Here is a 57,671-nt window from a genome sequence, read left to right as displayed (position 1 = left end):
CGCTGCTCGGCCATGCCCTCCTCGGCTGTGGCCACCGCGCGCACGGTGTAGCCCTCGTCCTCAAGCGCCAGACCGAGCGAGGCGCGGATCCGGTCGTCGTCTTCGATCATCAGCACTGCTGCCACGCAGGCATGTTTACCTGATGCCGGCCGCAACGGCTCGTTTGTCACACAACTGTCATGTTGCTGGGAAGCCTTCGCCACACCGCAGGAGTTGGGTCGAGTCGTGCACGAGCAGCGAATCCCCACCATCGAGGTCGTGGTCCACGGCGACCTCGACGCCCTGTCCGCCCCGGCGGTCAACGACACGCTGCAGGAGGCGATCGCGCTGGCACCACAGCAGCTGATCATCGATCTCGCGCAGTGCCCGTCCATCGATGCCGCAGGCATCCTGCTGCTGCTCGATGTGCACCGGCGGGCCATGCGCAACGGCGGCGCGGTCGCGTTGCGCTCACCGTCGGAGCGACTGCGACGTAACCTGCGCCTGGCCAAAGTGGACCGGGTCTTACAGGTCATAGGTGGACAGTGACGGCCGCCATGGGAACGCACGCGCTCATCATGGCCACCGACGCACCCCCGCTCGGACACCCGGCCGGTGGGCTCGGGCGTGCACGTGCCGCGCTCATGCACACCGTGGCGGCGCGGCGCGGTGTGTGGCTGGCCGCGTCGGACCGGCCGCTCGCGCACGACGGCTCGTGGCTCAAACCGGTCGAGGTCGACGCGCACACCCTAGCGGCGCACCGTGATGGCTACTGTCACACCTCACTGGCGCCGGTGTACTTCGGGCACACCGCCCTGCCGCGGCAGGAGGAGGCGTGGCTGCAGGCCCATCGCGCGGTCAGCGCGAGCTATGCGCGGGTCGCGGCGCGGCTTGCGGCGCCCGGTGCGACCGTGTGGCTGCACGACTATCACCTGCAGCTCGTGCCGAGCCTGCTGCGGCGGCTGCGTCCGGATGTGCGCATCGGGCTTTCCCTGCACAGCCCGTTCCCGCCGGCGGAGTCGTTCCTCGCGCTCGCGGCGCGCGATGACATCCTGCGCAGTCTGCTGGCCGCGGACGTCGTCGGCTTCCAGGACCCCCGGTCGGAGGCCAACTTCGTGAATCTGGCCGCGCCGCAGCGTCCAATCACGACACTCACGCTGCCGATGCCCGCCGACACCGGGCCGATCGCCCACCTGGCCACCGACCGCCGCGTTCAGGCGGCCGCCGCGCGGATCCGCCTGGCCCTGCGTCCCGCCGGCGTTATTTTTCTCGGTACCGGCGGCGACGATCCCGCCGACGGCAGCGTGCAGCAGTTGCGGGAGTTCGCCCGGCTGCTCGCGGCCGGCCTGCTCGACCCGGAGCGCAGCGCTTTCATCCACCTGGCACCGGCTCGCCCGGGCGACACCGAACAGCGCGCCGAGATCGAACGGCTGGTCGCGCAGATCAATGGAGAGCACGGCCGGCCCGGCTTCTGCCCGGTGCACTACCAACGGCAGGACCTGCCCGCGGCCGACCTGACCGCGCTCTATCTGGCCGCCGACGTCATGGTCGCCACGCCCATGCGCGACCGGCCAACGCCGCACGCCGCCGAATACTGCGCGGCCCGGCTCGACGGGCGGGGGCGGATCGTGCTCAGCGAGTTCAGCTCCGGTACCGGCCAGCTGCCGCACGCCCACGTCGTCAACCCGCACGAGCCGGAGGCGCTCGGCCGCGCGATGCTCGAAGCCGCCGCGGACGCGGGCCGGCCGTCGGCCGCGATGGCCCTCATGCGCCGGCAGATCCTGACCGACGGCGTCAGCCAGTGGGCGCAACAGTTCCTCGCCCGGCTCGCGCCCGTACACGACCCTTTGGAAGGACTTTGGCACCGTGCACACGCAAGCGACACCGGCAACCGGCTCACCGCTACGGCACCGCATCCGTAACGCCCTGCTGCTGGCCGCCTGCGCAGACCACATCACCGCGCCGCTGGACGGCACGCGCCTGCCCACCTCGGTCCAGCTCGACGCCGTCATGCACCCGACACACGCGCGCGGCGCCGACGTCGGGGACTCGGCATGCGGCCAGATGCTGACCCTCGCCGGGCATCTGGCCGAACACCGCGGCACCTTCGACGAGGACAGCTTCGCCGTGACCCTCCAAAATGGACAGGGTGCGGGCGAAAGCTCGGCCGCCGTGCGGGCGGTCGCCGCCGGGCTGATCCCGGCCAGCCTGGACGTCATCGCCGACACGGGCCGGCGCAGCGCGGCCCTGACGCACGCCGATCCGCTCGCTCGTGCCGCGGCCGCAGTCATGGCGTGCGCGGTCGCGATGGCCATCCAGGGCGTGCCCAACGCGGCCGTGACGCCGGAGCGGTTCCTGGCCACGCTGAGTGCGCAAGCCCGGCACCCCGAACTGGTGCACTATCTGACCATCGTGCGCACGCTGGCCCGGCACCGCGCGGGGCCCGCCGAAGCCATTGCCACACTTGCCACGAGCCCCACGGCGCTGCGCACGGTGCCGGCCGCGCTGACCGCGTTCCTGCGCCACCACCAGGACCCGGCCGCCGCGATCCGCTATGCCGCGGCCATCGGCGGGCAGACCCGGGCCATCGCGACGATGGCCGGTGCGGTGACGGGCGCGCGAAACCCGCAGTACCAACCGCCCGCGGCCTGGAAACCGGGCGCCGACACCATTCGCATCCACGCCATCGCCGGTGGCCTCGCCGCCATCGAGCACGCCCCGTTCCAGCCACGGTAGTGACGCCAATGCTTCAACTGCGCTTGCGTATCGCGCCCCATCGCCTGACCATCACCGCCCACGGCAGCCTCACGGCGGCAACGGCCCACCTGCTGTCCAAGACGGTCGTGGGGGCGCTGCGCCGGTACCCCACACCGGTTTTGGCCATTGACCTGTCCGAGGTGACGTCCATCGACCCGATCGGCGAGGCCGCGCTGCGCGACTGCGACTACGAAGCCCAGCGCCGCGGCATCCTGCTCACCCTGCTGCACGCCAAACGCGAGGCGCCGCGGCGATCGTGGGTGCGTGCCTACCCGACGGGCACGATCTGCCGACGCGCCCTCCAATCCCGATAGTGGGCGCCGGGCTGCGGGACACGGCCGCGCGATCCGGCGTCGACCATGAAGTTGGTGCAGCGACACGCCGTCAACATGGACTTACGTTCATGATCAACCAAAAAGTGGGTCAGCAGAACATCTCTGGTGGTGGGTCGAGGGGTTGGTTGTTGGGCACGTAGCGGCATGTCGCCGTGTCGGAGTCGTTGGCCGCGTTGGGGTCGGACGGGCTACTGGCCGTGCGGGTGGCGGTGGCCACCACCGGGCCCGGTGGCAAGGTGTCGCCGAAGAGGACCCAGCCGCCGACCGTGGCCGTGGCGTTGACCGCGAGGCTGCCGAAGGAGCACGTCATCGCGTCGGCGGCGGCGTCGAAGGTGCATGGCGAGCCCAACACGCCCGCCGCGTGGCTGTCGAGCCGGACGGTGACCGTGGCCGACGTGAGTGAGTGCGGCCCGCGGTTGGTTATCGACACGTCATAGCGGATCGACGTCAGCAGTATCCCATCGCGCGCACGCAGGTCGACCGCGAGGTCAGCGCCGGACGCGCCCGCGGGCACGACGCCCGCCACCAGACTGGCGGCGATGGCCAGCCGACGCGCGACCCGTATAAAATCGATCATCTTCGAATTATACGTGGTGGACGGCCGAAAATGCCCCCACTGATCGTTGATCGGCCGGTAGCCTGGGCCGAGTGCCCCCACTTATCCCCCACCCCGATCCCGGCATCCCCGACACGCGAGGCCCGCTGCGATACATGTGGTGGCTGGTGCGCTGCGAGCCGGTGCGCGTGTTGCGGGGCGCCCTGATCGGGACGCTGTGGATGGTGGGCCTTTCCGTGCGGCCATACCTGATCGCCCGCGCCGTCGACGACGGCCTGCGCCCCAACAACCACACCGCACTGCTGTGGTGGGTGGCAGCCATCGTCGCGGCCGGGGTCGCATTGGCGTGGCTGGGAATCATGCGGCACCGCACGATGACGTTCGTTCGCGAGGACGCGACCGCCCGCTCGGCGGCCGTCGTGCTGCGGGCGGTTTCCCGTGGCGGCGCGGCGTTGTCGCGCAAACTCGACGCGGGTGAGGTCGCGACCGTGGGCGGCTCGGACATCAGCACCGTCTCGGCCGTGCTCACCATCACCGGCCCCGGCGTCGGCGCGATCATCGCGTACGCCGTGGCCGCCGTCGTGCTGTGGTCGATCTCGCCGCTCCTGGCCCTGTTCGTGTTGCTGGGCGTGCCCGCGATGGCGATCGGGATCGGGCCGCTGCTGCGCCGGTTCGAGGGGGTCGAATCGGTGTACCGGCACAAGCACGGCCTGCTGACCGCCCGCGCGACCGACATCGTCGCCGGCCTGCGCGTGCTCGCCGGGGTCGGCGGCCGGGGCCTGTTCGCCCGCGCCTACGCGGACCGCTCCGGGGACCTGCGCGACGAGGGCTACCGGGTCGGTGCGGTGAGCAGCTGGATCTTCGCGGGCACGGCCGCGATCCCGGGCATGTTTCTGGCGGCGGTGGTGTGGCTGGCCGCCCGCATGACCGCGGCCGGTGAGATCACCGTGGGCCAGATGGTCGCGGTGTACGGCTATGTGGCGATCCTCGTCGTGCCGGTGTGGTTCTTTTTGGAGGGCGGGTACCAGGTGATCCGCGGCCGGGTGTCGGCCAGGCGCATCATCGCCCTGCTCACCCTGGTGCCCGACGGCGCGGACGAAGCGGTCACCACGCAACCACCGGGCCGGCCCTCCGAGTTGCACGATCCGGCGACGGGTTTGCGTGTGCCCGTGGGCAAGCTGCTCGCGGTCGCCGCCGCCGACCCGGCCGAGGCGATCGCGCTGGCCGACCGGCTGGGCCGCTATGCCAACACCGACGTGACGTGGGGCGGCGCCCCGCTTGGCGGCATGCCGCTGGCCGAGGTGCGCGCCCGGATTCTGGTCGATGAGCACGACTCCTATCTGTTCGCGGGCACCGTGCGGGAGATCCTGCACATCCGGCCCGACCTGACCGACGCGCAAATCGCCGCCGCCCTGCACGCCGCGTCCGCCGAAGACGTGATCGAGGCGCTGCCGCAGGGCATGGACACGCCGGTCGCCGCCCGCGCCCGCACCCTGTCCGGCGGCCAGCGCCAGCGCATCCGCCTCGCGCGGGCGCTGCTTGCCGAGCCGGAGGTGCTGATCCTCATCGATCCCACGTCCGCTGTGGACGCCCACACCGAGGCGCGCATCGCCCAGCGGCTGCGCGAGCACCGCGCCGGGTTGACCACCGTCGTCATGGCCACCTCTCCCCTGCTGCTCGGCCGCGCCGACATCGTGGCTCACGTGCGCGACAACACCGTGGTCGCGGTCGGGACGCATGCCGAGCTCACCGAGACCGACGACGGCTACCGCGCCCTGGTGTCGCGCGATGCCGACATCGAGGAGGTGGCCCGATGACGACGACTGGGCTGCCCATCGCCGACCGCCGCACCGTGCGCGGCGCGCTGGTCGGGCTGCTGCGCGCCGACCGCCGGGCCGTCACCGTGGTGCTTGCGCTGCACACCGCCTCGGTCATCACGGGGCTGGCCACGCCGTGGCTGCTGGGCAGGATCATCGACGCGGTCGTGGCCGGTGCTGGAGCGTCCACTGTGGACCGTCTCGCCCTGACCATCGCCGGATGCGTGGTGGCACAGGGGCTCCTGCACCGGTGGGCGCAATATCTGGGCCACCGCTTCGGCGAGCGGGCCGTCGCCGGGCTGCGCGAGGACTTCGTGCGGCGCACGCTCAACCTGCCGGTTTCGGTCGTGGAGCGCGCCGGCACCGGCGATCTGGCCACGCGCAGCTCGACCGACGTCGGCGCGGTCGGCAACACGGTGCGCGACGTCGTGCCCATCGTGGTCATCGCCTCGGCCCAGCTCGGGCTGCTCTTCGGCGCGGTGTTCCTGCTGCATCCGCTGCTCGGGCTGGTCGCCCTGACCGGGATGCCAACGGTGTATGCGGCCACGAGGTGGTACATGCGCCGCGCCAGCGACGCCTATCTGGCCGAGGGCGCGGCCGTCGCCGAGCTGACCGACGCGCTGACCACGACCGCCGAGGGCGCGCGCACGGTCGAGGCGCTGCGCCTGACCAAGGCGCGCACCGAGTTCGGCACCAAGCGCATCGCCCGGGTGTGGGCCGGCCGCCGCCGCACGCTGGCGCTGCGATCGGTGTTCTTCCCCATCGTCGAGGCCAGCTACGCGTTGCCGGTCGCGGCCGTGCTGCTCGCGGGCGGTTATTTCCTGAGCCGCGGCATGGTCACGCTCGGCGGGGTGATCGCGGCCGCGCTGTACATGCAGCAGGCGATAGACCCGCTCGACCGGCTGCTCCAATGGATCGAACAGGCCCAGCGCGGCCTCGCCTCGCTGGCCCGCGTGCTCGGCGTCGGGCAGGTGCCACCCGAGCCGCGCGGGCGGGCCGTGGCGCCGGAGGGACGAGAGCTGGTCGTGCGCGGCGCGCAATTCTCCTATTCGGACGGTCACGATGTGCTGCACGGCATCGATCTGGAGGTCCGGCCGGGCGAACGGCTGGCCATCGTCGGCCCGTCCGGCGCGGGCAAGTCGACCCTGGCCCGGCTGCTGGCCGGGATCGACGCCCCACGGTCGGGCGTGGTCAGCATCGGCGGGTGTCCCGTCACCGACCTCGACCCGGCCGAGCGGCGCCGCCGGATCGCGCTGATCACACAGGAGCATCACGTCTTCATCGGCACGCTGCGCGACAACCTGAAGTTCGCCGCCCCCGACACCACGGACGCCCAGCTGCTGTCCGCTTTGGACACGGTCGGTGCCGACTGGGCGCTGGCGCTGGAGGAGGGTCTGGAGACCGCGCTGGGCGACGGCGCGCGCGAGCTCGGCGCGGCGGAGGCGCAACAGCTGGCGCTGGCGCGGCTGGTGCTGGCCGACCCGCACACGCTCATCCTCGACGAGGCGACTGCCGCGCTCGACCCGACCACGGCCCGGCGCACCGAACGGGCCCTGGCCGCGGTGCTGACCGGACGCACCGTCATCGCGATCGCGCACCGGCTCAACACCGCGCACGACGCCGACCGGGTCGCGGTGCTCGACGGCGGGCGCATCACCGAGCTGGGCAGCCACGACGAGCTCATCGCAGCCAACGGGTCCTATGCGGACCTGTGGCGCTCCTGGCACGGCTGAGACCACTTCGGCGGAAACCGAAAAGCTCCCGCGCGTTCATCGATGGCGGTTATAGTCTCGGCGCCAGACTTCCCACCCCATCGAGAGGTATCCATGACAAGCAAACCCCTCGGGCGGCGCACCATCCTCGCGACCGCCGCGGGCCTTGCGGTGGCGCCCTGGATCGCGGCAGGCACGGCACACGCCGCCGTACCGAAGATCTACATCGATCCCGGCCACGGCGGCACCGAACCTGGAGCGGTAGCCAACGGCCTGCAGGAGAAAAATCTCACGCTCAACATCGCCCTGCAGGTGCGCAACATCCTGACCTCCACCTACGGTAGCCGGGTCTCGATCCGCATGTCGCGCACGACCGACGTGACCCGCAGCCTCACCTACCGCACCGACGACGCGAACGCCTGGGGCGCCGACATCTTCGTCAGCATCCACTGCAACGCGGGCGGCGGCACCGGATTCGAAAGCTTCCGCTACCCCGGCACGGCCGGGGTCACCCTGCGCCTGCACAGCAATGTCCATTCGCGAGTGTTGGCCAACATGCGTACCATCGCCGCGGTAACGGATCGCGGCATGAAGACCGCCAACTTCCACGTGCTGCGCGAGACGGTCATGCCGGCCGTGCTCACCGAGAATCTGTTCGTGGACCGGCTCGCCGACGCCAACCTGCTCAAGCGCGCCGACTTCCTCACCGCCACCGCCCGCGGGCACGCCCAGGGCATCGCGGCCCACTTCGGCCTCTGACGGCAGTGACGCTGCGGCACCGTGCCGCAGCGTCACCCGGCCGGCTCAGGACTGCCGCGGGATCGGCAGTTCACGAAGCGGGTCGCCGCCGTCGATGAACAGCCTCGCGCCCGGTGTGGTCGCCGCGGCGATCCGCTGCAGCACCCGCTCACCGAGTTGCGGATGCCGCCCGTCAAGCGCCCCGACGCGGACGGCGAACACGAGGTCGTATGGTTCTTCGTTTGCTTGCAGGACAAACTCTTCAGCCGGTACCTGACGCACGCTCATGCGACCGGAAGCGATCTCCTCGGCGCAGGCGCCCTCTGCCTGGGCGATGGCGGCCGCGGATCGGTCGATGGCCAGAATGTGGCCGCCAGTCAGTTGGGCCGCGATCGCCCGTGCGGCCGCGCCCGGCCCACATCCGATTTCGAGGATGCGCGAGTCGGGCTTGAACGGAAGCGCCTGCACGATCGCGGCGAGGCGCGGCGAAAGACTTGCCGACATAGGCGTGAAGGATAAACGATGTCCGTCGGCGCTGGTGAACGGTGGGTGAGCTCGTTCTGCGACCCGCTGGGGCGAGGGCCATTGCCTCGTGCCTGGTCGTGGCGCGAGAGGCACGCCACGTTACACGAGACACGCGGCGACCCGATTCATCGCTGGAGATTTTCGGGCAATGGCTTGGTGTGCAGGATGACCAGTTCCGCGACGGCCCGGGTCAGGGCGACGTAGAGCCGGTTCATGCCGCGGGGTTCGGCGGCGACGATGTCGGCGGGCTCGACCAACACCACGCGGTCATATTCCAGGCCTTTGACCTGACTGACCGGTACCGCGTTCAAGGAAGCGGCCAGGTGGTCGGGTGCGATGACCGTGCCCGTCTCCTGCGCCACCGCTTCGGCGAGGTCGTCCACCTGACGGATCTCCAGCGCGCCGCCGGGCCGGAAGGAGCGGGTGGGCTCGATCTCGGGCGCCAGGGCACGGGCGGCAAAGTCGGCGATGATCTGTGGCACGCGGTAGCCGGTGGGCAGGTCGAGCGCCCTGGCTTCGCGCTTGCCCAGCCGCCGGACCAACTCCGGCCACGATCGGGCGGCCAGCGGATGGGTCGCCTGGCCGAGGTCACCCACGATGGTCATCGATGCGTGAGCCGCACGGCGGGCGATCATGCGGCACTCCATGGGCGACAGATCCTGCGCCTCGTCGAGGATGACGTGCAAGTATGCGTCCTCGACGGGCTCCTCGGCCACGGCGACGGGCAGCGGCTCGGCCAACACCGGCACGTAGCCCTCCTCGCCGTAGGGGTCGAAGCCGTCGATCCAGCTTGTCACCTTGTGCCCCTCGCGCAGGATGATCGCGGCCGCCCAGCGCTGGGCCGCCCAATAGCCGTTGTTGTCGATGGACTGACCCGAGACCGCGATCGGCGTGGGAAGTCCGGGCGCGAACAGTTGCCAACCGTCGTTGAGGCTCCAGCTCATCACGAAGGTCTCGGCCAGCCGGGCCCCGCTTCTCAGCTCACGCAGCTGCCACTCGGGCACTCTCGGATTGACAGACGACGGCTTCCCCAGAATCTCGGCGAGCTCGTCGAGCAGTGGGATGTCGTCCACCGACCACTCGCCGTGCTGCGCGGGAAGCACGTCCTGCGGGGTGAGCGGCGGCCACCAAGCGTTCAAGAAGGCTTCCGGGATTTCCTTCCCGTCCAACATCTCCGAGAGCACCTTCGCCGCCACCGGGCGGGCGCCGTTGGGCTTGATGCCCTGTGCCTCGCACCTCTTGCGTATCTCGACGCGGGCCTTGGCGAGGTCGTCGGCGTCAAGGGCGCGCAGGTGATCCGGCGCGCTCGGCGGGGTGTCCCAGGCCAGCTCGGTCAGCATCCGCACCATCTTCAGGTCGCCCTTGGACTTGGCCACTTCGGCGGGGTCACGCCGGGTCGCGACGACGCCCTCGAACAGCTCGCCGACCGCTCGCAAGTGGACACTGTCCTCGCCGAGACCAGGCAGCACCCGCCCGATGTATTCGGTGAACACCGTCGACGGGCCGACTACCAGCACCCGGCCGTCGGCGAACTTCCCGCGATCGGTGTAGAGCAGGTAGGCCGCGCGATGCAGGGCCACCTGGGTCTTGCCGGTGCCCGGACCGCCGGTGATCAGAGTGACGCCGTGGGCGGGTGCCCGGATCGCCTCGTCCTGTTCGCGCTGGATCGTGGTGACGATGTCGCGCATGTGCTCGCCACGCGCCCGGTTGAGCGAGGCCAGCAGCGCGCCCTCGCCGACCACGCCGTCGATGTCCTTTTCGGACAGCACGTCGTCGTCGAGGCCGACCACCCTGGGACCTTCGCACATGATGATCCGGCGGCGCTCCACGCCGAGCGGCTCGCCGGGCGTGGCCCGGTAGAACGGCGCGGCGGCGGGCGCGCGCCAGTCCACGACGAGCGGCTCACGGTCCTCGTCGCGCACGCCCAACCGGCCGATGCGGTAGGTGTCGCCGTCGTCGAAGTCGAGCCGGCCGAAGACGATGCCCTCCTCCTGTCTGTCCAGATCGGACAGCTTGGCCGCGGCGCGCAGGACCATGGCATCCCGCTCGACCAGGCCGGCCACCGGGCCTGACGTCGCGCGCCGGTGCCCTTCGCTCTTCAGCTCCTTCGCCTGTTCGCGCATGACCTCAAGGCGCGCGTAAACCTTGTCGACGACCTGTTGTTCGATGGTGATCTGGTGTGCTGCTGATTCGGACACAGTGCTCCCCGGGTCGGCGGCTCGGACTGGTCGAGCGTATGCGCTGGCCAGGGGCCAAAAAATCGTTTTCTGGGGCGATTCGGACCGCTTGACAGGCCGATATGATGAATATGGCGGAGGGGAGCGAGGGGCCTATTCCACCCAGCCCACCACCTCACACCAAAATCGGGCCACGAACGCTCCAGGGTGACTCCCCCACGCCTCCCACGCCGCGGCCATCTCCTCAAGCTCGTGGGCCATGGCCCAGCCCTGCGCGATCGCCCGCTGCGCCGCGGCCGGATAGCGAAACAGCGAAGCGGTGAACGCGCCGAACTGGCGGGTCTCGTCCGGCGTGCCATGGTGGCCGGCACGGGCGGACGCCTCGACCCGGACGAAACCCGCCTCGGTGAGCAGGTGCCGAAGCTGCTTGCCCACGAACGGGCTCGTGCCTTGGCGTAGCTTTCGGGCCACCCGCATCGAGCGGCGCAGCACGGCGTTGGTCGGATACAGCAGCTCGCCGTCCCAGTCGGCGTCGGCGACGCCGATCACCGCGCCGGGCCGGGAGACGCGGCGCGCCTCGCGCAGCGCCAGTAACGGGTCGGCCAGGTGTTGCAACAGCGCACCGGCGTAGATCGCGTCGAACGACCCGTCCTCGTGCGGCAGGTCAGTGACGTCACCCGCGATAATCTGCACACCCGCCGGAGGCATGGGCGGTGGGTCCAGGTCGATGCCGGTGGCCATGCCGGGAGCGACCGCTGCGGCGAGGCCCGCGGTGATCGTGCCAGGGCCGCAGCCCATGTCCAGCAAGGCCATCCCCGGCCGCAGATGCGGCAGCAGGAACGCGGCGTGGGTCTGGGCGGTCCGCTCGGCGTGGTTGGGCCTGCGGCGGCGCATGGCTTCGTCTTGTGTGGCTTGCAAACTCATTGAGGATCCTTCGGGAAGCGGCGCTCCCGATCAGACCCGCGGAAACGCCGGAGCGCGGCGGGAGCGCAGAACATTGGGCATTGTCCTGACCTCCCTTCGGCTCGACGGCGTACCGTGAAAACGGTAATGACCCTCCATGTAAGGCGGCAACGGCTTTTGGTGTCGGATAGGGGTCACGACCGCCATATCCTCTCCGTGCTGCAGGCCCGCCCGGCTTTGCGTGGGCGGGCCTGACTCGCTCCGGTCAGCCCAGTCGCGTGCGCAGCAGCTGTTTGCCCTGCTCCGCACCCTTGCGGCTCTCGGCCTGGGCCTTCCTGAAGAAATCGGCCAGCTCACCGTCGCCCGCCTCCTCCGCGTCGCGGATGTATGTCTCCAGCCGCAGCACGTTGTCCAGGCAGGTCTCGGTGAACCAGAGGATGTTGTAGTCCTTGTCCTTGGTGCCGGTGATGTGGCCGGCCTCTCTCGTCTCGGTCATAACGCACGCCTACCCACGGGTGCAGGAATTATTCATACGCATGGGTGGGCAGGTGACCCGGCCTGGGTCAACTCCAGCCATAGACCGCCTTGATCGAGTTGCTGATCTCGTTGACCAGGCCCCCGTCGTCGCCGTTGGCCATCACCGCGAAGCCCGCGCCGAGGTTCGGGTATCCCACGAAATTGGTTTTGAATCCATAGTTGGAGCCGTTGTGGGTGTAGAGGAAGTTGTTGGTGCCCGCGTTGGCGGTGAAGAAGCCGCGCCCCATGCCCGGCGTGACGCCCTGCGTGAGCATCGTGGTGACCCACGTCTTGTTGAGCGGCCCGGCGATGTTGCCCGGCGATGTCCACGCCTGGTTGATCCAGCGGATCAGCCGGCACAGGTCGACGACGGTGGTGTAGAGCCCGGCGGCGGCCGATTCCGGGTAGCGGTAACGCTTTCCCGCGATGACGGCGCCGCCCGTGGTGTGCCCGGCCGCGAGCTCGAAGCCCGGCGTGAGCGAGAAGCTGCTGTTGTTCATTCCCAACTGATTGAAGACATTGTTTTGCATGTACGCGGCAAGCGTCTGCCCGGTCTGCTGCTCCAGCATCCGGTGCAGCAGTTCGAAGCCCATGCCCGAGTAATAGAACGCCGCGCCCGGCTCGGTGCTCAGCTCGATCTTCGGCGAGTTGCCCTGTCCGTTCAGGATTTGCAGCAGTGTCGGCACGTTCGCGTTGGGACCGTAGCCCGCGAACCCGCCACCCACGTTCATCGTGAAGCCGGAGCACACGTTCGCCGGCGACGTCGACCCGCGCCCGATGACCCCGCCCCGGTGGCCCAGCAGCTGGTCGATCGTCGGCCCGGTGTTGGCCGTCACGCACGCCCGCTGGCCGAGCTGCCAGCCCAGCAGCGGCCGGATGTCGCTGCCCAGCATCAGGGTTTGCGAACCCTGCAGCAGCCGCAGGAACCCGACGGTGCTCACCGCCTTGCTGATCGACGCGGCCTGGAACGCGCTTTCGGGGTGGACCGCGCCCGATTGCCCGGCCTCCAGCCAGCCGTATCCGGTCGACCACGCGATCTGGTTGCCGACCACGACCGCGATGGCGGCGCCGGGCGTCTTGTAGTCGGCCATCCTGGCCCAGATGTCCTTGCCGCCGACGTTGGCCTCGACCTGGCGGGCTCTGTCGGCCGGCAGGACCGGTGCCTTGCCCCGGCTGATGAGCGACCATCCGTTGTTCACGGGCGAGAAGGCGATGTTGTGCACCTGCCAGCCGCCCGCCGCGAAGTTGTGCATCTGCTGGAAGCACTCGTTGTCGATGCCGCGCGTGTGGAACTCGTCCTGCGCCACCACGGCCCAGCCGCCCGTGTAGGGGAAGGCCACCCGGGTGACCTTGCGCCCGCCCTGGGTCAGGTTGCGCATCATCTGGAAACACTCGTCGTCGATGTTGCGCGCGTAGAACCCGCTGCTGCCGACGACGACCCAGCGGTTGCCGCCCGCCGGCGGGAAGCCCACGTGCATGACCTGCTGCCCGCCGTTGTAGAACTCCAGCAGCTTGGTATAGCACTCGTCGGGGATGTTGCGCGCGAACATGTCGTTGTCGCCGGTGATGACCCAGCTGTTGCCACCCGCGGGCGGGAACGCCACACAGTGGATCTTTGTGCCGTTGGCGATCATCTGGCCGAGCTTGGTGAAGCACTCGTCCGGGATGTTGCGCGCGAAGTAGCCTCCGCTCTGCGTGACGATCACCCAGCCGTTGGACGGCGTGAACGAGAACGACGTGATGCCCTGCGCGGACATGGCGCCGATCTGGGTGTGCGCCTCGTCCGGGATCCGCCGGTTGAAATAGGGGTAGCCCGCCGCGCTCGCGGAACCCGCTGCGGTGAGGCTGGCGATGCTGGTGCCAAGACCCAGGCCCCCGGTGAGGGCGAGGAAGCGGCGCCGGTCCATTGTGGACTCCTGTGTTCTGTGGGGGTGGACAACGCGCAATACGATCGCAGGTTTCGATGGCTTAAGTCGCGCTTGTGTCGCCTCTCCTACTGCGTGACGCGCGCCACGCGCGAAAACCCGTTGCGGGCCGCCAGCGATCCTTGATGTAGTGAGTGGCGTATTCGTCTTGTCCCAGGGAGGGGAGTTTCCGATGCGAGCAGCGCTCATGTCCACCCGCTTGCACACCGTCTCCCACGCAGAGGACATGACGCTTGGAACGCACGCTCAATCTCGGGATCCTCGCCCACGTCGACGCCGGTAAGACCAGCCTGACCGAGCGGCTGCTGCACACCGCCGGGGTGATCGGCGAAATCGGCAGCGTCGACGCGGGCAGCACCCAGACCGACACGCTCGACCTGGAACGCCAACGCGGCATCACCATCAAGTCGGCCGTGGTGTCGTTCGTCGTCGGCAATGTCACCGTCAATCTCATCGATACGCCCGGCCACCCCGACTTCATCGCGGAGGTGGAGCGGGTGCTCGGCGTGCTCGACGGGGCGATCCTGGTCGTCTCGGCGGTCGAGGGGGTCCAGGCGCAGACGCGGGTGCTGATGCGGGTGCTGCAGCGGATGCGCCTGCCGACGCTGCTGTTCGTGAACAAAATCGACCGGGCGGGCTCGCGGTACGACACCCTGCTATCGGAGATCGCCGACCGGCTGACCCCGGCGATCGCTCCAATGGGGACGGTCGGCGGGCTCGGCGGCCGGGACGCCGGGTTCACGCCGCACGAACCGCCGCTCGAGGTGCTCGCCGAACACGACGACACCCTGCTGGCCGCCTATGTCAACGGCACGCCGCCGGGCGATCTGCGCCGCGCGCTGGCTTCGCATACGCGAAAGGCGTTGGTGTACCCGGTGTACTTCGGTTCGGCCATCACGGGCGCCGGCATCGACGAGCTGATCGGTGGCATCACGGAGATTCTGCCGGCGGCCGCGGGTGATCCCGCCGCCGAGCCATCCGGTGTGGTGTTCAAAATGGAGCGCGGTACGGCCTACGTGCGCATGTTCGCCGGAGCCATCGGTGTGCGCGAGCGCCTGCCGTGGGGCACGGTCACCGGGATCGAGGTGTTCGAGCGCGGGGGTCTCGTGCGCCGCGCCTCGGTCACGGCCGGGCAGATCGCGAAGATCACGGGCCTGCGAGGCGTGCGTATCGGTGACACCATCGGGGCATCTCCTGTCCTAATGGGACGCTCGTTCGCGCCGCCCACGCTGGAGGCGGTCGTCGTGCCGAGCCGGCCCGCCGACCGTGGCCCGCTGTATGCCGCGCTTGCCGAACTGGCGGAGCAGGACCCGCTGATCGGCCTGCGCCGCGACGAACTGCGGGAGGAAATCGCGGTATCGCTTTACGGAGAGATACAAAAAGAGATTCTGGAAGCGACTCTGCACCAGGACTTCGGCATCAAGGTTTCGTTCCAGGAAACCACGACCGTCTACATTGAACGGCCGCGCGGCACGGGCAGCGCGGCGGAGTTCATGGGCGGCGACGGCAACCCGTTCCGGGCAACCGTCGGGCTGCGCGTCGAGCCGGGGCCGGTCGGGTCGGCAGTGCGGTTCCGGCTGGGCATCGAGCTCGGGTCGCTGCCGTTGGCGTTCATCAAGGCGGTTGAGGAGTCGGTGCGCGCGACGCTGCGGCATGGGCTGCACGGCTGGGAGGTCACCGACTGCGTGGTCACCTTGACCCACTCGGGATACACGCCGCCGCCGCCGTACGGGTGGAGCAAGTCGTCCAGTTCGGCCGGAGACTTCCGCAATCTCGCGCCGCTGGTGTTGCTGGCGGCGCTGCGGCAGGCTGGGACGAACGTGCACGAGCCGATCCATCGCGTGCACGTCGAAGTCCCGGGCGATGTGCTCAGTGCGGTCATGCCGGTCGTGGCCCGGCTCGGCGGGATCGTCCAAGCGTCGCGGCTGCGCGGGGCGTCCGCCGAGCTGGAGGCCGACGTGCCCGCGACCCGGGTGCACGAGCTGCAGCAGCTGCTGCCATCACTGAGCCGTGGCGAAGGCGTGCTCGACAGCACCTTCGACCACTACCGGCAGGTGCGCGGGCCGGTCCCGGCCAGGCCGGGCTGGCACCCTTCAGCCGCGACGAGCGGACGCGGCCGCCGCGGCTGAGATCGCGGCCTATGCCGCATAGTGCGGTTGTTGCGCGGCGAGGCGGGCCGCGAACCGCCCACGCCATAGGACTATGACCATGGCGTTGATCGGTAGCTCCGGTCGGGTAGGTGAATTTGGTCTTCCATGTCGGACGCCGACGTTCTTGTGAGAGGTGCACGATTACGCATCTAAATTGATTCGACGCCGGTGGTAGGGTGTGCCCGAGATGGTGACTTTTCGGGTTCTCGGCCCACTCTTGACGGTCATCAACGGGCGGCCGGTCACGATGCGCAGCCGCCGGCAGCGGGCGGTGCTGGCCATGCTGCTGGCCAACGGGCGGCGGCTCACGTCCATCGACAACCTGCTGCGCGCGCTGTGGGGCGACGACCCGCCCGACACGGCGGTCGGTCAGATCCAGACCGTGGTGTGGCGGCTGCGGCGGGTGCTGGGCGACGATGCGATCGTCACCCACCCGGGTGGTTACGAACTGGCCGCCGGACTGTCCGAAGTGGACTCCGAGTGGTTTGCCAACCGGGTTGCCGCCGCTGTTGATCTGGTACGGGCCGGGAGCCTCGCCGAGGCCGCGGAGGAGTTCGACCGGGCGTTGGGGCTGTGGCGGGGCGGGCCGTTCGCCGACGTGACGCTGCCCGGCGATCCGCACGGCAGCGGTTTTCAGGCCGCCGTCACCGAGCTGGCCGAGCAGCGGGTCGCCGCGGAACGGCAGCTGTTCGACGTGCGGCTCGCGCTGGGCCGGCATGCCGATCTGGTGCCGCTGCTGCGCCAGCGCGTCACGGAGGAGCCACTGCGGGAGGAACTGCGCGAGCGGCTCATGCTGGCCCTGTATCGCACGGGCAGGCGGGCCGAGGCGCTGGAGACCTTCCGGCAGGGGCGCACGCTGTCGATCGACGAGCTGGGCCTGGAGCCCGGACCGGAGCTGCAGCGGCTCAACCGGCTGGTGCTCGACGGCGACTCCACATTGGACACGACGTTGGAGCCTTCCGGCCCGGCGCGGCCGGCGATGCTCCCGATGGACATGCCCGATTTCGTGGCGCGTGTTCAGCTGGCCGGCAAGCTCGCGGCGAAACTGACCGGCCCGGTCGAGACCGCCCCGATCATCGTGGCGATCTCGGGTGCGGCGGGGACGGGCAAGACGAGCCTGGCCATCCACACGGCGCACATGGTGCGGGACCGGTTCGCCGACGGCCAGCTGTTCGCCGACCTGCGCGGGGTCGACCGGCCGCTGGACCCGGCGGAGGTACTGGCCCGATTCCTGCGCGCGCTGGGCGAGGACCCGCGCGGCATCCCGGCCGATCCGGATGAGCGCGCCGCGCTGTACCGCGCACGGACGGCGGGCAGGCGTGTGCTCGTGGTGCTCGACAACGCCGAGGGCGAGGCGCAGCTGCGGCCGCTGCTGCCCGCCGAACCCGGCTGCGCGGTCATCCTGACCAGCCGGCGCCGGATGGCGGCGCTGATCGGGGCGCAGGAGGTGGACCTCGGCGTGTTCGAGCCGGGCGAGGCGCTCGACCTGCTGCGCATGGCGCTCGGGCCCGAACGGGTCGCCGATGCGCTGCCCGATTGTCTCGCGGTGGCCGAACGTTGCGGATATCTGCCGTTGGCGATCCGGGTCGCGGCGGCCCGCTTGGCCGCCCGGCCGCATTGGCCCGTGGCCCGTTTGGCGGCGCGGCTGGCCGACGAGAGCGGGCGGCTGGACGCACTGTCCACTCGCGACCTGGCGGTGCGGGCCAGCGTGGCGTTGAGCGTGGACGCGCTCGACCCGATGGACCAGCGGTTGTTCGGGCTGCTCGGCACGGTGGACTCCGGGCATCTGCCCGCGTGGACGGCCGGCCCGCTGCTCGATCTGCCCGCGGCGCGGGCGGAGGAACCGCTGGAACGGCTCGTCGAGGCCCGGCTTGTCGAGGCGGAGTCGGGCCGGTACAAGATGCATGATTTGGTCAGGGATCTCGCGCGGGAACGGGCGCCGTCCGACCACAGTGGACTCCGGCGGCTGTTGGGTGGCTGGCTCACGCTGGCCGACGCGGCATATGAACGCATGCCCGGCGGATTCCACCGCGTGGCACCGCAGACCGCGCCTCGCTGGAACGGCTGGGAGCCGGGCGAGATCGACGAGCTGACGCGCGATCCGGTGCGGTGGCACGAAGCCGAACGGGGCGGTCTGACCTCGGCCGTGCGGCAAGCCGCGAGCGCGGGCCTGGTCGAGCCGGCATGGAACCTCGCCGTGACCGTGACCCGATTTTTTGAGCTCAGGGAGTACCTGGAGGACTGGCGCATCACGCACGAGGCGGCCCTGCAGGCGTGCGTTGCGGCGGGCGATCGCGTGGGCGAGGCATATCTGCTGCGCGGGATGGGCGAGCTGCACCTGAATCTGGACCGGTTCGAGGACGCGCTCGGCTATCTCGACGACGCACTGTCCATCATGGACGCGCTGGGCGACCGGCATGGGCAGACCGCAGTGCTGCGCGCCACCGGCAGCACCTACCGTCGGCTGGGTCGCGAGGCTCCCGCGATGACGGCCCTGAGCCGGGCGCAGCGCATCTGCGGCGAGACGGGCGACCGCACAGGTGAGGCACAGGTGCTGCACCTGATCGGGGCCGTGCATCGCTTGGCAGGCCGGCTGGCGCAGGCGCAGGAGGCGTACACCCAAGCGTTTAAAATCTTCGAACAGCTCGGCGACCGGTTCGGCCAGGCCTACACCCTCTGCAGCGTCGGCGTGGCCGCAGGCTACCAACCCGACCGCATCGGGGAAGCCGAAGGATACCTGAAGGAAAGCCTCGAACTGAGCCGCGAATTCGGCTACCGTCGCGGCGAGGCTATCGCCCTGGGCAACCTCGGCTGGCTGCACCACCGCACGGGCCATCCGGACCCCGCCGTCAAAGAACTCGTGCAAGCCATCACCATCTGCCGCGAAATCGCCGACCGCGAAGGCGAAGCAATCGAGCTGCGCCGGCTCGGCGAAGCCTATCTGGCCCAGGGCCGCACCGCCGCCGCGCGAGGCGCCCTGCAACGCAGCCTCGTGCTGGCCCGCGAACTCGGCTCCACCGCCGACCAGGACGCGGCGCTCACCCTGCTCGGCCGCACATGAGCAGGCGCCCGCTTCGGGCGCGCTAGGTTGGGCGTATGCGAGGCACGCTCAGGCAGTCGGAGGCGGAGCGGGTGTTCAGTGCCCATCGCGGGTTGCTGCAGGCCGTGGCCTACCGGGTCTTGGGCAGTGTGACCGATGCCGAGGACGTCGTGCAGGACGCCTGGCTGCGCTGGAGCCGGGTCGACGCGGCCGGTGTCAAAGACGCTGAAGGCTATCTGGTGCGCGTGACGACGCGGCTGGCGATCGACCGGTTGCGCAGTGCGCGTGTGCGGCGGGAATCATATGTCGGGCCGTGGCTGCCCGAGCCGATGCTGACCGCGCCCGACGTGGCCGATGACGTGGCGCAGGCAGACTCGGTGTCGACCGCCATGTTGCTCGTGCTGGAGACGCTGTCGCCGGTGGAGCGTGCGGTGTTCGTGCTCGGTGAGGTGTTCGGCTACGGTACCGCCGAAATCGCCCGCATCGTCGGCCGCAGCGACGCCGCCGTGCGGCAGATCGCCCACCGCGCCAAGCACGCGGTGCACGCGCGCCGCCGCCGCTACGACTCCGACCCGGCCACCAGAAGGGTTGCCACCGAACGCTTTCTGGCCGCCTGCGCGGGCGGCGATCTGAAGGCTCTGATGGCGATACTGGCACCGGACGTGACACTGGTCAGCGATGGCGGCGGCTTCACCCTCGCGCCCCGCAAACCGATCCACGGCCTGGAGCGTGTGGCGCGGGCGATCGTGGTCTTGTCGCGACAACTGCCGGAAGGCTCGGATGCCAGCGTGCTTGACGTCAACGGCGGCCCCGCGATTGTCGTCTACTCCGGGCGCACGCCTGTGCTGGCGGTCATGCCGCATCTGGTGGACGGGGCGATCGCGACGCTGCATGTCGTGAGCAATCGGCACAAGCTGACCGGTGTGACTCAGGTCACCGCGCGTCACTAAGCGCAGGGCTGTCTCGTCCGTGAGGCATGTTCACCGCATACCTCACGATCACGATTCTTGCCTCACTGGTCAACGGCCTTGCCGCCGTGGCGAACCTGACCGGCCACGCCTACCCCAAGGCGCAGGCCGACCGGATGCGCGTGCCGCACTCGTGGATCCCCGTGCTGGGCACGATCCTGGGCGCCGGCTCGCTCGGTCTGCTCGCCGGGTTCGTCGTGCCGCTGCTGGGCATCCTGGCCGCGGCGGGGCTGGTGCTGTACTTCATCTTGGCGCTCGGCGCCCACCTGCGCGTCGGTGACCGCCACCTCGCCGGCTGGGCGGTGTTCTTCGGGCTGGCCGTGGCCGCGTTCATCGTGAACCTGGCACGATATTGCTAGATTTCCTTATGAGAATATTTCTTGCTCTCATCGTGGTGCTGGCCACGGGCACGCCGGCCTGGGCGCAGCCCTACCACCGTGGGGTGACCCCAACGTGCCGGGCGAGAGCCTGCGCACCGGATGGGAGCTGTCGCAGGGCGCTCAATTCACCACCGACACCGACGAGTACGCCTACACGGCCGCGATCGACGCGCTGAGCGACCGGGTCCGGGTCGTGGAGCTCGGGCGCACGGTGCTCGGCCGCCCGATCAACATGTTCGTGATTGGACATCCCACCCCACCCGCGACCCCGGCGGCCGTGGCCGTCACCGCCCCACTGTCCATCAATTGCAACGTGCACGGCAACGAGCCCGGAAACCGCGAAGCGTGCCTGATCCTGGTCCGCAGACTGGCCAACGCCCGCGACCCGCGCACCATCGACCTGCTCTCGCGCACCACCGTGCTCATTGTCCCCACCATCAACGGGGACGGCCGGGCGGCCAACACCCGCGGCAACTCCACCGGCCAGGACCTCAACCGCGACTACTCGCTGATCCGCCAGCCCGAGACGTTCGCCTTCGTCCGGATGCTGCGCGACTACCGCCCGGTGGCGAGCTTCGACGGGCACGAGTTCGGCAACATCAACGCCGGTGATCTGCCCATGCTGCCCCCACGGCATCAGAACGTCGCACAGTCCATTTTCGACCAATCGCAAGACATGATGGTGAACCACATGTACGAGCGCGGTGCCGTCGACGGGTGGTGGCCCTGCCCGTACGGCTGCGCCAACGGGGGCAACGTCGGACTGAGCGAGGAGACGATCCTGCGCAACACGCTCGGTCTGAAGAACGTGACCAACTCGCTGCTGGAGCTGCGTTCGGCGGGCGGGCCGACCCGGCCCGACGAGGGCAACCCGGCCAACAACAGGCGGCGCAAGGCGTACTCGGCGCTGTGGACGTTCGACCAGTTCCTTGACTACCACCGGGCCAGACTCACCGCGCTCACGCAGGCGCGCCGGGCGGCGATCGGGTTCCAGGTCGCCAACACCGGACGGATCGTGTTCCGCGGCTCGCGCCCGATCCCCGCCTTTCCCGCACCCCACCCGGGCGAGAGCCCACCGCCCGTCGACGCGCCCGCCGATTCGGCGATCCTCAACGATCCGCCGTGCGCATACAAACTCAGCGAGGAGCAATACCACGGCGCGCGCTCCGACGGCCCGACCGCGGCGCAGCGCATCGAAGCGCACGGGTGGAAGGTGGTCCCGGTCGCCGACGGCTACGTGATCCCGTTGGCCCAGCCCGAGCGCGGCCTGATCCCGCTCCTGCTGGACGCGCAAGCCTTCGAGGAACTCGTTGCGGCACAGCGCATCCAGCCGACGCTGACCGGCCGCCACACCGGCCGGCTGGTCGTGTCGTCCGGGGTCGCGTGCCTCGCCGGGGCGACGGTCGCCGGCCCGGTCACGGTGCAGCCGGGCGCCACGCTGATCGCGACGGGCACCTCGTTCACCGGGCCGATCACGGCCAGCGAAGCAGCGGGCGTGTTCCTGACCGCGAGCACCGTCGTCGGCCCGGTGCGGATCACGGGCACCACCGGCGCGGTTGTCGTGGCCGCCAACGCGCTCACCGGCCAGGTCCGGTTGGCGGACAACACAAGCACACTCATCGCCGGGAACACGATCACCGGCCCGCTGCAATGCTCGGGCAACTCCCCCGCCCCGGTCAACCTCGAAATCCCCAACACCGTAACGGGACCCAAGACCGACCAGTGCGTCCCCCTATAGGGCAATCGGGAGCGCCAGTGCCGCCGGGATCGCGGGCAGCACCGAGCCGACCATCGCCGCGAGCCGGCGCGGCGCGTCGAGCCGGGTGAGGATCGCGGTCCAGGGCCTTCCCCGGGTCGGATCACCCGGGGAAGGGCACGGAAGTCACCCCGACTTGGGGTGATCTCGCCCGCTTGGCCATCTGCGGCAAGGCCGACGAATGATCATGAAACCTTCCGCCCGGTAGCCCCCCGCAGCGCGACGCGGGAGCGGGCCTGCCGGACGCCCTGGTTGGGCCGTGTGCCTTGGCCGTGCGGGCGCTTCAGCGGCGCTGGGCAAGCACGGCGGTCCATGTCCGACAGTCGGATTGGCGTCGTATCGGCGCCGGGTTCTCGCGCCTCACGTGTGTATCGGCACATTCACACAGGAGGCCATTCGTGCAAGCAAACACATTGAGGTATCCGACAGTGCGCGTCGCGGTCGGCCCCGACGGCAAGGTGATCACCGTGGCGGTGGCCGGGCGGCCGCGGCCGCATCCGTTCGGCGCCTATGAAGGCTCACACCTCACGCCGTGGTCGGTGTTCGTCGACTCGGTACGCCGCGCGGCGGTCGGCTGGAAGGTCAGTACTGCCGCACGCGAGGTCCGCTGGCTGCTGGAACAGCTCGACACGGAGGACGGCGAGAGCGTGAAGCTCCTTGCTCACCCGCGGTCCACGTGGTTCAACACGATCATTGAGGACGGCTGGGACGTCCTGGAGGATGCCCGCCGCACGAGCGATATCGCCAAGCTGCAGAAGGGCATCGCGATGTACCTGACGGGCCGCAACCTCGCCCCGATGACCGCGGCCTTCCTCGGCCCGGACCAGGCACGCGGGCGAGGCGAGCCGGCGGCACTGCGCAAGCTGCGCGACTTTGAATCCGGCGAGCGGCAGTTCACCCCGAAGGAGCTGCGCGCGCTGATGGTGGGCCTGCTCGACGAGGACGCGCTCCGCTTCATCTCGACGAGGGGCGACACCTCGTCCGTGCCGGGCATCATCCTGCACGACCGCGCGGAGGCCGTCCGCGACACGGTCATCGCGCACCTTCGCGAGCTCACCTACGCCTACCCGCTGGCCTACGACGCGTCCAGGCTGGCCACGACGGCTGGGTTCAACGCCGCGTTCAAGGGCATCACGCTTCGTGGCGGCACGCAGCTGCCCGAGACCCAGTACGAGTGGGAGGCCGCACCCGCCGGTTGGAGCACATCGAGCAGCAACGCCTGCCTGGCCAACATCGAGCTCGTCAAGGAGGGCAACACCCACTACATCGACGAGATTCACCTCGACGGCAGGGGCAACACGCTGCTCAACACGCAGGGCCATCACGTGACGGCGCACATCGCGATCGAGGCGGCGGTGCGCCAGACCGTCGTCAACCGCACGATCCCCGACGCGATGGCGCAGATGCTCGCCCTAGCCGACAGGATCGGGAAGCTGGCCACGTGGCCGGCAAGTGCTCCCAGCCCCAAGATCGATCCCAAGGGCATCTTCGCCAATGCGCTGGTCACCTTCGAGGCGGCGAAAGACGCGGCCAAGGCCGCCGTGCAGGATGCGACCAGCGATCTCGACCTGCTGCCCGAGCTTGAAGGGCTCATCGGCGCATACATCATGATGCGTAACGCGATGCCCATGGCGGCCGTGCTGCGCGGCGCGACGGCCGACGCCAAGGCCGAGGGGCAGAAGATGGGCAAGCTGTGGGCGTGGGACGAGGACCCTACCCGCGCCGATCCCGCGCAAGTGTGCTGGACCCTGTGGAAGATGCTGGACCTGCAGGCGCTGAGCGCGCTGGGCGAAATGGACGACGGCACCACGCAGAAGTGGGCGCCCGGTGCGTCGGCGACGCCGGAGGAGCGGGTGCTGCACGTGCTGTCCGTGCACCTGGACACGATGACGACGGCGTTCCCCGAACTGGTGAAGCGGTCGCACATGCGCACCACGGGAGCGGTCAAGTGGGTGCTGAACGGCGAGTGCGCACTCGCCGTGCCCGCGGCGGCGACCAAATTCCTGAGCCTCACGCAGCACGACGTCAGCCCGGTGTCGCCGTTCAAGTCGCACGCCAAGAAGGTGGACGAAGAGGCCGAGTGGGATGAGAAGCCGAAGCCGAAGCAGAAGCGGCGCGCGAAGAAGAAGTGACACATGCGGTGGGCGTCCCGGCGGGACGCCCACCGCCGCGAGATCAGTTGAACGGGTTGTCGTAGTACCTGCCCTTGCTGACGGTTCGGGCGGTCGACCCGTCGAAGTGGATGCCTTCGATGGTGACCGAGATGCCCACGATCGTCCCGCCGTACGTGAACAACCCGTCGACCACATTGGACAGTCCGTGCCCACCGCAGATGTGCGGCCGGCGCACGCCGTCCTCGCCCGCGTACACCGGGCCAGGCGTGCCGTTGACGTAGATCCGCATGTTCGGTGACGTATAGCTTGACTGCCGGCAGATGGTGACCGCCAGCCGGTACTGCGTGTTCCCGCTGTCGAACTGGATGGTGCCGACCACCCGGCCGACCAGGTATTCGCCTCCGCTGTCGGAGTAACTGCGCAACTGGATGTCGACGGATTGCGCCGGGCCGAGTGTGGCGTGTGCCGGTGCCGCCGCGACCGACATGACGAACAGCGCGGCGAGGGTCGCGCCGATGACGCCGAACACGCGGCGGCGCGACCTGCTGGCCATGGTCATCTTAGGCTCCTTCTTGACGAACTCGGTGTGGAGCTCATCATGGCGAGCAGCACTGAACCGGGAATGGTTTTCGACTGAAAACCGGCCCTGCCTACACTGGCCGCCATGGATGAACGAACAGGCGAGGCCTTCGAGCTCGGCGAGCAGCTCACGGTCATCGGTATAAAGCTTCAAGCCGGCGACGCGGCTCCGGATTTCGTGCTGGATTTTCTCGATACCGACGGCGCGATCAAGCCGGTGAGCCTCGCCGATTCGCATGGGGCGCAACGGCTCCTCAATGTGATCAACTCGATCGACACGCCGGTGTGCCAGGTGGAGACCCGCTCGTGGCAGCAGCGCCTCCCCGTTGACAGCGGCGTGCGGGTCATGACCATCAGCATGGACCTGCCGTTCGCCCTGGACCGTTGGCGCGAGACGGAGGGCGCCGGCCACCAGTTGCTGTCGGCTCACCGCTCCGAGACTTTCGGACGCGACTACGGCGTGCTGCTCAAAGAGTGGCGGTTGCTGCAGCGCGCCGTGTTCGTCATCGACGGGGCCGGCCGGATCGTGCACGCCGAATACGTACCAGATCAAATGGCCGAGCCCGATTACGACGCGGCGATTGCCGCTCTCGGCTGAAAGCATTGGTAGCCGACGGGGCCGTCATGCCGAGTGCGCACATGGCGGCCCCGCGACCGGCGTCAGTACTTGCTGGCCTTCTTCAATGCCGCCCGGTATGAGGCGGGTTTCTTGGCCAGCTTCGCGGCCGCCTTCTTCGCTTGCTGCTGCTTCTTGTAGGCCGCCTTCATCGCCTTGACCTTGGCCGCCCACTGCCTGCTCTGGATCTTCGTTGCCTTCGCTCTCGCCTTCTTGTCGGCGAGCTCGCGTGCGCGGTCGTTCGCGATTTTCGCCCGGTCGACGCCCCGCAGCTTCGGGTCGACCTCGTCGCTTTTGCTGCACCTTCTTGGCCCCCGTTGCCCTCCTTGGTGACGGCCTTGCTGGCGGCGCCGAAGGTGGCCAGGGAAACACCATCCCGAGCGGCGTCACCCCAGTCGCCCTTCGAGGCCGCGGCAACCATGTCCTCGGTCACCACACCGCGAGGCTACCCACCGGCGAAGGTTTGTGGTCAGGGCACTAGCCGGCCCGGTCTGCGAATCCAATTCGGACAGTTACCTGCACCGCGACCACACCCTCAGCCCTCGCAGTACCCGAAGCTCGGCGGTTCCGCGAGTTCGTCCCACCGCTCGTCCACGGTGACGTGCGACGGGAGCAGCCGCACGAGCGCTTGGCCCGGCGCGGGATCGTGCCTGCACGTCATCTGTTTGTTGGTGCGGCGCCAGCCGCAGCCGTGTCGTCTCGTAGCCGTGTGCGGTGTCGCCCCGATGCGTCATCCACACCGCGCTCACCTCGGCCATGGGCACCGTCGCGCGTCGGCGACTCATGACTGTTCCGGGCGCCGGTAGCCGAAGAGCCGGCGGAAAAGCCGATACGCGATCGCTTGTCCTATCGGCTCGCTTCGCGGGCCGGCTCCTTCGCCCGTGTCCGCACGGTAGGCGTACAGGTAGCCGTTGGGATTGCCGAGGTAGAGCACGCCACCAGCCACTGTAGGTGAGGAGCGAATGCCGTCGACCGGCAGCAGCGTCGTCCCACGGGACCGGAAATTGATCTTCTTTTCCCAGTGGAGCACACCTGTTGAGGCGTCCAACGCGGAAAGCGCGGCTTTGCTGGCCGACGAGCCTCTCGTGGCCAGATACACCCGGTTACCGTCGACCGCGGGGGAAGCTTCAACCCAGCTGTCTGTGGGAAGGTGCCAGACCCGGTGCCCGGTCTTCGCGTCAAACGCATACAGATCTCCCAGAATCGAGAGACCCCCCGTCGCAGACCCCGCCCGTCGACCGGCGATGAACACCCGGCCGTCCGCGACTGCCGGCACGCAGTAGTCGAAGGTCGTGTTGACCTGCTGCTGCCACCTGACTGCTCCGCTGGAGGCGTCCAGGGCGAACACGTTGCCACGGCTCGCGCCGTAGACGATGCCGCCATCCACCGCGACGCAGGCGCGGCTATCGCATTGCATCGGCGCCGTCCACCGCAGGGCGCCGGATTTCGCCGTCAGCGCATACACATTCCCGTCGACGCCTACGAAGTAGACGACGCCGCGCTCGACCGCCGCGGAAGACGCGGTTTCCCTCGGCTGTGGTGGCGAATCAGGGAAGAGTCTGTGCCCGCCGGTGGCGAACTCCCAACGCAGCGTGCCACTGCTCGCATCGACGGCGATCAGGCGAGAATCGCTGGCGCCGATGAAGACCATTCCACCGGCCACAGCCGGTGAGGAGCCCGACAGAGCGTCGGTCGGATATCGCCATCGCTGCCGGCCCGTTGCCGCCTCGACCGCCAGAACATGCATGTCCCCACCGAAATAGACCACGCCACCGGCCACAACCGGGGAGGAGTCCACACCACCGGAGACCGCGAAGCGCCAGCGTGGCCGACCGGTCAACCCATCCACCGCGTAGAGACCCCCGTCAAGGCTGGTGATGTACACGACTTGGTCGGCGACCGCCGCAGCGGCCCTGATCGGGCCACCGGTCTCGAACGCCCACGGAACAAACCCGTGCGCGGCTTTCTCAGTCGGGCAGAAACCACGCCGGGCCGCATCGCCGCGGTACATCGCCGCCGCGTCATCACCGCCGGACTGCCTAGCCATCGAACCTCCCCATGCCGACACAGCCCCATTGACACATATGACCATATACGAGGTTTCCATGGCGGCACCGGACGACTGCGAGACCGGCGCGCCTGTCTTATCACCACCAGACGAACAGCTCAGACATCGGGCCGAGAGCTGAAGCTGCACCTGCTTGTCCAGCAGATCGGTGTGCAGCACGGCGGCGTTCGGCGCGACTGGCATGGTGGTGGGTGCCGTGCGGTACGACCCATCGAGCGGGTACGGTCCGTCGCGGAGCGCATCTCGTCGTTGCGCCCGAGCGCCGGATCGCGATGACGGACGGGCCGGCCGAGGTGGTGGCGTTGGTCAAGCCGGTGATCGGTGACGTCGCGTTCGCCGGACCTGACATGCCATGTGCCCGGTCGACGAGCCGAGCCTGCGGTGCGCGGTGTCCAACCTCGTGGACAACGCGCTGCGGCACGGTCCAATGTGGAGTCTACGTCGAGCTGGAACATGCATTTCCGAAACAGCATTCACGCCACCGACCGCCGCCGGGGCTGAAAGCAAAGCCTAGGTGATGTCAAGCGTTGCGCCCCCGGTGACGAGCTCCAGACCGTCGGTGAGGCACTCCAGTGGCACCGTCACCGGAAAGCTCTGCAAAGTGATTGTCGCCTGTTTGCCGGCGAAGAGCCCGCCTGTCACGGGGCCGGTAACCACCACAGTGAAGCCGATGACATAGTTGGTGAGCTCCACCGTGCTGCTGCCGATGTTGTTGTCCCAGACGATCTCGTACGTCGCGGTGATCGGTTCGATGAGATTCAGGCAGGTGAAGTCGGCGAGCGTGCGCTTGTTCTCTGCGGTGCCGGAACTCAGCAGAGGCTGACTGAGGCTGGCGCAGTTGGTGAAGGCGAACGTGTTGGTCGTCTTGGTGTTCTGTGGTTCGAGAAGCAGGATGCCTGGGTCGAACTCAGTTCTCCATGTGCCCAGAGTACAGGTGACACCCGTGACTGGATCGGCCCCAGCCACAGTGGGCACGACGATTGCGGCGACAGCAGTGGTGATCACGACGATGAGCCGACGGACATGCCTTGCACCAAATCGCATCATGCCGACATTCTTCTACGTATCCGGCAAGAGCATCATTGGTGAATGGGTGTGAATGCGTGAATGATACAGAGCGCCGGTGCACGACCTTCTCCGAGATCGCCCACTGCCGACTGGAGTTCCACCGCCGCACCTGCTCAAGGCGAGTCATGGCTCCGACCGGCGTCCATCCAGCCCGCAGCTGCTTGCCGCAGCCTGCGTCCCCAGGCGCCAGCGCGCTGCATGCCGCTTGCTTCGCCGACCTGGCCGGGTGTGAGAGCGCTTCCAGTTCCGGTGCGCTTTCGCCGATGACGATGCATTATTTCCTGAGACGCCGATCGGAGAGGACATGACCACGTCGACCCCGCATACCAGCACTCACAGGGTGACGCTTGAAGACGTGGCCCGCGAGGCGGGTGTCTCACGGGCGACGGCCTCGCGGGTCATCACCGGTTGTGGGCCGTCGTCGGCGGAGGCCCGCGACCGGGTCATCGCCGCCGTGAAGGCGTTGGGCTACATCCCGGACGCGGCGGCGCGGGCGCTGGTGGGTGGCCATGGGTTCCGGCTCGTCGTCGCGGTCACCGGGCATACGCCCAGCACGCTCGACGATCCCTACGTGGACCGCTTTGTCGCCTCGGTCGCCGTGACCTGCGCAACGCGCGGCATCGGTGTGTCGTTGCAGTGGCTGCCCTACCGAGACCCGGACCAGGTGCGCCGGCTGGCCAAGGATCGCAGTGCCCGCGCAGTGCTCCTGCTGAATGCCACCGACGCGGTGCTGCGGGCGGTCCCGGCCGCGCTTACCGGCAGGATCGCCTCGATCGGCCTCGGCTCGACGACGGTTCCGGTCTTCGATGTGGACCTCGCCGGCGCCACCGCGGCCATGGTGTATCACCTGTACGACAAAGGACGCCGCCGCATCGCGATGGTGTCCGGCCCTGCCTGGATGCCATGCGTCGCACGGTCCGTCGAGACCTACCGCAGCCTGATGCAAGCCGGCGGGCTGCCCTTCCGTCTCGTTCGGAGCAACTTCACCGCCGACGGCGGCAAAGCGGCTGCACGGACCGCCCTGTGCCGCTGGCCAGACACGGACGCCGTGATCGCCGGCAACGATGCCGTGGCCCTGGGCATCATCGCCGCGCTGCGTGGCCAAGGCCGCAACATCCCCGGCGACGTCGCGGTCTGCGGCTTCGACGACATCCCGTTCGCCGTGCTGAGCACACCGACCCTCACCACCTCGACCCATCCGGTGGAACGCATCGCCACCGCGGCCACGACCGCGGTGCTGGACGGCAGCTGGGCGTCGCCGGCCACCTACTACCCGTCGCAGCTGATCTGCCGCGAAAGCGCCTGACCCGAAACGCAGCGTCTCCGCCCAGCCACCGCGCGCCTCAAGCGCGTCGAGGTAGGCCAGGCCCTCCTCGGCGCGGCCTTGGTCGGCGTAGTGGGTGCACAGCATGTCGACGATCCAGTCCTCCGCGCCGCCGGGCGAGTCCGCGAGCGAGCGCAATACCTGTGTCGCCTCGTCGCCCGGCCGTGCCGGGCAGGCATGCGCGCGAAAGACTCCAGCGCCAGCCGGTCACAGGCCTCTGCATACGGGCGGACAAGCGCAATCGCCTCTTCGCTCCTCCCCACCCCTCCAACAGCTCGGCCGTGGTCTCGGCGGCCTTCCACCAACCCGTGGCGACGTACGGGGCGAGCACCTCCAACACATCCGCCTGCCGGTCCTGTCCGGTGAGTAGCCGTGCCCGCTCTCTCGCACAGAACCACTCCTCACGGCCTGGCTGGAACGCCACCTCGTCGGTATGGCCGAGCTCGACAAGCCGGGAGACCAGGTGCGGGGATGCAGCCGGTGAGAGTCCGCGCTCGATAGTCAAGATCACTAGCGTCCACGGAGGTGTACTCTGCCCCCGCCTCCCACACCGACGTCGCCCACCAGATCTTGGCCTAACCCCCGGCCGGGCTGTTCACCCTCGGCTCGCCGACGCCGTCCGAGGCACCTGCTAAGCAGCCGTTCTGCCAGTTCGGAATCTCCGATGTCGGCGAACCACGGCCGAGTGGGAATCGCTGCGGGTGGTTCACCGAGCGCCGCTTGCATACGGTGTCAGGTCTGCTCCGTTTCGTTTTGGCGCACGGCGTGGTCGGCCATCGCTGGGCGCATGGACCGGCCACCGGTTGTGCCTGGAGACAACCGGCGGCCGTTATCGGTACCTGCTACGCGGGCAGATGCGTTATCCGCAAAGCGTTCACTATCGGCTGGCCGGCACGGTCACGCGGTACGAAATCCAGGACCAGCGTGCCGCCGCTGACCGTGACGATGGCGGTTCGCCAGCCTGCGGTGTTGGCGCCGAACTCGCCCGCGAGATCGATCGCGTACGCCATCCGGGCATCGCCCGCGTATACATCGAACAGGCGCTTGCCGGGTCGCTTACCTTCGATCTCGGCGAATCCCACCTCGACCAGATACCTGCCGTCGGGCAAGCTGTTGAACTGATACTTGAACGCACCCGTCCGTGCCGTCTGGAACAGGCCGTCGTCCTCGGTTCCGGCGATGCCGGCCCGCGTCGAAGCCGTGCTCGAAGGGGTAAACAGGCGATCGGGCAGCCACTGCTCACCATCGACAGTCGCGGTGTGCCCGTTGCCGCCCGCGTCGATGGCGACTCGGTAGCCGGTCAGTGTCGGGCTCACCGCGACCTGCCGGGTCGGTACCCGTCCGGCATCGGTGCGCAACAACACCGACCCGGCATTGCGTCCAGTCGCCAAGCCATCGGCTGACACTCCAATTTGGAGCACCGTGCTTTGGCCCGGCGCAAGCGTTCCGGAGGTGGCGCCGAGCGACAGCCATGGCAGCTCGGCGGGCGCCGGCTGGCCTGTCGCGACCCGATGCACGGACTTGTCGCGCCGCCCGACCGTCCACAGTGAACCGTCATCAGACATGTCCAACCCACCGCCGTTGTAGGGCGGGTTGGGATTGGGCAGACGCCGGCTGATCCGGCAATCCACCGGATCGACTTCCACGATCGTGTCGGTGACCAGCTGGTTGTTGGCCATCCACAATCTCTTGGTGCCCGGGCTCCACGCCAACCCGCCCGGATACTCATCGTGGATACAGCTGCTGAGCATCTTGCCCGGCTGCGGATGTGAGAATCCGGCAATGCGCGCCAACGTCACCAACCGCCAGTCGGAGACGTAGAACGTGTCGTCGTCCGGCCGGTACGCGAGTCCGCGCGGCTGGATGTCCAACATGTCCACGGTGGTGTGCCCGGCGAATGCTCCGGTTTCCGGGTTCCAGCAGGTGATTCCGGCACCGTAGCCTTGCCCGTCGCCGCCGCGCACGGTCTGGCACATGACGCCCCGGCGGGAGTCGAAGGCCATGTCGCCGATTTCGGTCGAGGGGGTGAGCCAGTCCAGCTGCCATGCACGCCCGGTCGGGCGGCCGGCCCGGTCGTATTCGACCACGCGGTTGACCGCGGCATCCGAGACCCAGACCGAGGTTGGGGTCAGGCCGATGCCGTATGGCTGGTCGACTCCGGACGCCGGCCAGCTGCCGAGCACCTGGCCCGGGTACTCCTGGGGCGGGGCGGCGGATTCCAGCGCCTGCCAGGACAGCGGGCGGCTGCCGGTATTGGTGATCCGGACCGCCTGTTGCCGGGTCTGACCCGCGGCCAGAACCGGCTCGATCGGCGCGGCGGTAATGCTCGCCACCCCGGTTTCCAGTGCGGCGTCCTTGGGCAGCCGAGCGTTGTCCACAAGCGACACCGGCGCCTCGAACGCGGTGTAGTTGCTCGCGCTGACCCGCAAGGTGTACTGGCCAGGGGTCGCGTGCAGCAGGTATCCACCGAGGGTGTCCGTGGTGGCAGAGCTCACCACCGCCTCGCCTCGCCGCAGCTCGACCCTTGCCGAGGCCAGCGGCTGCCCGTCGTTGCGGTCGGTGATTTTGCCGCTCACCAGAGCATTCCGGCCCGGATCGAAGGTGATCGCCATGCCACTGCGCAACGATTCCCGGCGGATGGTGAATTGCAGCCCATCCGTACCATCGGCGTTCTCGATGCCGATACCGGCACCTGACCCGCGTTCCCGGCTGGTGTCAATGCTGTCGTATTGATACGTGATCCGGCCGTCCTCGTGCAGCAGCATCTCGAACGAGCTGCGGCGATCCACGCCGTCAGCGCCGACGAGCACATTGCGCCACTCGATCACGAACGTGCGGTGCGGCGCCTGGCCAACGGTTGCCGTGTAGACGCCGGCACTGCCGTCCACCGTGAGGTCGTCCCAGAACACCTGCATCACCGCGGTCGGGAACCCCGGATTCGGTATCGCATAAGGGAACCGGAACCAGTCGCTCGGATCAACGCTGCCGAGCAGCCCATCGAAGGACGCGAAACCATTCACCGCCACGGCGACCCAGTGATAGTCCCGGCCGTAGTACGGCATCGGGAACGGCAGCTCAACGCGCTCACCGAAGACCGGACCGGTCACACCGGTCCGCACGACACCGGGAATCCACTGTCCATTCCCGACCGTGCAGGTGTACCCGAACCCGTCACTGCGCCGCGGCACGGTCAGCGCCACGCTCTCGGGCCCGTCCACCGTGAACGGCGCCGAGCCCGTGGCCAGACAGGCATCACCGCGGCCCACGGCGGTGTGGTCGCCGACAGGTACCGACGGGAAGGCGAACCGGCCGTCCGCGTCCGTTGTGGCCGGTGCCAGCGGCGTGCCGGCCAACCTGACCTCGGCTCCGGCCAGCACCCGGCCCCGGTCGTCATGCGCCGTTCCCGTCACCGGGAAGCGGGGCACCGTGGCGAGCGTGAAGTCGAGCCGGGCCGTGCCGTCAACAACAATCGTGGCTTGCCGGCTTGCCGAGCCATAACCGAATGCGCGCGCCGTGAAGGTGTGAGCCCCAACCGGTACCCGCAAAAGATTATATCTCCCGGCGGCATCCGCGGCGGCGGTGAGCGAGCGGCTTCCAATCTGGACGGCGACCGTCGCGCCCGGCAGCGGATTGCCCTGGGTGTCAGTGACGATGCCGGTGAGCGTGCCCTGCGGTCCCACGGGTGCGCGCAGCGCAGCCGCTAAGGCGTCGATCTTGCCCTGGCCCCAGACGTGGTTGTCGGAAGCCGTCCCGCCGCATGTCTGGTCGTCCACATCGGACGCGCTCGCATCGAGTATCGCCCGGATTTCCGCCGCGTCGCCGACCAGGAGCGGAGCGAGCGAGAGCAGCAGCGCCACCACACCGGCCGCGTGCGGCGCGGCCATCGAGGTGCCGCTGTTTGCCCCATATGAGTCGTTGGGCAGACTGCTGCGGACCGCCACTCCCGGCGCGGCGATGTCGGGCTTGATGTCATCGGTCTGCGTCGACGGACCGCGGCTGGAGAACGACGCGATCTGCCCCGCCGAGTCGTATGCGGCAACCGCGTACGCCTCCGGCAGGCTGCCCGGCTCACCGTGGGTCCAGCAACCCGGCCCGCTGTTGCCGGCCGAGAACACCGGGAAGACGCCGGCTGCGAGCCACGCCTGCACCACGTCGCGATAGAAGCCGGTGGTGCTGGGCGAACCCCACGAGTTGTTGATGACGTGCGGGCGCAACTCCGGCCGCGGATTGGCACCGTCCGTTGTGGTCGGTGCCAGCATCCATTGCCCGGCGGCTATCAGCGATCCCTCGGTGCAGCCGTTCGACTCGCAGCCCTTGGCGGCAATCCATTTCGCGGCCGGTGCCACCCCTATCTGATTGCCGGCGCCATCGTCGCCGACCATGGTGCCGATGGTGTGGGTGCCGTGCCCGGAGTTGTCGCACGGCAGCGCCCCGTTTCCCGAGCAGATCCGCGCCGGGTCAAACCAGTTGTAGTCGTGGCTCACCGAGCCGTCGGCGTTGCGGCCGCGGTATTGCTGGGCAAGGGCGGGATGGTCGGACTGCGCCCCGGTGTCGATGCTGCCGACCACGATCCCTTCGCCGCGGCCATACTGCTGCCACACCTCCGGTGCGCTGACCGCGGCGACACCCCACTCGGGCTGGCCCAGGGTGCCCGGCGCGGTCGCCGTGTCGGGCATCTCGATCTGGATGCGCTGCGGCGCCCGGATCCGTGCCACTTCGGCCCGTGCCGCCAGCGCACGGCGGGTACTCACGTCGGCTGAGCGGACGAGGATGGCATTGGTCGCCCAGAAGCTCTGGTACGTCAAGCCTTGCTGTGCGAGCTTCTGCCGCACGCCGCGCTGCGAGCGCTCCGCGGTGGCTTGCAACGTTTGGACCACCGCGCGGCCGCGCTCGGCCCAATCCGATATGGCCGCCGCCTTGGATAGGTCCGCTTTGCCGTGGAAGGTCACCCAGACGTCCGCGGCGTCGGCGCTGATCCCGCTGTCTATTTTGGACGGCTCGGCATGGGCGGCCGCTGCCGGCGGTATCAGCGGCACGATCAGTGCCAGGGCGAGCAGGAGGCGTTTCATCACAGGCTCCGATCGGGTCGGTGGGTCAGCCGGATACCGGCGATCAGGGGTGGCAGCGAACCAGGGTCGCCGATCAGGCGAAGCCGAAGCCGGCCATCGACAACGGTTGCCTCTGCGCGGACGATGATTGCTTTGTGGGTACCGGCGGACGCCGCGATGTCCACATTGGAGAGCAGCTCGGTTTCCCCGGCGAAGACGTCGAACCGACGCTGGCCGGGCTGCGCCCGATCGATCTCGGCCAGGTGCAGTTCGATTTCGTAGGCACCGTTGGGCAGCCGGTCGAACTGGTAGGTCGCGTCGCCCAGGCGCGCCGTCTGGTACAGCTCATCGTTGTCGGTGCCGTCGATGGGCCGCGAACTGACCACCGGCCGGGTCTGGTTCTGCCAGCCCCAACCCGAGTCCGGATCGTACTTCTGGTCGGCCGCCCAGCCCGGCAGACGCCGGCCACCGGCATCGACCGCCAAGCGGTACGCGGGCACCACGACCCGGACCGGCACGGCCAGCCGCGGCGTGCGGGCACCGTCGGTGCGCAAGTGGACGGTGGCGTCGTGGACGCCCGGCGAAAGCCCGGTGGTGTCCACTGTCACGGTGAGCTCCCGGCTCCCGCCCTGGGCCAGCGTGCCGGCGGCCGCGTCGAGGCTCAACCACGGCACCTCGGCGTAGCTCGGCAAGCCGGTGGCCAGCCGCAGCACCTCCTGGGTCGAGACATCGACGGCCCACAGCGTCCCGTCACCGGCCACGCCGACACCGCCGTTGTGGTATCCGGGGTTCGGGTGCTGGAACTCGCCGATGAGCCGGCAGGCGGCCAGGTCCCAGACCTCGATTTCGTCGGCCACGTAGCCCTGGCCGCCGGAGCGCCCCGCGATGATCAGCGTCTGGCTGGCGCTCACGTAGGCCAAGCCGGATTCACGGGTGGCGCCACCGAACGGCCAACCGGTGTGGCATGCCTGCCCGACCAGCGCACCCGGTATCGGATGCGAGAAGCCCGCGACCCGCACGGCATGCCGCTGGAACGTCTCCCAGCTGCCGATCTCGACGATGAACGTGTCGGTGTCCGGGTCGTAGGCGAGCCCTTCGAACTCCCAGTTCGCCCACACCGCCCCTGGATTGCGCAGTTCCCGTTGCACCGCACCGGTTTGCGGATCGATGCAGGCGATGGATCGCCCGTCGGTGCCGGTGTGGCTGTGGCACAGCCAGCCGTGCTTGCTGTCATAGGCCAGATCCGCGCCGAAGGAGTGATACCAGGTACGGCCTTCGACCCACACCGCCGGGTGGGAGCGCCCGGTGGGCGTGCCATCGGTGGTGAATTCGCTGAGCCGGCGCGAGTTTTCGTCGTAGACCCAGAGCCGGTCCCCGACCGCCTCGACCGCGGTGGGGAAGACACCGTCCCGCTTCCATCTACTGTGGACCACTCCCGGCACCGTCGTGGTGTTGCCCAACGACTCCGCCGCGGACCAGTTGAGCGGCAGGCTCCCGGTGTTGCTCAGCGGTACCGGGAATTGCTGCGTCTCGCCCGGCATGAGCAGGGTTTCCAGCCGCTCGCCGGGTGCCTGCGCGCGCCCGGTCGCCAGCGCCACATCCTTGGTGACACGAGCTCGGTCGGCGCTGAGTGCGGCCGGGAAGGTCTCGCCGCGGTACCCGTTGGCCGCAATTGAAACCTTGTAGTCACCGGGCCGCAACTGCAGGTCGTAACGTCCGTCGTTGCCGGTGACGGTGCTGCCCGACGCCGTGGTGACCCGCGCTCCCGGGATGGGGGTGCCGTCGTTGGCGTCGGTGACAGTTCCGCTCAGGTACGCCAGCGGCGGGTGCCGGAATTCGATCGCCCACGCGTCGGACAGCACGGGCTGCCGGTACGACAACCCGATCCCATCGGTGCCGTCGGCGTTCTCGATGCCGATGCTCTGCCCCGCACCGCGCTCCATTGTGGACTGCGGATCGATGCCCTGGTACTGGAAGAGGAATCCGCCGTCTTCGCGCAACACGACCTGCACGCTCACCCGGTTGCCGGTGGTGTTGCGCTCCACGACGAGGTCGCGCCACTCGATGGTGAAAGTGCGGTTGCCCACCTCGCCGCTCGCACCAGTCCAGTAGCTTCCGGAGCCCGACAGCACGAGCCGGTTGTCGCCCCAATACGGATACACGGCCGAGTTGGGCGCGGTTGCCGCCGGTACCGGCCCGGCCCGGCGGACCAGGTCACTAAACTCGCCCGGAAAGCTGAGCGATCCCTGCCGGGTGGCGAACCCGCGCGTGTGGGACCGGCCGTAGAACCGGAACTCGAACGGCAGCGCGTGATAGGAGAGTTCACTGACCTTGGCCGTGGTGGCGCTCCACTGTGCTGGGACCAGCCGGCACGTGTATCCGAACCGATCCGTCTTGCGGGACATGGCAATCGTGACTGCCTCATCTCCGTCGACACGCACGCCTGTCACGCTGGAGTCCAGGCAATCGCCACCCTCCGTGACCAGTTGGCGGGCTCCCTCCGGTACCCCCTCAATCTGAAAAGTCCCGTCTTGCGCGACGGCAACCGGGGGCAGACCGCTGTCCGCAATGGACACCCAGGCCGGGTACAGTGGCGCGCCGCCCTCCGTGACCACACCGCTCAGCCGATAGCGGCTGGCCACTCCCATGCTCGCGTCCAGGCGGACCGTCTGTCCGGTCTGGACGGTGAGGTCGAAGGTCGCGTCCCGGAAGCCGTATTTCTCCACGCGCGCGGAGTACCCGCCGACGGGAACCCTCGGCAGCGTGAAGGTCCCGTCGGCGGTGGTCGCCGCAGTCCACGTGGCGGCGCCGGTGAGCGTCACCGCCGCCCCGGCCAGCGGTGTGCCGTCGGCCGCTGTCACTGTGCCGGTGACGATTCCGACCGGGCCGCGTGGCGCGGACTCCACAATGGACAAGGCGTCGAGCCGGCCCTCACCCCAGCTGTTGTTGCGCTGCAAGGTGCCGCCACACTTGGGGTCGGACGCCTCCGGCGTGTCAATCGCGTTGCTTTCCAGCAGTCGCCGGACTCCCGCCACGTCGCCGATCAGCGAGGGCGCCGCCGAGAGCAGCAGTGCGACGGCTCCGGCGGCGTGCGGCGCGGCCAACGATGTGCCGTGGAAGGTGCCGTAGAGCCCTTCCAGGTGCGCTGTGCGCACAAACGCGCCCGGCGCAGCGACATCGGGCTTGATCCCACCGTCCAACAACGACGTTCCACGCGCGGAGAACGGGGCGATGGTGTGCGTTCCGTTCACAAGGTAATAGGCGCCCACCGCGATCGACTCGGGATAGCTGGCCGGGGACTGGACACCACGACAGATGCCGTCGTTGCCGGCGGCGAAGACGGGCACGATACCGGCGGCAACCCACGCTTTGACCATTTCCCGGTACCAGGGATGCCCGCCCATCGCACCCCAGCCCCACGACGCGTTGACAACGTGTGGCCGCAGGTCCGGCCGGGGGTTGCCGCCGCTCTGATCGGTCGGCGCGAGCATCCACTGCCCCGCGAGCGCGAGTGTGTCAAAAGGACAGGCGACGTCCGTGCACCCCCGGGCGGCGATCCACTGTGCTCCCGGCGCGACGCCGATCCGCTCCTGCGGGGCGGCACCGGCCATCACGCCCATCGTCGCGGTGCCGTGCCCCTGCCCATCACACGGGCCAAGTCCGGCCGGGCAGAGCCGGGTCGGGTCGTACCAGTTGTAGTCGTGGCTGCCGCCGTGGCCGCGGTACTGCTGAGCCAGGGCGGGGTGCTTGGCCTCCACCCCGGTGTCGATGTTCGCCACCACCACACCTTCGCCGCGCGAGTACCGGTCCCAGACCTCCGGAGCACGGATATCGCCTACTCCCCAACCGATCGCGTCTTGCGCACCGGGGATCGCCTCCTGCGGTTCGGGCAGGTGATAGGCGCCGTGCGGTTCGACAGCCGCCGCTTCGGTGTGCGCGACGACAACGTCGAGGACCGCCCGGGTGCCACCGCGCACGAAGATGGCGTTGACGGCCCAAAATGGCTGGAACTCAACGCCTTTCGCGGTGAGATCGGTGCGCAGCGCCGACTGAGTGCGGGCGGCGGTGGCGGTCAGCGCGTCGTAGACGGCACGGCCACGATCCGCCCAACCGTCCACCTGAGCCGCCGCAGTGAGATCGGCCTGCTCATCCAACAAGATCCAAAAGTCGGTGTGGCCGTCCGTCGCGATGGCGTCCCGGACGGTCGCCGAGACGGTGGGCGGCTGCTCGGTCGCCGCCGCGGCCTGCGGCGTCGCGGCGGCAAGCGTGGTGGCAAGGCACGCGAGGGTGGTGGCCAAGGCGAGTTGTCGCATCGGGGGGTGGCCTCCGTAGGTCGGGTTGAGCAGGACGCTAGACCCACTGCGAGGCAGATGTGAAGGAGATCTGAAGTAACAATTCAGTAACTGTGAAGGACAAGGACGGGATGGTTAACTACGCTTGGCCGTTGTCGTCCCCAACGTTGAGGTATCCGTTGAACAGCCAACCCGACCAACCCGGCCAGCCCGACCAGCCCGGCCGTCCCGCATGGAGCCGTCCCCTCGATGAGGACCGGGCATATATCACCAACCCGCATGCGATCCGGACCCTGGCCCATCCCAGCCGGCTCACCATGCTGCGCCGGCTGCAGGCCGACGGCCCGGCGACCGCGACCGAGTGCGCGCGCATCGCCGGAGTCACGCCGAGCGCGGCCAGTTATCACCTGCGCCAGCTCGCCCGATACGGCTTCGTCGGACCCGCTCCCGGCCGTGGCGACCGCCGGGAACGCATCTGGCAGTCACTGATCCGCGGGTACCGGATCGACGAGGTCGAGACGAGTGGCCCGGCACAGCTGGAGGCCGAGATCCAACTCCAGCACGCCATGGCGGACGGCTCCGATGACCTGCTGCGCCGGTGGATCCAGCGCCTGCCGCATGAGCCGCTTGAATGGCAGGCCGCCGCCATGATCGGCACGAAAACGATCCGCGTCAACGCCGACGAGCTCGGCTCGTTGTTCGAGCGGATCGCCGAGCTGATCCAGCCGTATCTGGCGAACCGGCGAAGCACAGCACAAGCGCCGACCGACGCCCGCCTGGTACACGTCGACCTGCGCATGTTCCCCTGGGAAGACACCGCCGCGCTCCGCCTCGCCCCAGAGCAGCCTGAGAATTAAGCGTTCGGGTACCGGGGTTGGTCTTCGTGGCGTAGGAAGTCTTCCAGGCCGGCCAGATCGTCGGTGAGGACCGCGACGGTGTGAGCGACCACATCGGAGGACTGCATGATGTAGTCGATACGCGCCCAAGGGTTCTCGGTGGGATACGTGTAGCCGGCACCGATCCCGGCCGCCTCCCACGCGTCGACGAGGTCCTCCACGAGTGTGCGGATTTCCGGCGGGTCCAGTGACGGCCGGTCATGGATGACGCGCCGGCGTCGGTCGCCGTCGCTGGCGCGTCATCGAGATACCAGTGTCGCCGAGGGTCCGAGACGGGGCTAAGCCGCTCGGACCCATGTGCTTCAACGATCGAGCCGCGTAGCCGTTCGCTTTGACGGTCGGTGCTGCTGCTTGGACGCTTGGTGCGTAACGCATAGCCCCGGGCTACTGAGAAAGTCAGCGTACGGGATAAATGAGAAAGTGCAGCTTCTGATCATTCGAGACGGCGCTCACCGGTCGAAGGCGGTCCGGTGAGGGATCCTCGAGTGAGCGGACAACGCGTTGACACTGGTTGAGATCGGGCCGAGGAAGGGCGGATCGAGTTCGCTTGCGAGCCCGAAGGTCATCCACGTCGGTCGTGCGAGCGACGCGCCGCCGACGTCGTCGGGTGATGGACCGGGGCAGAAGCGGTCGCGGTCGGGCAGCGTTCCTGTGGTGAGGAATGTGGTGGCGATGTCCGCGGCGCACGGTCCGGATCGGATGGGGAACACGCCGTGCCCGCCCGCGTTCTGGGTGACCAGTGTGGCCCGCCGGTCCAACGCCCGGCGCAACCCGAACGCGCCCAGCCAGCCGGTCGTCGGATCACGCAGGTTCTGCAGGATGAGCACGTTGCGCGGCCCCTTGCCGGTCACCGCCACCGGTGCTTCCAGCGGCCGGGACGGCCAGAACGCGCACGGCCAGACGTTGGCCGGCATGCCTGCGGTGATCGGGAACAGTCGGCGGTCGACGGCCACGTCGCTGGCGTACCGGTCGACATCGCGCGGCCACGCCACGTCACCGCAGACGATCGCGTAAAGAACGGCGATGCCGTTGTCGGCGGGGAGCTGGGTCGCGGGCGCCGCGCGCCGCAGTGCGGACAGGGCGGCCGGTGGCGTCTCCTGGGCGAATGCCTGCCAGAACCCGGCGAGCAGCGGAAAGTTGCGGTCGTTACCCAGCAGGACGCGGGTCAACTCGCGGTAGACGTTTCCGGTGACCACGATGTCGGGCGTCACGACGGGTTCTCGGTCCAGCGCCGCCGCGGTCGCGAAGTATGTCTCGGTCACCGCGGCCGGTGTCGCGCCCAGCCCGTACTCGTCATTGCGAGCGGCGACCCAGCCGGTGAAGTCGGGGAAGCGCATGACCACGGACGTGCTGAACTGCCGCATATGACCGTGCCAGATGCGGTTCGGGTCGACCGCGCTGTCTAGGACTATGCGGTCGCCGCGGTCCGGGAACAGCGAGATGTAGACCGCGCCAAGGTACGTGCCGTAGGAGTACCCGAGGTAGGACAGCGTCGGTTCGCCGAGCGCGGCCCGGATGCGGTCCATGTCGCGCGCGGTGTTGGCGGTGGTGATGTGGGGCAGCAACGCGCCGGAGTGCGCTGCGCAGTCGCGTGCGGTGGTGCGAGCGAACTCGATGTTGCGGGCGATCGAGCCGTCCGGTGCAGGGTAGGGCAGGATGAGGTCGGCCGCTGCGGCCGGCTCGGTGATGCCGCACGTGATCGGAGTGCTCGTCCCGACGCCGCGCGGGTCGAACCCGATCAGGTCGTAGCGGGTCAGCACCTCGGCCGGCAACGCGGCGGCGAGGAAGCTGGGCATGTCGAGGCCGGATTCGCCGGGTCCGCCCGGGTTGGACACCAGGATGCCGCGTCGCAGGCTCGGCTCTGCGGTGGCGATCCGTGAAATCGTGAGGTCGATCTGGCGGCCGTGCGGATGGCGATAGTCCAGCGGCAGGCGCAGTGTGGTGCACTGCTGGCGGGTGTCGCGCCCGGAACCTTCGGCCGGTGGCGGGCAGGCGCCCCATACCAGCCCGGCCGGTGTGGCCGTGGCGGCTGCCGGTGTCGCTGGGGTCAGCGTGGCCGCGAGCACGGCCACTGCGACGAGCGCGAGTGACCGCCGTGTCCGTGGCCGGGGGGTCGGGCTTCGGTCGTCGGGCATGGGGGTAGCTCCAATTCATCAATGGCTGTGATGGTCATAGCGCCGTTGTGGGACAGCCTGAACCTGGTGGTGAAGGTGTATGCGGCGTGCGGGGTCGGCTCGTGCAGGCTGGACCGAGACGCGTCAATGATCGTCGATAAAGATCTCTTCGATCTTCAGGTCGAACAGCTTGGCGAGGCGGAAGGCGGTTGGAAGGCTCGGGTCGAACTTCCCTGTTTCGATCGCGTTGATCGTCTGCCTTGACACGCCGATACGCTGAGCTAGTTCAGCCTGCGTCCACCCGCGTTCGGTCCGAAGGTCCGTGATGCGGTTCTTCACCGGTATCTGATCCTGCCGACGAAGAAGGCGATCGCGTAGACGACTCCCATGAGCGCGGGGAAGACTGCGATGTTGACGTCGTTGGCGACGAGGCCGGCGGTGTCCGCGACAATATAGGAGAATCCGCCGACCCAGCCCACTCCGAGGGTGACCGCCAGCGCATCCTGCAGGATCTTCCGTTGCAACTCATCCTGCGCTCGGAGATAGCGCGTGAAGGCGACGATCCATCCGATGCCGACGACAAGATTGACGATCACCGCGGCCCAGCTCGCCACCGGTTGTTGTGAATCCCACAAGAGTCGGGGGCCGAACTTGGCCAGGGCGAGCGTCGCCGCCCAGGCCAGTGTCCAAAGTACGAGTCGAACGGTTGTCTTGATCGAGTCGCGATAGTCCCCGATCTCGTTTTGTGCTTGCACGAGTTGCCCTTCCTGCAGCGAGAGTCAAGTTCACTTGACACGATAGAAGGCACTCATCGCGATGTCAAGCTCACTTGACAATGGCCGAGCCGACCCCGGTACCGGCGGCACGGGACGCCGTCAGTCTCAGTTTCGGCGTCCCAGGGATATACCAGCGTCCAGCCAGCCCGAGGGCGGGAACCTGACCGTGGCGCAGCCAGTTGTAGATGGCGTCAGCCGGTATGCCGAGCAGCTGGGCTGCCTGCTTGACGCCGATCTCCTCGTCCTGCACTGCCAGCGTCCGCGGCGTGAAGATCTGATAGATGCCCCGCACGGCGGCGACATGCCGCGGGTGAAGCGCAGGTTCTTGCCGGTGCGCAGGCGATCTGCTCGTTGCTGTGGGTGGCGCCGTATTGGCGCACGATGGCGAGGGCTTCCGGCGGGGTACGGCCCGGTCGGCGTTGTACCGGGCGCGTTCGACCGTCGGCTCGGCGGCACGATGAGTGCGCACCTGCCGGTCGGCGACCTCGTCCGCGCCGGCGAGCGCGAGCTGGATTTGTTGCGGCGTCATGGTTTGCAGCAGGGTCGCGACCGCGTCGTCGACGATGTCGGCCACGACAGTGCGGCAGCGCACCGTGGGCTCGGCGCACATGTAGGTGGCCTCGCGGTCCTTGCGGCTGTAGCAGGTGCCGACCCGCCGCCGCGGGTGCTGCACATGATGATGCCCTGACACAGAGCCGTGCCCCGCGCTTGGTGTTATTCGCCGCGGCGGCTTCGCCCCGTGTAACCGTCCTAATAGGAAGCGAAGTTCGATCTGTCGGGTAGCCGGAGCGCATTGCCGCGCCCCGGCCCTCTCAGAACCGTGCAGGCGAAGGCGATCAGGTCATTCGCGTATATCACCAGCGCCGGGCTGCTGCGTTGCGCGCTGCCGGCGTTATGGCCGGTCGTGCAGTAGCGAACCCCGGCCGCTTGCTCGGGTCACCTCGCCGAGTCAAGAGGTCCAGAAGCGGCATGCTCGACCTCTACGCGATCACCGAACACGAAAAGAGGGCTTCCGCAAGGCGCTGACCTGCGGAAACCCTCTCGCTGTCGGGATGGCCGGATTTGAACCGACGACCCCTTGACCCCCAGTCAAGTGCGCTACCAAACTGCGCCACATCCCGGCGCCGCTGAAGGTGCTCCCGCAGCGGCTGGTACAGCCTAGCGCATCCTCCCCGCCCCCGGCACGCGGGATACCTCCCGCCACACGCGTCACATCCCCTAAGCGTCCTAGGAGGGTGGGTCGGCCCCTCAGTGGGGACCAGGGGCCGGCCACCTGGAGGAAGGAGCCCAGGACGCTGTGTTTATCGCGCGCGACAGGCGAAGCGTTTCATCGCTAAGATCACACGATGTTCCTGCCCTCCACGAGCCGTTCGCTGCTCCATCGTGTGGCCACCGCACAGGTCGAAGGGCGGACGCCGTCGCTGATGGCCGCCGTGCTGCGTGAGGGCGAACAGGTGTGGTCGCATGCGATCGGGGCCGAACCCGGTACCCAATATCGAATTGGATCTTTGACGAAGACCTTCGTCGCCGTGCTGGTGATGCGGCTGCGTGACGAGGGCCGGCTCGATCTGGCGGACCGGATCGACGACCATCTGCCCGGAACCGGGCTGGGCGCGGTGACGGTCGGGCAGCTGCTGTCGCACACGGCCGGGCTGGCCTCCGAGTCGCCCGGCCCGTGGTGGGAGCGCACGCCCGGCGACCTGCGCCCGACACTGGCCGACGTGCTCGGCGACGAGCCGATGAAACACCCGTCAGGGCGCCGCTTCCACTACTCCAACCCGGGCTTTGCCGTGCTCGGCGCGCTGGTGGAGAAGCTGCGTGGGCGGCCGTGGGGCGAGGCACTGCGCGACGAGATCCTCGAGCCGCTGGGGATGACCCGGACCAGCCTGTTCCCGCAGGACCCGCACGCCACTGGCTGTGCCGTGCACCCCTGGGCCGACGTGCTGCAGCCCGAACGCGTGCAGGACACCGGAACCATGGCCCCCGCCGGGCAGTTGTGGTCCACCGTCGACGACCTGTGCCGCTTCGCCCGTCTGCTGGCCGGCGGCGCCGCGGACGTGCTCTCCCCCGACACCGCCGCCGAGATGCGCACTCCGCACGCCGCGTCGACGGCCGCCGCCTGGGATGCCGGCTATGGCCTGGGCATGCAGATGCTGCGCACCTCGGCCGGCCGGATCCTTGCTGGGCACACCGGCTCGATGCCCGGCTTCCTCTGCGCACTGTGGATCAGTGTGGACGACGCCGCGGGCGCGGTCGCGCTCACCAACACGACCTCCGGCCCGCAGATCGGCGCGCTCGTCGCCGATCTTGTCTCCATCGTTGCCGAGCAGGAGCCGCGCATCCCGCAGCCGTGGAAGCCACTGCCCGAGGTGGACCAGAAGCTGCTTGAGCTGACCGGCCCATGGTATTGGGGCCCGACGGCGTTTGTGCTTCGCCTGGAAGCGGACCGGCACCTGGCCCTGTCGACGGTCGGCCGCGGCGGCGCGCACTTTGCCCGGTTTAAGCCGGGTGCGGTGGACGGCACCTGGATCGGGCTGGACGGCTACTTCCATGGCGAGACCCTACGTCCGGGGTACGACAATTCCGGGCGGCTGACCCACTTCGACGTCGGGACGTTCATCTTCACCCGCGAGGCATACGATCCGGCCGCACCCATCCCCGGCGGCGTCGACCCTGAGGGGTGGCGCGCGGCATCGGATTTCCCTGCCATCTAACGCTTTCGGCCGGCTCCCGACAAGGGTCTCGCATCGGCGCCCGCACCGCGTCAGCGCGGCCGGGGTCATCTCCTTCGCCACGCCGTCGATGAGGTGGACCCGCGTCTTGGCGCTGCCCCCGTGGCCTGACCAAACCGTTGCGCACCAACGCTTGAATGTCGCGGATCGCCTGATCGCGGGTCAGGCTCTTCGTCGCCCTGATCCGTCGTGCGGCGCAACTCGCCGATCGCTGCCGCGTCCGGCGCCGACACGACCCGCTCCGGAAGCCCGCGTTCGCCCGCCCAACCCTTCGAGGCCGTCCACAAACGACTCGCCATGTCCTCCACCCGCCGCTGAGCAAGGTGCGCATGGTGATCAAACTCCTGCGGCCTCAGATGGCCGAGGCTTGCATGACCTTCCAGCCCTCCGGGGTGCGGACCATGGTCAGGACGATGCGGTTCTGGTCCATTTTCTCGCCCTGGATGTTGACGTTCTTGCGGTACTGGTTCACGTACAGCAGCACCTCGACCTGCGAGGAGGAGGCCGTCACCACGCCCGCCGCCGAGACCTCGGCCCGCACCACCGCCTGCTCCGACATGACGGCCGGCTTGAGCGCCGACGTGGTCTGCTCGTACTCCTTCGTGAACTCGCCGGTCGTGAACGCCCGCCCGTTGTTGACGGCCGCGTCGAAACCCTTGTGGTCATAGGAGAAAATCGCCCGCGCCGCCGCCTCGGCCGCCGCCACCGAGTCACGCGAGGCGTCCTGCCGGGCGCGTGCCTCACGCTCCTGCGTCCAAGCGAACAACGCCACGAACGCCAGCAACACGACCGCCACGATCGGCGGAACCGCCCAACGAAATGAGACCCGCCGAGGCTCGCGCGCCGCCTGCGGATCGGCGTCGGGAGAGGGCTCCGGTGGACTCAACCGACGAATTCGAGCCGCGATACCAGCCATCGGTCGTTCTCCTTCACCAGATCCACTTTGATGCGGTAGTGCGACGGGCGACCCGCCGGTGCCTTGACGTTTTTCACGTTCGCGTCGACGGCCACCAGCACCACGGCCGAGTCGTTGTCGCCGGACACCAGCGCCGAACGCAGCACATTGCCCTGCGAAGACACCTCGTTTTCCACGACGGCCGCCCGCACCTGGGCCCGCCCCCGCGTGTATTCGTTGTGGAAGTCGCCCGTCGAGTTGCCCACCACCCGCTCGATGTCCTTGTCGACCGTCGCCGCGCTGATCGACACGAAATCCACCGTGAACTGCCGCGCCGCTGCCAGCGCGGCCGCGTGCGAACGCTCGACCGCGCCGCGCTCATACCATCTCCAGCCCGCGAAGCCGGTCGCGCCGACCGCGACCACCATCACCACAGCGGTTATCCAACGCGCATATCTCATGGTGCGACTCCCGAGAACAGCAACAGCTTCCACGATTGCGGCCCGGCGAACGCCGCCTGCCCGCCGTCTCCGCCGAACAGCAGCGGCCGTCCGTCAGGCCCGATGACCAACCCGGTCACGGGGTCGTAGCCCGCGATCGTGGGCCCCGCCGAGAGCTCAGGCCCTGGAGGGAGTGAAGGACTCACCTGGGCTCTCGGCGGGAGCGGCGCGGGCGATGGTTCGGGGCCACCCGGCCGCGGGATATTGTTCGTGCCGCGCACCGAGGACCCCTGTGCCTGTTCGGCCTGGGTGCAGCGGGTGTTCTGGCCGGACTGCTGGTACTGGCACGGCGGCGGATCGTTGGCGTTGACGACAAGTCCCAGGTGGGCGGTGCCATCGCCGGGCATGACGGTGAACCCACCGGACACGACCAACGGATAGGTCACGAGGATCATCTCGATCCCGTTGACCCGGCGCGCCGCGACGCCGTTGACCGAGATGAGGTTGCCCAGCAGCATGCCGACGGTCGGGTCGAGGTCGCTGAGCAGCCCGCGCAGCTCGGTCGCCGCCGGCGGCCCGTTGGCCAGCAACGTGCGCAGATCGCCATCGGATTCGCGCAGCCGCGCGGCCAACTGGGCCAGCCCCTGCGCCCACGCCTTGATCGCCTGCGCGGACTCCAGTTGCGTCTTGAGCACCGTCTGTCCATCTTGGATCAGCGCCTTGGTCTCGGGCAGGTAGCGCACCGCATCCTCAAGCAACAGATTGTTGGCGTCGAGCAGCTGTCTCAACGCGGTTTCGTTGCCCTCAAACCCGGTACCCAATTCGTCAAGGAAGATCCCCAGCGACTTCGGATCGACCGACTCAACCAACGCGTTCAGGTTGGACAGGAGGGTCTCGACCGGCAGGGGCGTCGACGTCCGCTCCACAGGGATGACATCGCCCGCCTTCAGGAACGGTCCGTCCGCAGTGGACGGTCGCAAGTCGACATATTGCTCCCCCACCGCCGACCGCAGCGCCACGACCGCCGCCGTCTCCACCGGAATCTTTTGAGCGCCGTCAATCTGCAGGTCGACCCGAACCCCCGAGCCGTGCAACCGCACCGCGGCGACCTTGCCGATCGGCACTCCGCGATAGGACACCGACGCGTTCGTGAAGATGCCGCCCGCCTCGGCGAAATCGGCGTGCACCACATACGCCCCGCCGAAGACCCGGTCGCCCAGCCCGAGATGGGTCCAGCTGACATAGCCGATCCCGAGCAGGCTCACAACGGCGAACACCAGCAGCTTCAACCGAATCGTCATCGCAGGCCCCCGCTCAGAATGTCGTACAACCCGCCGCGGCCGCCGCCGTGCAACGGCAGCGACGGCAACGGCAGCAGCGGCGACCCGCTCGGCCCCGGCAGCAACGGCGGCAGCGACGGCAACGGCAAGGAGGGCAACGGAATCGGCAACGACGGCAGCGGAAGGTTTGGCAGACCGGGCAGCCCCGGCAACAGTGGCGTGTCCGGCGGCGCGATCAACGACTGCGTCAGGAACGCCACCGAATCCAGGTCCAGCGTCGCGTGCAGGTTCACCTGATTGCCCCGGATCGCCTTCTGCACGTTCGGCGGGAACGGGTACGTCAGCATGAAGTCGAACGACTTGGGCAGATCGTCGCCGGCCTTGACGAGCTGGTCCAGCAGCGGCTGCAACGCCTTCAGGCTGGCCAGCGTGTCCTCCCGGCTCTTTTCTATGACGTTGGTACCGACCACGCTGAGCCGATCGAGCGCCGTCAACGCCGACGTGAGCTGCGCCCGCTGCTCGGCCAGCACGCTCAGCCCGGGGTCGAGCGCCTCCACGGCCTCACCGATCGTCTGCCGCTGCTGCGCCAGCGTGGTCGTGAGGCGGTCCAGCGCGTCGATCGCCTTGACGATGTCGTCCTTCTGGTCGTCCAGCCCGGCGATGAACTTGTCCAGGTTGCGCAGCGCCTCCTTGGCCTCGCCCTCGCGGCCCTCCAGCGCCTGCGCCACCTCGTGGTTGATCGTCTTGAGGTTGGCCAGGCCGCTCCCGTTGAGCACCATGCCGAGCGCGGCGAGCACCTCCTCCACCTCAGCCGCACGCTTCGTCCGCTCCAGCGGAATCAGATCCCCGTCGGACAGCTCGCCCGCCGGGGTCTGCTCGGGCGCGGCCAACGCGACGAACTTCTCACCGAGCAAACTGGACTGTCTAATGGCGGCGGTGGCGTTGTCGGGCAGCTTCACCGAAGGGTCGACGCGCAGCTTCACGACCGCGGTCCACCCGCGCAGCGAGATCTCCTCGACGCTGCCGACGGTCACGTCGTTGACCTTCACGGCCGCGCGCGGCACCAGGTCCAGCACGTCGTCGAACTCGGCGGTGACCGTGAAGCCGGGCGTGCCGGCCGTGCACCCGCCCAGTACCAGCAAAAGAGCAAGGGGGACGTGGATCACTCCGCCAAGTGATCCACGTCCCGTCAAAAACCTCATGTTCATGGCTGGATCACCTTCGCCAGGTCGAAACACTGCTGCGGTATCTCGGGCGTCGGCAGCACATTGACCATGAGGCTGCACAGGAAGGCCGCGGTGTGGTGCGGCCCGGTGAGGTTGTCCCGGGTGTCCGTCGTGCCCGTGAGCGGGTTGTACGACAGGGCCAGATTGGACAGTGCCAGCGGCGCGATGTCGAGCACGTCGATCATCGCCTGCTGCTGGCGCACAAGCACATTGGTGACATCGACCAGAGCCTCCACATTGGACGCCAGCGCGGCCCGGTTGTCGCGCACGAACGTCGCCAGCTCCGCGAGCGCCGCCGACAGCTTCTTGAGCGCCAGCGCGAGCTCATCGGAGTCGGCGGCCAGCTGGCGTGCCACCGACGCCAGCTGCTTGTTGAACTCGCGCACCTGCTGGTCGTTGCGCGCCAGCATGGTGGTGAACTCCTGCAGGTTGGCGACCGTGCCGAACAGATCCTGCCGCCCGTCCGACAGCGTGGTGAGCGCCTTGGACAGCCCGTCGATCGTCCGATTGAGACTCTCGCCGTTGCCCTCCAGATTGGCCCGCCCGGTCTCGATCAGCCGGGACAGAGCGCCGTCTTTGTTGGCGCCCTCGGGCCCGAGGTCCCGGTTGAGCTTGTCCAGCGCGCGGTAGATGTCGTCGAGCTCGATCGGCGCCGCCGTCTTGGTGATGTGCGCGCCCGGCGGCAGCATCGGACCGTCCACATAGGGCGGTGCGAGCTGCACGTAGCGGTCGCTCACGACGCTCGGCGGCACGATGACCGCGGTCACGTCCTTGGGCAGGATCTCGTTGTAGGTCATGTGAATCCGCACGACCTTGCCCATGGGCACGACGTCGGTCACCGTGCCCACCTTCACACCCAGCACGCGCACATCCGAACCCACGTATATCCCGACCGCCGCCGAGAAGTCGGCGGTCAGCGTCTGCCCCGCCGCCTGCGCCGGCACACCGGGCAGCAGCGCGAACACCAACACCAGCACCAGAAGGCGTTTCATCGGCGGCCTCCCGAGGGCGTGTAGGCCTGTATCATGCCGTCCACATAGGAGTCGAACCAGCGCCCGTTGCCCACCACGTTGGCGAACGCCTTGAGGAACCCGGCCAGGTTGGACACCGTCTGGGCGATCTGATCCTTGTTGCGCTGCAACAGCGCCACGACTTCGCGCAGCTGCGCAAGCGCCGGCTGGATCTGGGCGCGGTTGTCCTGCACCAGCCCCACCAGCTGATCGGACAGCTCGGCGGTCGCCACGAGCAGGCGGTGAATGGCGTCGCGCCGCCTGGTCACCTCGGCCAGCAGCAGGTTGCCGTCGGTGATCAGCCTGCGGAACTCCTCGTCCCGTGCGGCCAGCACCCCGGTCACCTGGTTGGCTCGGGCCAGCAGCTCGCGCAACTGCTCGTCGCGACTCGAAATGGTCTGCGACAGGCGCGACAGCCCGTTGAGCGACGCCTGCACGCTCGCGGGCGTGTCGGCGAACGCCTCCGACAGCACCTCGAACGCCTTGGCCAGCTGGTCGGTGTCGATGCGCTGCGCCGTGTCGGCCAGCCCCTGCACCGCCTGCAGCACGTCGAACGGCGAAGCCGTGCGCTCCAGCGGAATCATGTCCCTGAGCTCGCCGGTCCCGGCCGGTTCGAGGGATAGGTACTTCTGCCCCAACACCGTCTTGATGCGAATCGTCGCCGACGTCTGATCGCCGAGCGTCTCCGTCGTCCGGAACTCGACCCGCACCCGCGCCCCGTCGAGCCGCACCGCGGTCACCTTGCCGACCTTCACCCCCGCGATGCGGACCTCGTTGCCCGGCGTGAGCCCGCTCGCGTCGCGGAACGCCGCCGCGTAGCGATCGCCGCCGTTCAGAATGGACTCCAGGTTGAACGACGTCAGCAGCACCGCCGCCAGCACCACGAGCCCGGCAACGCCCACCCATACCGGATTTTGCCTCAACCGTTGCATCGCGCCGCCCCCGAGGAGAACGTCGGCACGCCGACCGACCTGTTTCCGGCGGTCACCCTGCCGTCGAAGTCGCAGAGGAAGAAGTTGAACCAAGATCCTGTCGATGCTGTACCGCGTAGGGCCTCCAGCCGCCCGGGGACCCGATCGAGCGTGCCGTCGATCACCTCCGCGTTGCGGTTGAGCGTGCCCGCGAGCGTGTTGAGCAGGCTGATATCGGCGGCCAGGCTGGGCCGGGCCTCGCTGAGCAGCGACGAGGTCGCCTGGGCCAGATCACCGATGCCGGCCAGCGCCTCGCCGATCGCGACCCGGTCCGACGACAGCCCGGAAACCAGCTGCTGCAACGCTTTGATGGCCTGGCTCAGCTCGGCGTCGCGCTCGCCAAGTGTCTGCAGCACGGCCGACAGGTTGGTCACCACGCGCCCGATGGCCGCGTCGCGGTCGGCCAGGGTGGTGGTCAGCGAGGCGGTGCGGCGCAGCAGATCGGCGATGGTGCCCCGTTCCCCTTGCAGCACCTGGATTATCTCGTAGGCGAACCGGTTGACGTCTTCGGGCGTCAGACCGACGAACAGGGGCCGGAACCCGTTGAACAGCGCGGTCAGATCGAGCGCGGGTGTGGTCTGCGAGAGCGGGATCAGCCCGCCCTTCTTCAGCCGCTCGCCCCCGGGACCCTCCAGCAGCGCGAGGTAACGCTGGCCCACGAGGTTGCGGTAGCGCACCTTCGCCTTCGTGCCGACGCGCAGCTCGATGCCCTCGTCGACCGTGAACTCCAGCTCGGCGACCGTGCCCACCAGCCGGACCTCCTTGACCTGGCCCACCTTGACGCCCGCGATGCGCACATCGTCGCCCGCCAGCACGCCCGCGACGTCGGTGAACTGCGCGCGGTAGGCCGTCCCGCCGAACCCCAGCGACCCCAGAGTCTGCGCCAGGAATCCGGTCAGGACGGCGGTCACCGCGGCGAACGCCAGGAACTTCCACAGCGGAGCCTTCATCGGGCGTTCACCACCGTCCCGCGCAGCAACGGTCCCCATAGCAGGGTCGCGAAGTCGCGCACCTGATCGGCCGGGACACCCGTCGCCGCGCCGATGATCGGGCGCAGCATGCTGCGCTCGGCGCCGTAGTCGTAGCCGTCGTTGATGGGCACCTCGGGCGCGGGCACCGGCGGGTTGGGCAGGTGCCGGCAGTTGGGCCCGTCTTTCGCGCCGTAGACGGGTTCGTCGCGCCCGCGCTCATACTTGTGCTGATCCTGCGTGACCTCAAGCGTGATGTGCATGGCGCCCGAGTCGTACACCTTCTCGGCCCGGGGTTGCAGCTTGACGATGCCGCTCATCAGGCACGGATATTCGGGCGAGTACGCGGCGAGCAGTTCGAGCACGGGCCGGCTCACGTCGCCGAGCTGGATGAGCCGGTCGTCGTGCCGGTCCAGGAAGTCGTGCGTCTGGTCGGCCAGACCCGTGGTGTGCGTGAGGAACTGGGACAGTTGGCTGCGCTGCTGGCTGATCGTGGTCATCGTGACGGTGGCGTCGCGCAGCAGCGCGATCAGGTCGGGCGCCGCCTCGTGGTAGAGGTCGAGCACACCCGCGAGCTTGCGCACGTCGTCGGCGATCGCCGGCATCTGCTCGTTGAGCTCGGTCAGGTAGGTGTTGAGCCGCTCCAGGTCCTGCCCGGTCCGCTCGCCCCGCCCGTCCAGGCCGTAGGCCAGCGCGCCGAGCACGGCCGCGAGCTTGTCCGGCTTGATGGACTGCAGCAGCGGCAGCGCGTTGTCGAGCACCCGCTCCAGCTCGATCGCGGCGGTCGTGCGGTCCTGCTCGATGACCGCGCCGCCCTGGATCGGTGGCCCGTCGCCCTTCGGGATCAGGGCCACAAACCGCTCGCCGAACAGGGTTTTGGGCAGCAGCCGCGCGGTCACGTCGGCCGGGATGCGTTCGCGCTGCGCCGGGTCGAGCGCGAGCTTCAGGGTCGCCCGCTGCCCGTCTGCGGTGATCGAGCGCACCTCGCCCACGATCACGCCGCGCAGCTTCACGTCGGCGCCCTCGGACAGCTGCATGCCGGTGTGGTCGGCGTGCAGGGTGACCCAGTCGACGGGAGTGAACGCCTTCTTGTAGGTCAGCACCGACAGCGAGAGCAGCGCCACCAGCAGGAGCACAAACCCCGCGCCCAGCAAACGATTCCGGCTCATCCCGCGATCCTCACCGTCGTCGTGGCGCCCCAGATCGCGAGGGACAGGAAGAAGTCGACGATGTTCACCGAGACGATAGCGGCCCGGACGGCGCGACCGACAGCCACGCCGACGCCGGCCGGGCCGCCGCTTGCGTGGTACCCGTAGTAGCAGTGGATGAGTACCACGATGACGCTGAACACCAGCACCTTGCCGAACGACCACAGCACGTCGACCGGCGGCAGGAACACGTGGAAGTAGTAGTCGTAGGTGCCCGCTGACTGCCCAAAGTAGACGGTCGCGATGAACCTTGTCGCGAAGTAGCTCGACAGGAGCCCGAGCACATACAGCGGGATGACCGCGATGAACCCGGCGATCATGCGCGTCGTCACGAGGAACGGCACCGACGGCACGGCCATCACTTCGAGCGCGTCCACCTCCTCGGAGATGCGCATGGCGCCCAGCTGCGCGGTGAATCCACACCCGACGGTCGCCGAAAGGGCCAGCGCGGCCACGAGCGGCGCGATCTCACGCGTGTTGAAGTAGGCCGACACGAACCCGGTGAACGCCTGGCTGCCGATCTGGTTGAGTGCCTGGTATCCCTGCAGGCCCACCTCCGTACCGGTAAAGAAGGTCATGAAGGCGATGACCCCGACGGTGCCGCCGATGACGGCCAGGCCGCCGGTCCCGAAGCTCACCTCCGAAAGCAGCCGGGCGACCTCGCGCCGATAGCGGGTCACGGTCTTGGGCACCCAGCCGAACGCGCGCGCGTAGAACGACAGCTGCGCGCCGAGGTCGTCCAGGATCATCGCGCTCACGCCCCCTTCTGCGGGACGACCTGGAAGTAGATCGCCGTGAGCACGAAGTTGACCGCGAACAGGAGCATGAACGTGATGACCACGGACTGGTTGACCGCGTCGCCCACGCCCTTGGGCCCGCCCTTGGCGTTGATGCCCATGAAGCACGCCACGAGCGCCGCGATCGCGCCGAACACCAGCGCCTTGATCTCACCGGAGATGAGATCGGGCAGCTGGCCCAGCGCCTGGAAACTTGCCAAGTAAGCGCCGTGCGTGCCGCCTTGCATGATGACGTTGAAGAAGTAGCCGCCACTGACTCCCACAACACTCACGACGCCGTTGAGCAGCATCGCTACCACCATGCCGGCCAGCACGCGCGGCACGACCAACCGCTGCACGATGTTGATGCCGAGCACCGCCATCGCGTCGAGCTCTTCGCGGATTTTGCGAGCTCCGAGGTCGGCGCAGATCGCCGAGCCGCCCGCACCCGCGACGACCAGGGCCGTGACGATCGGCCCGGCCTCGCGGACAACGGCAAGCACCGACGCCGCGCCGGTAAAAGATTGCGCCCCAAGCTGTTGGACCAACGATCCAAGTTGGAGGGTGATGACCGCGCCGAACGGGATCGACACGAGCGCGGCCGGCAGGATCGACACCGAGCTGATGAACCAGGCCTGCTGGATGAACTCGCGCCCCTGGAACGGCCGCTTGAACAGGCCGCGCAGCGCCTCAAGGCAGAAGATGACGAACTCACCGATCGTCTTCATGGCCTTCCTCCGCTGCGCTCCGGGAGGCACGGCTGCTGATTGGCTTGGGCAAGGCGCAGGCTCATACGAATGACCCAATCGGTGGCATGACCCCGTTTTCCCGGCACCACTGTCCCGGCGTGCGCTCCGCCCTGCGGGGAAGACCATTGGACGGGCGCAGCTGCCGCGGGATCGGCGGCAGCGGCGGCAACTCTTGGCCGCTGCGCCGCTCGGCCGCCAGCTCGTCGGCGTCCTTCTCCTCGGTCATGCCGATCGGGCCGATCCGCTGCGCATTGAGGAACTGACGGACCACGGGCTCCTCGCTGGACAGCAGCATCTCGCGCGGGCCGAACATGGCCAGGTGTCCGTGATAGATCAGGCCGATGTTGTCGGGCACCGTGCGGGCGGTGTTGATGTCGTGCGTGACGATGAGGAACGTCGCGTCGGTCTGCTGGTTGAGATCGATGATCAGCTGGTTGAGGTAGGCGGTGCGCACCGGGTCGAGGCCCGAGTCGGGCTCGTCGAACAGCACGATCTGCGGGTTGAGCACGAGGGCGCGGGCCAGCCCGGCGCGCTTGCGCATGCCGCCGGACACCTCTGCGGGCAGCTTCTTCTCCGCGCCCAGCAATCCGACCATGTCGAGCTTTTCGGTGACGATCTGGCGGATCTCACGCTCGGGCCGGCGGGTGTGCTCGCGTAGCGGGAAGGCCACGTTGTCGTAGATGTTCATCGAACCGAACAGCGCGCCGTCCTGGAACAGCACGCCGAACAGCTTGCGCACCTCATAGAGCTCGCGCTCACGCAGCCGGGGCAGGTCCTGGTCGCCCACCCACACCGAGCCACGGTCCGGTTCGAGTAATCCGACGAGTGTCTTGAGAAAGACAGATTTGCCGGTACCGGACGGGCCGAGCAGCACCGAGATCTCACCCGCGGGCAGCGTGAGGGTCACGTCGGACCACACGGCCTGGCGACCAAATGACTTGGTCAGCCCTTCGACGCGGACCTCGACTCCCAACGTGATCCTCCAAGTGGCGGCTCGGTTTCCTGTGTTATCGGGGTTCGGCGTGGAAGTGTTACAGGCACGTTGCCGGGCGGCTCGCGAGAGGAGGCCGGCAAGCTCTGCCGGGTCCTCCGCTGGTTTTGATCAGCGGCTGGAGCTAGGGTGTTAGCGCCTGGTGGGAGGAGGTGTTGGGCGTGACGGATGCTGACCTTGTCGCACAAGCGGTGCAAGGCTCGCCGCAAGCCGTCGAAAGTCTGCTCGCCCACATCCGACCGCAGGTCGTGCGCTATTGCCGGGCCCGGCTGGGCCCGTTGAGCGGCGGCTACACCACGGCCGACGATGTCGCCCAGGAAGTCTGTGTTGCCATACTTGGCGCGCTTCCTCGCTTCCGCGACCAGGGCGTCCCGTTTTCGGCCTTTGTCTTCGGCATCGCGGCTCGCAAGGTCGCCGATGCCCACCGCGCCGCCACGCGGGGTTTTCCCCTGTCTGTCGTGGACACCGTGCCCGATCGCCCCGACGCCAACCCCGGCCCCGAGCAGCTCGCGCTCGCGGCCGACCTGTCGCGGCGGCTGACCTTTCTGCTCAGCGAGCTGCCCGAGACCCAGCGCGAGATCATCGTGCTGCGGGTCGCGGTCGGCCTGCCCGCCGAGGAGGTCGGCAACGTCATGGGCATGTCCGCGGCGGCTGTGCGCGTGGCACAGTCTCGCGCTCTGCATCGCCTCCGGAACATCGCCGGCAGCCTAGTGGACGAGATGGCGTGATGAACAAGGATCGCTTTGAACCCGATGCGGCGACGCTCGTCAGCGACGACGAGCTGCTCGACGCGCTCGGCCGGGGTGAGTGGCCGTCCAAAGACGACGAACCGCTGGCGCTGGCCTTCGCGTTGTGGCGCGATGACATCGTCCGGCCGGCCGCGGCGCCCTCGCCCGAGGTCCAGCCGGCCCGCAAAGCCAAGCACGGCAACAAGTTCCGCTGGGGCCTGATCTCCGGCGTCGTCGCCGCCCTGCTCGGAAGCGGCCTGGCCTTCGCGGCCGTGGTGGAGGCCCAGCCGGGCGACGGCCCGATCTGGGGGATCTCCGAGCGATTCTTTCCGGAGCGCGCACAGGGCAAGTCCGTGGCGGCCGCGCAGTTGGCCCTGGTCGAGGCCCGCACAGCGATCTCCGAGGACCGGCTCGACCTGGCCGAGCGCAAAGTCAACGAGGCCGAGGGGCTCATCGGCAAGGTCAAGTCGCTGACCGAGGTGCAGCAGTTACAGGCCGAGCTGGCCGTGGTCCGCGACCTGCTCAACACCGCGCGGGTCAGGCTGGGCACGGTCGTGCCGGCGCCCAG

48 protein-coding genes and 1 tRNA gene (1 of these 49 running past the window's edge) are annotated in these 57,671 nt (G+C 68.7%); 19 read left to right on the top strand and 30 right to left on the bottom strand.

Features of this window, described 5'->3' with window-relative positions:
• Positions 1 to 125: the 5' end (the start) of a response regulator transcription factor gene (locus DM816_RS05505; protein ID WP_117208967.1), read on the bottom strand. 553 nt of this gene lie to the left of the window's left edge; the window shows 125 of its 678 coding nt (coding positions 1-125); it begins with the start codon at positions 123 to 125; its stop codon lies off the left edge, out of view.
• A gap of 100 nt (positions 126 to 225) precedes the next feature.
• On the opposite strand from DM816_RS05505, the gene DM816_RS05500 reads away from it, so the two are divergent.
• From DM816_RS05500 to DM816_RS05485, 4 genes are read left to right on the top strand one after another with little or no spacing between them, the layout of a single operon-like run.
• Positions 226 to 528, top strand: coding sequence for an STAS domain-containing protein (locus DM816_RS05500; protein WP_162907144.1), 303 nt, complete (start codon positions 226 to 228; stop codon positions 526 to 528).
• Positions 525 to 1,901 carry a trehalose-6-phosphate synthase gene (locus DM816_RS05495; protein WP_117208965.1) on the top strand — a complete coding sequence of 459 codons (1,377 nt, stop codon included), beginning with the start codon at positions 525 to 527 and terminating at the stop codon, positions 1,899 to 1,901. Before DM816_RS05500 ends, DM816_RS05495 begins: the two co-directional genes overlap by 4 nt.
• Positions 1,846 to 2,715 (top strand): ADP-ribosylglycohydrolase family protein, encoded by an 870-nt coding sequence (locus tag DM816_RS05490; RefSeq protein ID WP_117208964.1) that lies wholly within the window; start codon positions 1,846 to 1,848, stop codon positions 2,713 to 2,715. Before DM816_RS05495 ends, DM816_RS05490 begins: the two co-directional genes overlap by 56 nt.
• A gap of 8 nt (positions 2,716 to 2,723) precedes the next feature.
• On the top strand, positions 2,724 to 3,050 hold the full coding sequence (locus DM816_RS05485) for an STAS domain-containing protein (RefSeq protein WP_117208963.1): 327 nt from the start codon (positions 2,724 to 2,726) through the stop codon (positions 3,048 to 3,050).
• A 109-nt stretch (positions 3,051 to 3,159) separates the two neighbouring features.
• On the opposite strand, the gene DM816_RS05480 is transcribed toward DM816_RS05485, so the two are convergent.
• Positions 3,160 to 3,648, bottom strand: a complete 489-nt coding sequence (locus tag DM816_RS05480) for a DUF11 domain-containing protein (RefSeq protein ID WP_117208962.1) — start codon at positions 3,646 to 3,648, stop codon at positions 3,160 to 3,162.
• Positions 3,649 to 3,719: 71 nt separating this feature from the next.
• Between DM816_RS05480 and DM816_RS05475 the strand changes: the two genes are divergently transcribed.
• From DM816_RS05475 to DM816_RS05465, 3 genes are all read left to right on the top strand, one after another.
• Positions 3,720 to 5,444 carry an ABC transporter transmembrane domain-containing protein gene (locus DM816_RS05475; RefSeq protein ID WP_170318783.1) on the top strand — a complete coding sequence of 575 codons (1,725 nt, stop codon included), beginning with the start codon at positions 3,720 to 3,722 and terminating at the stop codon, positions 5,442 to 5,444.
• A complete protein-coding gene (locus DM816_RS05470; RefSeq protein ID WP_117208960.1) occupies positions 5,441 to 7,177 on the top strand; it encodes an ABC transporter ATP-binding protein in 1,737 nt (578 codons plus the stop codon). Before DM816_RS05475 ends, DM816_RS05470 begins: the two co-directional genes overlap by 4 nt.
• A 93-nt stretch (positions 7,178 to 7,270) precedes the next feature.
• A complete protein-coding gene (locus tag DM816_RS05465; RefSeq protein ID WP_117208959.1) occupies positions 7,271 to 7,915 on the top strand; it encodes an N-acetylmuramoyl-L-alanine amidase family protein in 645 nt (214 codons plus the stop codon).
• A gap of 45 nt (positions 7,916 to 7,960) precedes the next feature.
• Here DM816_RS05465 and DM816_RS05460 read toward each other — a convergent pair whose 3' ends face one another.
• The 5 genes from DM816_RS05460 to DM816_RS05440 form a co-directional block, all read right to left on the bottom strand.
• A complete protein-coding gene (locus DM816_RS05460; protein ID WP_117208958.1) occupies positions 7,961 to 8,398 on the bottom strand; it encodes an SAM-dependent methyltransferase in 438 nt (145 codons plus the stop codon).
• Between the two features lie 146 nt (positions 8,399 to 8,544).
• Positions 8,545 to 10,617 (bottom strand): HelD family protein, encoded by a 2,073-nt coding sequence (locus DM816_RS05455; RefSeq protein WP_246001589.1) that lies wholly within the window; start codon positions 10,615 to 10,617, stop codon positions 8,545 to 8,547.
• Between the two features lie 132 nt (positions 10,618 to 10,749).
• Positions 10,750 to 11,520 (bottom strand): methyltransferase domain-containing protein, encoded by a 771-nt coding sequence (locus DM816_RS05450; RefSeq protein WP_117208957.1) that lies wholly within the window; start codon positions 11,518 to 11,520, stop codon positions 10,750 to 10,752.
• A 244-nt stretch (positions 11,521 to 11,764) separates the two neighbouring features.
• Positions 11,765 to 11,995: a hypothetical protein gene (locus DM816_RS05445; RefSeq protein WP_117208956.1), complete on the bottom strand. Its 231-nt coding sequence runs from the start codon at positions 11,993 to 11,995 to the stop codon at positions 11,765 to 11,767.
• Positions 11,996 to 12,062: 67 nt separating this feature from the next.
• Positions 12,063 to 13,922 (bottom strand): serine hydrolase domain-containing protein, encoded by a 1,860-nt coding sequence (locus tag DM816_RS05440; protein ID WP_162907142.1) that lies wholly within the window; start codon positions 13,920 to 13,922, stop codon positions 12,063 to 12,065.
• Positions 13,923 to 14,173: 251 nt separating this feature from the next.
• Here DM816_RS05440 and DM816_RS05435 point away from each other — a divergent pair, with 251 nt between their 5' ends.
• The 6 genes from DM816_RS05435 (at position 14,174) to DM816_RS05410 (ending at position 24,366) form a co-directional block, all read left to right on the top strand.
• Positions 14,174 to 16,069 carry an elongation factor G gene (locus DM816_RS05435; RefSeq protein WP_117208954.1) on the top strand — a complete coding sequence of 632 codons (1,896 nt, stop codon included), beginning with the start codon at positions 14,174 to 14,176 and terminating at the stop codon, positions 16,067 to 16,069.
• 208 nt (positions 16,070 to 16,277) lie between these two features.
• Positions 16,278 to 19,151, top strand: a complete 2,874-nt coding sequence (locus DM816_RS05430) for an AfsR/SARP family transcriptional regulator (RefSeq protein ID WP_117208953.1) — start codon at positions 16,278 to 16,280, stop codon at positions 19,149 to 19,151.
• A 35-nt stretch (positions 19,152 to 19,186) separates the two neighbouring features.
• The gene (gene sigJ, locus DM816_RS05425) at positions 19,187 to 20,080 is read left to right on the top strand and encodes an RNA polymerase sigma factor SigJ (RefSeq protein WP_117208952.1); all 894 of its coding nucleotides are present in this window, start codon (positions 19,187 to 19,189) and stop codon (positions 20,078 to 20,080) included.
• 26 nt (positions 20,081 to 20,106) lie between these two features.
• The gene (locus DM816_RS05420; protein WP_117208951.1) at positions 20,107 to 20,457 is read left to right on the top strand and encodes a DoxX family protein; all 351 of its coding nucleotides are present in this window, start codon (positions 20,107 to 20,109) and stop codon (positions 20,455 to 20,457) included.
• A gap of 94 nt (positions 20,458 to 20,551) precedes the next feature.
• On the top strand, positions 20,552 to 22,216 hold the full coding sequence (locus DM816_RS05415; RefSeq protein WP_246001587.1) for a M14 family zinc carboxypeptidase: 1,665 nt from the start codon (positions 20,552 to 20,554) through the stop codon (positions 22,214 to 22,216).
• Positions 22,217 to 22,647: 431 nt separating this feature from the next.
• The gene (locus DM816_RS05410; protein ID WP_162907140.1) at positions 22,648 to 24,366 is read left to right on the top strand and encodes a hypothetical protein; all 1,719 of its coding nucleotides are present in this window, start codon (positions 22,648 to 22,650) and stop codon (positions 24,364 to 24,366) included.
• Between the two features lie 43 nt (positions 24,367 to 24,409).
• Here DM816_RS05410 and DM816_RS05405 read toward each other — a convergent pair whose 3' ends face one another.
• On the bottom strand, positions 24,410 to 24,907 hold the full coding sequence (locus DM816_RS05405; protein WP_117208948.1) for a hypothetical protein: 498 nt from the start codon (positions 24,905 to 24,907) through the stop codon (positions 24,410 to 24,412).
• Positions 24,908 to 25,012: 105 nt separating this feature from the next.
• On the opposite strand from DM816_RS05405, the gene tpx reads away from it, so the two are divergent.
• Entirely contained in the window at positions 25,013 to 25,525 is a 513-nt protein-coding gene (gene tpx, locus DM816_RS05400) for a thiol peroxidase (RefSeq protein WP_117208947.1), read from the top strand.
• Positions 25,526 to 26,078: 553 nt separating this feature from the next.
• Here the strand turns inward: tpx and DM816_RS45155 are convergent.
• The 3 genes from DM816_RS45155 to DM816_RS05390 all read right to left on the bottom strand — a co-directional run bounded on the left by DM816_RS45155 (position 26,079) and on the right by DM816_RS05390 (position 28,658).
• Positions 26,079 to 26,204: a hypothetical protein gene (locus tag DM816_RS45155; RefSeq protein WP_281274296.1), complete on the bottom strand. Its 126-nt coding sequence runs from the start codon at positions 26,202 to 26,204 to the stop codon at positions 26,079 to 26,081.
• Positions 26,205 to 26,324: 120 nt separating this feature from the next.
• Positions 26,325 to 27,590 carry an outer membrane protein assembly factor BamB family protein gene (locus tag DM816_RS05395; protein ID WP_162907139.1) on the bottom strand — a complete coding sequence of 422 codons (1,266 nt, stop codon included), beginning with the start codon at positions 27,588 to 27,590 and terminating at the stop codon, positions 26,325 to 26,327.
• Between the two features lie 531 nt (positions 27,591 to 28,121).
• A complete protein-coding gene (locus DM816_RS05390) occupies positions 28,122 to 28,658 on the bottom strand; it encodes a hypothetical protein (RefSeq protein WP_117208945.1) in 537 nt (178 codons plus the stop codon).
• 325 nt (positions 28,659 to 28,983) lie between these two features.
• Here DM816_RS05390 and DM816_RS05385 point away from each other — a divergent pair, with 325 nt between their 5' ends.
• Positions 28,984 to 29,985, top strand: coding sequence for a LacI family DNA-binding transcriptional regulator (locus DM816_RS05385; RefSeq protein WP_117208944.1), 1,002 nt, complete (start codon positions 28,984 to 28,986; stop codon positions 29,983 to 29,985).
• An 860-nt stretch (positions 29,986 to 30,845) separates the two neighbouring features.
• Here the strand turns inward: DM816_RS05385 and DM816_RS05380 are convergent.
• A complete protein-coding gene (locus tag DM816_RS05380) occupies positions 30,846 to 35,072 on the bottom strand; it encodes a S8 family serine peptidase (RefSeq protein ID WP_117208943.1) in 4,227 nt (1,408 codons plus the stop codon).
• A complete protein-coding gene (locus tag DM816_RS05375; protein WP_117208942.1) occupies positions 35,072 to 39,364 on the bottom strand; it encodes a S8 family serine peptidase in 4,293 nt (1,430 codons plus the stop codon). The genes DM816_RS05380 and DM816_RS05375 overlap by 1 nt, the downstream gene beginning before the upstream one ends.
• Positions 39,365 to 39,510: 146 nt before the next feature.
• Here DM816_RS05375 and DM816_RS05370 point away from each other — a divergent pair, with 146 nt between their 5' ends.
• The gene (locus tag DM816_RS05370; protein ID WP_162907138.1) at positions 39,511 to 40,200 is read left to right on the top strand and encodes an ArsR/SmtB family transcription factor; all 690 of its coding nucleotides are present in this window, start codon (positions 39,511 to 39,513) and stop codon (positions 40,198 to 40,200) included.
• Here the strand turns inward: DM816_RS05370 and DM816_RS05365 are convergent.
• The 6 genes from DM816_RS05365 to DM816_RS05340 all read right to left on the bottom strand — a co-directional run bounded on the left by DM816_RS05365 (position 40,197) and on the right by DM816_RS05340 (position 44,250).
• Positions 40,197 to 40,400 (bottom strand): hypothetical protein, encoded by a 204-nt coding sequence (locus tag DM816_RS05365; protein ID WP_117208940.1) that lies wholly within the window; start codon positions 40,398 to 40,400, stop codon positions 40,197 to 40,199. The genes DM816_RS05370 and DM816_RS05365 overlap by 4 nt on opposite strands.
• Positions 40,401 to 40,688: 288 nt before the next feature.
• Positions 40,689 to 42,374, bottom strand: a complete 1,686-nt coding sequence (locus tag DM816_RS05360) for an alpha/beta hydrolase (protein ID WP_117208939.1) — start codon at positions 42,372 to 42,374, stop codon at positions 40,689 to 40,691.
• Between the two features lie 123 nt (positions 42,375 to 42,497).
• Positions 42,498 to 42,692: a helix-turn-helix transcriptional regulator gene (locus tag DM816_RS05355; protein WP_117208938.1), complete on the bottom strand. Its 195-nt coding sequence runs from the start codon at positions 42,690 to 42,692 to the stop codon at positions 42,498 to 42,500.
• Positions 42,689 to 43,108 (bottom strand): hypothetical protein, encoded by a 420-nt coding sequence (locus DM816_RS05350; RefSeq protein ID WP_117208937.1) that lies wholly within the window; start codon positions 43,106 to 43,108, stop codon positions 42,689 to 42,691. Before DM816_RS05350 ends, DM816_RS05355 begins: the two co-directional genes overlap by 4 nt.
• A gap of 70 nt (positions 43,109 to 43,178) precedes the next feature.
• A complete protein-coding gene (locus DM816_RS05345) occupies positions 43,179 to 43,802 on the bottom strand; it encodes a helix-turn-helix domain-containing protein (protein WP_117208936.1) in 624 nt (207 codons plus the stop codon).
• Between the two features lie 374 nt (positions 43,803 to 44,176).
• Positions 44,177 to 44,250: transfer RNA gene (locus DM816_RS05340), tRNA-Pro, on the bottom strand.
• A gap of 225 nt (positions 44,251 to 44,475) precedes the next feature.
• Between DM816_RS05340 and DM816_RS05335 the strand changes: the two genes are divergently transcribed.
• Positions 44,476 to 45,843, top strand: coding sequence for a serine hydrolase domain-containing protein (locus DM816_RS05335; protein WP_117208935.1), 1,368 nt, complete (start codon positions 44,476 to 44,478; stop codon positions 45,841 to 45,843).
• Between the two features lie 370 nt (positions 45,844 to 46,213).
• On the opposite strand, the gene DM816_RS05330 is transcribed toward DM816_RS05335, so the two are convergent.
• The 11 genes from DM816_RS05330 to DM816_RS05280 all read right to left on the bottom strand — a co-directional run bounded on the left by DM816_RS05330 (position 46,214) and on the right by DM816_RS05280 (position 56,357).
• Positions 46,214 to 46,747 carry a hypothetical protein gene (locus tag DM816_RS05330; RefSeq protein ID WP_162907137.1) on the bottom strand — a complete coding sequence of 178 codons (534 nt, stop codon included), beginning with the start codon at positions 46,745 to 46,747 and terminating at the stop codon, positions 46,214 to 46,216.
• A complete protein-coding gene (locus DM816_RS05325) occupies positions 46,744 to 47,217 on the bottom strand; it encodes a hypothetical protein (protein WP_162907136.1) in 474 nt (157 codons plus the stop codon). The genes DM816_RS05330 and DM816_RS05325 overlap by 4 nt, the downstream gene beginning before the upstream one ends.
• Positions 47,214 to 48,497, bottom strand: coding sequence for an MCE family protein (locus tag DM816_RS05320; protein ID WP_117208932.1), 1,284 nt, complete (start codon positions 48,495 to 48,497; stop codon positions 47,214 to 47,216). The genes DM816_RS05325 and DM816_RS05320 overlap by 4 nt, the downstream gene beginning before the upstream one ends.
• Positions 48,494 to 49,642 carry an MCE family protein gene (locus tag DM816_RS05315; RefSeq protein ID WP_246001584.1) on the bottom strand — a complete coding sequence of 383 codons (1,149 nt, stop codon included), beginning with the start codon at positions 49,640 to 49,642 and terminating at the stop codon, positions 48,494 to 48,496. Before DM816_RS05315 ends, DM816_RS05320 begins: the two co-directional genes overlap by 4 nt.
• A gap of 38 nt (positions 49,643 to 49,680) precedes the next feature.
• Complete coding sequence (locus tag DM816_RS05310; protein WP_117208930.1) at positions 49,681 to 50,694, bottom strand: MCE family protein; 1,014 nt, start codon at positions 50,692 to 50,694, stop codon at positions 49,681 to 49,683.
• A complete protein-coding gene (locus DM816_RS05305) occupies positions 50,691 to 51,644 on the bottom strand; it encodes an MCE family protein (RefSeq protein WP_117208929.1) in 954 nt (317 codons plus the stop codon). The genes DM816_RS05310 and DM816_RS05305 overlap by 4 nt, the downstream gene beginning before the upstream one ends.
• Positions 51,632 to 52,633, bottom strand: coding sequence for an MCE family protein (locus tag DM816_RS05300; RefSeq protein ID WP_117208928.1), 1,002 nt, complete (start codon positions 52,631 to 52,633; stop codon positions 51,632 to 51,634). Before DM816_RS05300 ends, DM816_RS05305 begins: the two co-directional genes overlap by 13 nt.
• The gene (locus DM816_RS05295) at positions 52,630 to 53,820 is read right to left on the bottom strand and encodes an MCE family protein (RefSeq protein ID WP_117208927.1); all 1,191 of its coding nucleotides are present in this window, start codon (positions 53,818 to 53,820) and stop codon (positions 52,630 to 52,632) included. The genes DM816_RS05300 and DM816_RS05295 overlap by 4 nt, the downstream gene beginning before the upstream one ends.
• A complete protein-coding gene (locus DM816_RS05290; RefSeq protein WP_117208968.1) occupies positions 53,817 to 54,608 on the bottom strand; it encodes an MlaE family ABC transporter permease in 792 nt (263 codons plus the stop codon). The genes DM816_RS05295 and DM816_RS05290 overlap by 4 nt, the downstream gene beginning before the upstream one ends.
• Positions 54,609 to 54,613: 5 nt before the next feature.
• Positions 54,614 to 55,363 carry an MlaE family ABC transporter permease gene (locus DM816_RS05285; RefSeq protein WP_117208926.1) on the bottom strand — a complete coding sequence of 250 codons (750 nt, stop codon included), beginning with the start codon at positions 55,361 to 55,363 and terminating at the stop codon, positions 54,614 to 54,616.
• Positions 55,364 to 55,424: 61 nt separating this feature from the next.
• Positions 55,425 to 56,357, bottom strand: coding sequence for an ABC transporter ATP-binding protein (locus tag DM816_RS05280; protein ID WP_117208925.1), 933 nt, complete (start codon positions 56,355 to 56,357; stop codon positions 55,425 to 55,427).
• A 179-nt stretch (positions 56,358 to 56,536) separates the two neighbouring features.
• Here DM816_RS05280 and shbA point away from each other — a divergent pair, with 179 nt between their 5' ends.
• Both shbA and DM816_RS05270 read left to right on the top strand, forming a co-directional pair.
• Entirely contained in the window at positions 56,537 to 57,103 is a 567-nt protein-coding gene (shbA, locus tag DM816_RS05275) for an RNA polymerase sigma factor ShbA (RefSeq protein WP_246001582.1), read from the top strand.
• Positions 57,103 to 57,671: hypothetical protein (locus DM816_RS05270; protein ID WP_211588553.1), on the top strand; the 569-nt coding region annotated here is incomplete at its 3' end. The genes shbA and DM816_RS05270, both read left to right, overlap by 1 nt.

The organism is Allorhizocola rhizosphaerae, assembly GCF_003426775.1.
Lineage (GTDB): Bacteria > Actinomycetota > Actinomycetes > Mycobacteriales > Micromonosporaceae > Allorhizocola > Allorhizocola rhizosphaerae.
This window is presented reverse-complemented; position numbering and strand designations above follow the sequence as displayed.

Bases quoted from the DNA above. Each gene is read 5' to 3' on its own strand.
- DM816_RS05485 (WP_117208963.1), top strand. From the start codon at position 2,724: ATGCTTCAACTGCGCTTGCGTATCGCGCCCCATCGCCTGACCATCACC.
- DM816_RS05480 (WP_117208962.1), bottom strand. From the start codon at position 3,648: ATGATCGATTTTATACGGGTCGCGCGTCGGCTGGCCATCGCCGCCAGT.
- DM816_RS05470 (WP_117208960.1), top strand. From the start codon at position 5,441: ATGACGACGACTGGGCTGCCCATCGCCGACCGCCGCACCGTGCGCGGC.
- DM816_RS05465 (WP_117208959.1), top strand. From the start codon at position 7,271: ATGACAAGCAAACCCCTCGGGCGGCGCACCATCCTCGCGACCGCCGCG.
- DM816_RS05460 (WP_117208958.1), bottom strand. From the start codon at position 8,398: ATGTCGGCAAGTCTTTCGCCGCGCCTCGCCGCGATCGTGCAGGCGCTT.
- DM816_RS05450 (WP_117208957.1), bottom strand. From the start codon at position 11,520: ATGAGTTTGCAAGCCACACAAGACGAAGCCATGCGCCGCCGCAGGCCC.
- DM816_RS05445 (WP_117208956.1), bottom strand. From the start codon at position 11,995: ATGACCGAGACGAGAGAGGCCGGCCACATCACCGGCACCAAGGACAAG.
- DM816_RS05440 (WP_162907142.1), bottom strand. From the start codon at position 13,922: ATGGACCGGCGCCGCTTCCTCGCCCTCACCGGGGGCCTGGGTCTTGGC.
- DM816_RS05430 (WP_117208953.1), top strand. From the start codon at position 16,278: ATGGTGACTTTTCGGGTTCTCGGCCCACTCTTGACGGTCATCAACGGG.
- sigJ (WP_117208952.1), top strand. From the start codon at position 19,187: ATGCGAGGCACGCTCAGGCAGTCGGAGGCGGAGCGGGTGTTCAGTGCC.
- DM816_RS05420 (WP_117208951.1), top strand. From the start codon at position 20,107: ATGTTCACCGCATACCTCACGATCACGATTCTTGCCTCACTGGTCAAC.
- DM816_RS05405 (WP_117208948.1), bottom strand. From the start codon at position 24,907: ATGACCATGGCCAGCAGGTCGCGCCGCCGCGTGTTCGGCGTCATCGGC.
- tpx (WP_117208947.1), top strand. From the start codon at position 25,013: ATGGATGAACGAACAGGCGAGGCCTTCGAGCTCGGCGAGCAGCTCACG.
- DM816_RS45155 (WP_281274296.1), bottom strand. From the start codon at position 26,204: ATGACGTGCAGGCACGATCCCGCGCCGGGCCAAGCGCTCGTGCGGCTG.
- DM816_RS05395 (WP_162907139.1), bottom strand. From the start codon at position 27,590: ATGGCTAGGCAGTCCGGCGGTGATGACGCGGCGGCGATGTACCGCGGC.
- DM816_RS05390 (WP_117208945.1), bottom strand. From the start codon at position 28,658: ATGATGCGATTTGGTGCAAGGCATGTCCGTCGGCTCATCGTCGTGATC.
- DM816_RS05385 (WP_117208944.1), top strand. From the start codon at position 28,984: ATGACCACGTCGACCCCGCATACCAGCACTCACAGGGTGACGCTTGAA.
- DM816_RS05380 (WP_117208943.1), bottom strand. From the start codon at position 35,072: ATGAAACGCCTCCTGCTCGCCCTGGCACTGATCGTGCCGCTGATACCG.
- DM816_RS05375 (WP_117208942.1), bottom strand. From the start codon at position 39,364: ATGCGACAACTCGCCTTGGCCACCACCCTCGCGTGCCTTGCCACCACG.
- DM816_RS05360 (WP_117208939.1), bottom strand. From the start codon at position 42,374: ATGCCCGACGACCGAAGCCCGACCCCCCGGCCACGGACACGGCGGTCA.
- DM816_RS05335 (WP_117208935.1), top strand. From the start codon at position 44,476: ATGTTCCTGCCCTCCACGAGCCGTTCGCTGCTCCATCGTGTGGCCACC.
- DM816_RS05325 (WP_162907136.1), bottom strand. From the start codon at position 47,217: ATGAGATATGCGCGTTGGATAACCGCTGTGGTGATGGTGGTCGCGGTC.
- DM816_RS05320 (WP_117208932.1), bottom strand. From the start codon at position 48,497: ATGACGATTCGGTTGAAGCTGCTGGTGTTCGCCGTTGTGAGCCTGCTC.
- DM816_RS05310 (WP_117208930.1), bottom strand. From the start codon at position 50,694: ATGAAACGCCTTCTGGTGCTGGTGTTGGTGTTCGCGCTGCTGCCCGGT.
- DM816_RS05305 (WP_117208929.1), bottom strand. From the start codon at position 51,644: ATGCAACGGTTGAGGCAAAATCCGGTATGGGTGGGCGTTGCCGGGCTC.
- DM816_RS05300 (WP_117208928.1), bottom strand. From the start codon at position 52,633: ATGAAGGCTCCGCTGTGGAAGTTCCTGGCGTTCGCCGCGGTGACCGCC.
- DM816_RS05295 (WP_117208927.1), bottom strand. From the start codon at position 53,820: ATGAGCCGGAATCGTTTGCTGGGCGCGGGGTTTGTGCTCCTGCTGGTG.
- DM816_RS05290 (WP_117208968.1), bottom strand. From the start codon at position 54,608: ATGATCCTGGACGACCTCGGCGCGCAGCTGTCGTTCTACGCGCGCGCG.
- DM816_RS05285 (WP_117208926.1), bottom strand. From the start codon at position 55,363: ATGAAGACGATCGGTGAGTTCGTCATCTTCTGCCTTGAGGCGCTGCGC.